Here is a 56,442-nt window from a genome sequence, read left to right as displayed (position 1 = left end):
CAGGCCGACGTCGCCGAACGGTGCGGCGACCATCCGGTTGCCCCGGACCGGTTCAGCCCAGGCGAGGGCGTTGGAGGCGAAGCCGCCGGGGCGCAGGATCGTCCAGCCGAGGCCGGAGTGACGGACGAGGTCCTCGGTGGCGCGCAGTGGCGCATGCGACGGCGAATCCGGCCGGGTGCCGGCCCCTTGCGAGGACTGCAGCACGATGCGCTTCACGCCACCGGCCACGGCGACCCGCAGGATTTCGCGCATGTCGAGATGAGCTCCGGCGCCTTCCACGAGCAGGAACAGCGCGTCGGCGCCGGCGAGCGCCGGGCGAAGGCTCTCCGGCTGCTCAAGGTCCGCGCGGTGGTGGCGAACCCCGTCCGGTACGGCGAGCGGGCGTCGTCCCCGGGACACCGCCGTCACGGCTTCACCCGACGCCGCGAGAATTGACGAGAGCGCACGGCCGACGTTCCCGGTGGCTCCTACCACGACAAACATGTCTGCATCTCCAGTCCGACCGTGTCGTTCGCACGGCTGAAAGGAGACGCTAGTAGTGTCGGCATAGTCGGTACCTAGAGGATAGCAATGCGTTTGTGACGGAGGGCACGTGAAGCAGTCGGCAGATCCCGAGCTGGCATGTCCGGTCGCGCCGGTCGTCGACATCGTGTTCAGTCGATGGACCACACCCATCCTGTGGGCTCTGCACGAATATGGCCGGCAGCGCTTTGTAGAGCTTCAGCGCCGGCTGACCAGCATCACGCCGAAGGTGCTCACGCAGCGGCTTCGGCAACTCGAACGCGACGGGCTCGTGGCGCGCACCTACCACGCCGAGATGCCTCCTCGAGTCGAGTACGAGATCACCGAGTTGGGCGCCAGCCTCGGCCCGCTCTTCGCGCACCTGACCACCTGGGCCGATGCCCACCTCGCAGAGGTGGAGCGAGCGCGGCGCTCCTATGACGTCGGGCGATGAGCCCACATCGAGCCCAGACATTTAGAGGCTCGGATCACATTGATGATCCGGGCCTCTCTCCCTTCCTGAGTCACCAACTGACTGACCATCGGTCCGCAGGTCCGAAGATCGCATCCGTGATCCGTGCCCCGCCGAGGGGTACCGGCCGAAGCGGTGCCGGTAGACCTTCTCGGTCACCGTGGTCCCGGCGCGGCCGCACAAGTCAGCGATGGCCTCCAGCGGAACGCCGTTGTCGCAGAGCAGCGACACGAAGCTGTGCCGCAGGTCGCGTGGCGTCCAGCCAGCCGGGTCGAGGCCCGCCGGGGTGACGACTCGGCGGAAGGCCCGGCGGGCTCTGGTCCCCGCCAGCGCTACCTTCATCAACGGCCAACTGGTCGAGAGTTCAACCGGCGTGGACGCATAGCCCACCCGACGAGCCCAGGGAGCGACAAGCATGACCATCATCGACAAGATCGCGTGGATCCGCCTTGAGGATGGCGCCATCCTCAGCTCCCGATCACGCGGCAAGGACGTCTACTACATCCCGGGCGGCAAGCGAGAACCAGGCGAAGGCGACATCGACACCCTCGTCCGCGAGATCCAGGAAGAACTCAGCGTGACCATCGCCCCCGACACCGCCGAGCACGTCGGGACCTTCCACGCCCAAGCCCATGGTCACCCGGACGGGACGATGGTCCGCATGACCTGCTACACCGCCGACTACCAAGGCGTCCTGCAGCCCAACAACGAGATCGAGGAGATGGTCTGGCTCACCCACGCCGACCGCCACCGTGTCTCCCCAGTCGACCAGATCATCTTCGATCACCTACACGAGACCGCGCGCATGCGCTGAGACGAGGTCAGTACCCGTCCACAGCCAACTGACGATTCCTCCCACGTCGAAGCGAACCGCTACGCAGGATGGAGAAGGGGCTCCTTGAACGGGCACATCTCGTCACGACAACGTACGTGCTCTGCGCTTCCGTTGACGCGGTTACCGAGTCGGACATTGCCGGCCCCGGCGTTTCGGCGGCGGGTTGAAGGAGGCGCGAACGGGCGGCGCGCGTGGCGGCAGGTCAGTCGGCAGGTTCGTTCATGGTGAGGCCGGCAACCTGGAGCACGTCTCGGCCCACCCAGCCTCCTGCTAGTGGGAAGACTGATCCTTCGCGCAGCGCGCTCTCGAGCGAGCCGGCCCATAGATGCTCGATGAGAAGGATGATGGCGTTGGTGCCCTCCGGGACGCTGACCTTGAGATCAGGGATGGCCGTGCCCTGCACGAGGAAACCGGTGGAATCTGTCGTGTAGGTGCTGAGCACCCGGCTGGCCCCGGCCGACCGCAGCAATCCCCGGATGAGTTCCCCATCCCAGTCTTCGATCTCCTCGATCGGATGTTCGGTCATGGTGCGATTCATGGCCTTGCTGATGGCATAGACATCAAGCAGCCTGACGGCGTCACTCGACCGGAGCAGGTTGATCTGATGAACTATCTCTTTCGGCAGTTCCGCCTGCTTATAACCGAGGGCGAGGATTTGCACGGCACCGATCACGACTTACCCCCCCAGCCAGGAACGGACGCCGTCGTCCGCCATCGCCCGCGCGTACCCGTGCCGCTGCCTCACAAACGGCGCGGCGGCTCCCAGACCGTTGTCCGGCCCGGCCGGCTGCCGTACGCTCGGTGCCGGCTCGCCCTCACGATCCGTGAGGAGCAACCATGCCCTTGAACCGCCTGCTGACCCTCGGGGTCGGCGCCTGTACGGCGGTCGCGCTCAGCGTGCCGGTCGGCGCGGTCCCGGCCTCGGCGTCCCACCACCGCACCGGCGGCAGCCTGGTGCTCGTCGGCGGCGCGCTCGCCGACGACAACCGGGAGATCTACGACGACATCGTGCGGCTGGCCGGCGGCCCCGGCCGGGCCCGGATCGGCATCGTCACGGCCGGCGCCCCGGTGCCGGCCGAGGACCCCGACGCGGGCACGCCGGACTGCAACAACAGCGTCTGCAACGGCGACTACTACGCCGACCTGTTCCGGTCCTACGGGGTAACCGACGCGCAGTGGATCCCGATCGACCTGGACCACCCGGCCGCCGCCGACGACCCGGCGGTGGTGCGGCAGATCGAGTCGATGACCGGCTTCTTCTTCGGCGGCGGCGACCAGTACCGTTACGTCACCACCATGACCCGGGGGAAGGCGCAGCGGGACAGCGCGGCGCTGGCCGCCGTGCGGCGCAAGCTGCGCGATGGCGCGGTGGTCGCCGGCACCAGCGCCGGCGCGCAGATCATGGCCGGCCGCGACATGATCACCGGCGGCGCCACCGACCCGGGCCTGCGTGACGGCGCGAAGCCGGGCTACTTCGACGACCCGGACGTGCTCGGCTACCTGCCCCGGGGCGGGTTCGGGTTCTTCACCGCCGGGCTCGTCGACACCCACTTCTCCCGTCGCGGGCGGGAGGCGCGCTCGATCCGGCTCGCCTCGGACACCCGGCACACCCGGGTCTTCGGGCTGGACGAGAACACCGCGCTGGAGGTCACCGGCGTGGGTGGCCGCCGCACCTCGCTGCGGGTGCTCGGCCAGCGTGGGGTCAGCGTGCTCGACCTGCGCCGGGCCCGGGTGACCGACCAGGGTGGCGTGTGGGGGATCGAGGGCGTGCGGTGGAGCCGGCTCACCGCCGGCGACGTCTACCTCGCGCCCCGGTGGACGGTGGTGCCGGCCGCCGGCAAGCCGCGCCTGCGGCCGGCGGCGGGGCCGTGCACGGCGACCCCGTCGGAGGACGTCTTCTACGACTACGCCATGGTCGGGCTCGTGGAGGACGGGCTGGTGGCCCGCACCGGCTGTGTGGCCGTGGGCGGCGCGTCCTACGAGAAGGATCCGCAGTGGGCGGCCCGGCTCACCCGGGGCGCCGGGTTCGCGGCGTGGCGCGGTACGACGGCGACCACGTTCACCGGCGTGGTGATCGGCATCCGAGCCGCCTGACGTGGCGCGGCGGCGCCGGGCCGGGGTCCGGCGCCGCCGTCACGAGGTTGTAACAGAAGTTACGTATTGAGCAGTGACCGTAATGGATGTAACTTCTGTTTCATCAATTCGTGGCCCCTCGGAGGTGCCCATGTCCCCTTCCCGCAACCCTCGCCGGCTCGCCCTGACGGCGGCCGCCGCCGCGCTGCTCACCGTCGCCCCGATCGGCGTCACCGCCGCCCAGGCCCAGGTCACCCGGGTACGCCAGGGCAGCGCCGCCGACGCCACCCGGGCGAGCTGGTCCGGCCCGGCGTACACCATGAACGGCTCCGGCGGCATCGTCACCGCCAGCATGACGAAGGCGGTCGACGCCATCCGCGGCGGCACCGGCGCGATCGACGTGGTGGTGATCGCCGGCTCCGGCTCCGGCACCCCGGAGTGCGACGTGATCACCCCGTTGGCCGGCGTCAACTCGTGCACCACGCTCACCCTCACCGCCGCCGCCGACGGCAACAACAGTCAGGTCAACACCGACATCCGCAACGCCGAGTTCGTCTACTTCGCCGGGGGTGACCAGTGCCGCTACGTGGCCTGGAAGGGCACCGCGCTGGAGGCGTCGGTCGAGTCGGTGGTGGCCAAGGGCGGCGGGGTCGGCGGCGGCAGCGCCGGGCACCACGTGAACAGCGACGTGGTCTACGACGCCTGCACCGCCAGCGCCACCTCGTCGGGGGCGCTGGCCAACCCCTACGACCGGTCGTTGACGTTCACCACGGGCATGTTCCGCTGGCCGAACTACGCCGGCACGATCAACGACTCGCACTTCGTCACCCGCGACCGGATGGGACGGACCATGGCGTTCGTGGCCCGCGCGGTCAAGGACGGGCTGGTCACCGGCGGTAAGGCGTGGGGCGTCGGGGTCGAGGAGGGCGCCTCGCTCTTCGTCGACCGCGCCGGTCGGGCGACGCTCAGCGGCCCGAGCGCCTACGTCGTGCTCGGCGACCACCAGCCCGAGGTGGCCGTCTCCGGGCAGCCGCTGACCTACACCAACTTCAAGATCTGGAAGCTGACCAACGGGCAGAGCTACGACTTCGCCAACCGGCCCACCTGCGGGTACTACCTGCGCAGCGTGCGCGCCGGCGTGCCGGACGCCGGCCTCTACAGCGGCACGCCGGTCACCGACTGCTCGTCCACCCCGCCCCCGCCGGGCGGTTCCACCTTCGCCGAGGTGGAACCGAACGACTCCCGTACGGCCGCGAACGACATCTCCGGGCTGACCTTCCCGGCCACCGTGACCGGGGACATGAAGAGCGCCTCGGACCGGGACTACTTCTCCCTCATCCTCGTCAGTGGACAGACGCTGACCGTCGACTGCGCCGTGCCGTCGGCGTACGACGCCGACCTCTACCTGCTCAGCGCGAGCGGGAGCACGCTGACCCGCTCGGTGAACGACGGCGCCGGGGCGGACGAGTCGGTCACCCTGACCCGGACCGCGTCCGGCTCGGCCACCTACCACCTCGACCTGGAGGCGTACTCCGGCTCCGGCACGGCCGACTACGCCTGCGTGGTTACGAAGTCCTGACCGGCACCCCCGAAGGGTCCGCGGGCGGCGGCGCCCCGCCCGCGGACCCGCCGCCGTCGCCGGGAGCGGCGTGGCGGGCCGCTACGCTCTGCTCGTGTCGAACCCCGATGACGAGACCCAGGCCGTGGGGGTCGCGGCGCTGATCCGCCAGCGGCTCGGCGAGTGCAGCCCGGCCGAGCGCCGGGTGGCCCGTGCCCTGCTCGCCTCCTATCCGTCCGCCGGCCTGGGCACGGTCGCGGCACTGGCCGAGCGCGCCGAGGTGAGCGCGCCCACGGTGCTGCGCCTCCTGTCCCGGCTCGGCTTCGGCGGTTACCCGGAGTTCCAGCGGGCTCTGCGCGACGAGCTGGCCGAGCGGGAGACCTCGCCGCTGACCGCCTACCGGGCGACCGAGCGCAGCGGGGCGCCGCCGCGCGGGGCGCTGTCCCGGGCCGCCGCGGCGTTGCCGGAGGCGGTGGCCGGCACGTTGGCCGACCTTCCGCAGGGTGAGCTGGACGCGGCCGTGCGCCTCTTCGCCGACCAGCAGTACCGGGTCACCGCGGCCGGTGGCCGGTTCTCGGCGCTGTTCGCCAACTACCTGGTGCTGCACCTGATGCAGGTGCGCGGGAACAGCCGGCTGCTGCCCGCCGGCCCGGTGGAACGGGCCGACATGCTGGTGGACGTCGGCAAGCGGGACCTGGTCGTGCTCTTCGACTTCCGGCGGTACGAGGAGCCGACCCTGGCCCTGGCCCGGGAGGTGACCGGCCGGGGCGCCCGGGTGGTGCTGTTCACCGACCGGTGGCTCTCGCCGGTGGCCGGTCTGGCCGAGGTGGTGCTGCCCAGCCGGGTCGACTCGCCGTCGCCGTACGACAGCTTCGTGCCGACGCTGGCGCTGGTGGAGACGCTGGTCGCGGCACTGATCGACCGGCTCGGCCCGGTGGCCGGCGCCCGCCTCAAGGCGATGGAGGGAGCGCAGCAGGCGTTCGGCGCCCGCTGAAACGTGCGTTACGGAAATCTGTAACCCCACCGAGATCGTAACGTGGGTTACAGTCCGGGGGCTGGCTGTTCCGGCCCCCGGAAGGACTCCCCATGCGCATCCGTTCCCTCGCCCTGCTCGGCGCGACCACGGCGCTGCTCGCCGCCACCGCCGCCTGCGGCTCCCCCTCGGCCGGTGGCTCCACCGGCGAGATCAAGCCCGTCTCGGTCACCATCGACGGCGTCGGCGCCGTCGAGACCGACAAGGCCCTCGCCGCCAAGGTCCCCGCCGACGTGCGCGGCCGAGGCGCCGTCACGGTCGCCACCAACGCCCCCTACCAGCCGTTCATCGACTTCAAGGTCGAGGGCCGCACCGACGAGTTCGTCGGCCTCGACCACGACCTGTTCCAGGCCGCCTCGGCCCGGCTCGGCCTGAAGGCCACCTTCACCCAGCAGCCGTTCGACGGTCTGGTGCCCGGCCTGCAGGCCGCGAAGTACGACGCGATCGCCGGCGGCATCACCGACAAGAAGGAACGCCAGCAGGTCGCCACATTCGTCGACTACTCCGCCTCCGGCACCGGCTTCCTGGTCGCCGCCGGCAACCCGCTCGGTGTCAGGACGGTGGCCGACCTCTGCGGCCGCACGGTCGCCGTGCAGAAGGCCAGCAACCAGGCGAAGAACCTGGCGGCCTACGCGAAGGACAGCTGCGCCGGCCGGCCGTTGCAGGTCAAGGAGTACCCGGAGAACCCGCAGGCGGTGCAGGCGCTGATCGCCGGCAACGTGCAGGTCGTCGCCGCCACCCGGGTGAACCTGGTGGACACCGCCGGCTCGCTCGCCGGCAAGGCCGAGCTGGTCGCCGACCCGTCCTCGCCCAACGGCTGGCTGGCCAGCCCGAACGGCTTCGGTTTCCTCAAGGCCCAGAAGGAGCTGGCCGAGGCGTACCGGGCCGCCGTGCAGTCGCTCATCGACGACGGCACCTACGGCAAGATCCTGGCCCGCTGGAAGCAGACCCCGATCGCCGTCGAGAAGGCCACCATCGACCAGGCCATCGACTGACCCGGCGGACCACCGCCCCCCGATCCGCGGTCGCCGGGCGCCCTCCCATTCCGTGAGGGCGGGCCCGGAGGCGCCCGGCGACCGCCGCACCCCCTGCCGGAGGCACTCCCGCGATGACCACCCCCGACACCCCGGCGCTACGGGTCGTCCCCGTCCGCCACTACGGCCGCTGGCTGACCGCGCTGGTGGTGGCCGGCCTGGCCGCCCTGTTCCTGCGGGCGCTGCTGACCAGCCCCAACCTCGAACCCGGCACGGTCGCCCACTACCTGTTCCAGGACTACGTGCTCGACGGCGTGCTCACCACGCTCTGGCTCACCCTGCTCGCCATGGTCCTCGGCACCGCCGGCGGCATCCTGCTCGCCGTGCTGCGGCTGTCGGACAACCCGGTGCTGCGCGGCGTCTCATGGACGTTCATCTGGGTCTTCCGCGGCACCCCGCTGCTGGTGCAGATCTTCTTCTTCGGCTTCCTCGGCGCGCTCTTCCCCCGGATCACCCTGACCGTGCCGTTCACCGGCACCGTCCTGTTCGACCGGCCCACCAGCGTGGTGGACACCGGCACCGTCGCCGCCGTGCTCGCGCTGTCGCTCAACGAGATGGCGTACGCCGCCGAGGTGATCCGCGGCGGCATCCTGGCCGTCGACGGCGGTCAGACCGAGGCCGCCGCCGCCCTCGGCATGGGCCCCACGCTCACCCTGCGCCGGGTGGTGCTGCCCCAGGCCATGCGCGTGATCATCCCGCCGATGGGCAACGAGACCATCACGATGCTCAAGTCCACCGCGCTGGTGTCGATCATCGCCGGGCGGGACCTGATGACCGCCGTGCAGAGCGTCTACCAGAACAACTACAAGGTGATCCCGCTGCTCGTGGTGGCGGCGATCTGGTACCTCGCCCTGGTCAGCCTCCTCTCCGCCGGCCAGTGGCTGGTGGAGCGCCGGTTCGGCCGCGGCTTCGCCCGGGGAGGCGTGCGATGACGGCGATGGTCCGTGCCGAGGGTGTCACCAAACGGTTCGGCCCGGTCGAGGTGCTCAGGGGCATCGACCTGACCGTGGCCCCCGGCGAGGTGGCCTGCCTGCTCGGCCCGTCCGGCTCCGGCAAGTCCACGTTCCTGCGCTGCGTCAACCACCTGGAACGCATCGACGGCGGCCAGCTCTCGGTCGACGGCGAGCTGGTCGGCTACCGCCGCCACGGCGACCGGCTGTACGAACTGAAGGCCCGCGAGGTGGCCGTGCGCCGCCGCGACATCGGCATGGTCTTCCAGCGGTTCAACCTCTTCCCGCACCTCACCGCGCTCGGCAACGTGACCGAGGCGCCGGTACGGGTGCTGCGGACCCCTCGCGGGCGCGCCCGCGAGGAGGCGATGCGGCTGCTCGACCGCGTCGGCCTGGCCGACCGCGCGCACCACTACCCGGGCCAGCTCTCCGGCGGGCAGCAGCAACGGGTGGCGATCGCCCGGGCGCTGGCCATGCGCCCGAAGCTGATGCTCTTCGACGAGCCCACCTCCGCGCTCGACCCGGAGCTGGTCGGCGAGGTGCTGGACGTGATGAAGGGCCTCGCCGCCGACGGCATGACCATGGTCGTGGTGACCCACGAGATGGGCTTCGCCCGCGAGGTCGCCGACCAGGTCGCGTTCCTCGACGACGGCGTGGTGGTCGAGGTCGGCCCTCCGGACGAGGTGCTCGGCCGCCCCCGTCACGAGCGCACCCGCGCCTTCCTCGACAAGGTGCTCTGATGGATCCGCTGCTCGGCGCGGCCGGCGACCGGCTGTCCGCGTACCACGACCGGCTCGCCCGCCTGGTCGCCGTCGACTCCGGCTCCGGTCAGGTCGACGGGCTGCGGGAGGTCGGCGACCTGGTGCAGGGCTGGTGCCTCGGCGCCGGGCTGGCCGTCGAGCGGGTGCCGGTCGCCGACCCCGCCGGCCGGCCGCTCGGGGACGTGCTGATCGCCCGCCGCCGTGGCGCCGGCACCCGCCGGATCCTGCTCGCCGGCCACCTGGACACCGTCTTCCCGCCCGGCACGGCCGCCGCCCGCCCGTTCCGGGTGCAGGACGGCCGGGCGTACGGGCCGGGGGTCAGCGACGACAAGGGCGGCGTGCTCGCCGGGCTGGCCGCCGTCGAGGTGCTCACCGCGCTGGACCGGCACCGGTACGGCGAGCTGGTGCTGGTCTGCACGCCGGACGAGGAGATCGGCTCGGTGGGCAGCCGGTCGCTGCTGCGTACCCTCGGGGCCGAGGCCGACGTGGCGCTCTGCCTGGAGTGCGCCCGCGACAACGGCGACCTGGTGTCGGCCCGCAAGGGCGTCGCCGACCTCGCGGTGACGCTGCGCGGACGAGCCGCGCACGCCGGCATCGAGCCGGAGCGCGGCGCCAACGCGCTGCTCGCCGCCGCCCGGCTGACCGTCGCGTTGGACCAGCTCAACGGCCGGTGGCCCGGGGTGACCGTGAACGTGGGCGCGCTGGAGGCGGGCGGCCGGCCCAACGTGGTCGCCGACCGGGCGCGGATGCTTGTCGACCTGCGCGCCTGGCGCACCGGCGAGTACGAGGCGGCGCTGGCCGAGATCCGCCGGCTGGTCGCCGAGCCGGTCGTGTCCGGGGTGCACGCCGAGTTGACAGTGCACGCGCCCACCCCGCCGTGGGAGCCGGGGCCGGCCGGGCGCCGGCTGGCCGAGCTGGCGGCGAAGGTCGGCGCGGGGCTCGGCGTACCCGTCTCGCACACCGCGACCGGCGGCTGCGCGGACGCGAACCTGCTGGCCGAGGCCGGTGCGGCCGTGCTCGACGGGCTCGGCCCGATCGGCGGCGCCGACCACAGCCCGGGGGAGTGGCTCGACCTCGACTCGGTGGTGCCCCGGGTGGCGCTGCTGGCCGGCCTGATCGACGCGGTCGGAGCGATCGACGCTCCTACGTGTAGCGCGATTCCGGAATGAAGCGATCCAGCCAGGCCGACGGGGAGGATGACAGGCTCGTGTCATCCTCCCTGTGTGACCGGCTCGGCCAGGCGACGGCTACGCGAGACCTCCTCGTGGATCCTGACCGTGCCGTCGGCATCGGTGACCGAGAAGAGTGTTCCTTCGTGCTGGACCGCTGCGGCCGCCCAGGTCATCGCGACCTGTAGGGCGTCGCGCCCGCCGCCGCCGGCGGACAGGAAGCCGGCCAGCAGCGCGTCGCCGGCGCCGACGGCGCTGACGACCTTCGCCACGGTCGCCTCCGCGTGCAAGGCGCCCTGGTCGTCGACCAGGACGGCTCCGTCGGGGCCGAGGCTGGCCAGCACGGCGCGTGCCCCCTGCGTGCGCAGCAGCTCGGCGGCGTCGACGACGTCTCCGATCGTGTGCAGGTCGCGCCCGCTGACCTCGGCCAGTTCGTGGGCGTTGGGCTTGACGAGGTCGGGACCGGCGGCAAGGGCCGCGCGCAGGGCGGGACCGGAGCTGTCGACGGCGGTGCGGACGCCGTCGCGGTGTGCGGCGACGGTGAGCCGGGCGTAGAGGTCCGTGGGCACGCCGGCCGGGAGGCTGCCGCATGCGGCCAGCCATGTCGCGCCGTGCGTGTCCTTGAGCGCGGCGGCGACCAGCGTCTCGACCTCGGCGACGTTGAGCGCGGGGCCGCGCTCGTTGACCTTCGTGACGGTGCCGTCCGGCTCGACGAGGCTGATGTTGCTGCGGACCTCGCCGGTGATCGGGACGGTGTGGTGTGCGACGCCGGCGGCGCGCAGCATCTCGCCGAGTTGCGTGCCGGTCGAGCCGCCCACCGGCAGGACGGCGATGACGTCATGGCCGTGTGCCCGCAGGGCCAGCGCCACGTTGACGCCCTTGCCGCTGGGCTCGCTGCGGCTGCGGCCGCTGCGGATGACGGAGCCGCGCGGGAGCGCGTCGATGAAGACGGTCCGGTCGACGCTGGGATTCGGTGTGAGAGTGATGATCATGTCAGCTCCACCTCCAAGCCAGCGGCCTGGAGCGCTTTCAGGTCGGCATCGGGCAGGCCGGTGTCGGTGATGAGCAGGTCGATGTCGGACAGGTCGGCGTGTTTGCAGAGACTCACCCCGCCGACCTTGCTGTGGTCGGCGAGCAGGATGCGCCGGCGGGCGCTTCCGAGCATGAGCCGCTTGACGGCGGCTTCGGCCGGGTCGGGGGTGGTCAGCCCTCGTTCCACGGAGATGGCGTTGGCGCCCAGGAACGCGACGTCGACGTTGATCTCGGCCAGTGCGCGGGCGGCCCAGTCGTCCACCTCGGCCAGAGTCAGCGGGCGGACCCGTCCGCCGAGCGTGACGACAGTGAGCAGTGGCCGGTCGATCAGGGCCAGGGCGATGGGAAGGGTGTTGGTGTAGACGGTCAGTTCCCGGTCCGACGGGAACATCTCGGCGAGCCGTGCGGTGGTCGACCCGGCGTCGATCAGGACCGCGCCGGCTGCGGGCAGGTGCGCCAGCGCCGCGGCGGCGATGCGCGTCTTCTCCTCGGAGTAGTAGGTGCGGGTGACGACGGCCGGTTCGTACGACAGTTGGCCGACCGGGACGGCGCCGCCGTGCACGCGGCGCAGCAACCCTTGCCGTTCCAGGCCGACCAGGTCCTTGCGGACTGTCTCCTTGGTGACGTTCAGCCGGGCCGCGACCTCGGCCGCGTCGATCCGTCCCGCCAAGCGCAGCTCCGTCATGATCGCCTGCTTGCGTTCGGCCGAGTACGGTGCGCGGCGGGCCGGGCTCGAGTTGCCGGGCGGGTTAGGCATCGCGAACGGTCCCGGCGCGCCGCAACGCCCCGTCAGCGGGGCCGTACGTCGTACTCATGGCATCTGCTCCTCTGTCATCGCCGCTGGTCGCCACCGCTCTGCGGCGCGCCGCCTCTCCGTGATGGCGCCCGGGCGCGAACCGCGCGTGGACGGCGGGGTACTCAGTCGAGCGCCGGAAACTCGGCGGGGTCGGCGTAGACACCGGCGGCCAGCCCCGCGAGAAGCGCGGCACCGCGGGCGCCGGCCTCGTCGACCGCGGGGCTGCGCAGCGGGCCGAGAACACGTCGCTTCACCTCCAGCAGCGCCTGACTGCGCGCCCAACCGCCGGTCACCACCAGTGTGTGGTGGTCGCCGGCCACCGCCGACATCGCCGAGTGCACATGAGCGGCCTGTGCGGTGACCGCCTCGAGCGCGGCACGCCACAGGTGAGCCGGAGACATGCCGCTGCCGACACCCGACACGGTCAACACGTCCTCGTCGACTCCGCTGATCGTCACCGGCGGCTCGTCGCGCGCCAGCGCCTCGCGGTCGAGGTCGGGCAGGTCCTGGGACGTCCGCCCGAGCAGCGCCAGGATCCGTTGCAGGGCCAGCCCGCCCTGGGTGCCGCCCAGCAGGCACCACCGATCGGCCAGCACGTGCCAGCCCGTGGTGATACCGGCGCTGGCCAGCTTCTCGACGGCCGCGCCGTCGAGCCCGATGGGGACGGTCCGGATCAGCGCCTCCGCCGTGCCGCACGAGTCCAGCTCGTCTCCGGGCCCCGACGCGCCGACGCCGACGGTGGCCGCCTGGTGGTCGTGGCCGGCCACGGTCAGGACCGCGCCGGTCAGGCGGGGGAGTCCGGCCTCGGCGGTGATGCGACCCAGTGGGGTGCCGGCCGTGACGAGCTCGGGCATCAACGCCCGCGTCGCTCCCGACCAGTCGAGCGCGTCGGGCCACCAGGTGCGCGTGCTCAACTCGAGCCAGCCGGTGCGTGAGGCCAGCGACTGCTCCGCCGACTCCTCGCCGCCGAGTCCGCGTACCACCCACTCGGCGATATTGAGCCGGCGGGTCGCGTCGCGGAGCTGCGGATGGTGGTTGAGCAGCCACCTGTGCTTGGTCAGCGACCACTGTCCGCGCAGCGGCAGGCCGGTGTGCCGGGCGAACGGTCCGGCGCCCACTGTCGCCACGAGGTCGTCGACCTCGGCGCGGTCGCGGGTGTCGTGCCACGCGATGACCGGGCCCAGCGGCGCGCCCCGTCCGTCCAGCAGCACGCCGGACTCGCCCATGCTGGTGACCCCGACCGCCACCACCGTGCCGTCCGGCGCTTCGGCCAGGGCGTTCGCCAGAGCCTCGCGGGCGGAGTCGAGTACGGCGGTGGGGTCCATCTCGGCGCCGTGCACAGTGGTGGTCCACGGCGTCACGGAACGGCCCTGAGCGACTGGCCGGCCGGCCGCGGTGAACACCACCGCCTTGCTGCTGGTGGTGCCGACGTCCAAGCCGACGAGCATCGGGATCAAGACGTCTCCTCGGCTGGTGAACGATTGCGCCGTTGCGTTTCGCTGGATAGCGTTGCGTTTCGTTGGAATTCTGTCAAGAGCGCGGCGAACCGAGTCCTGGACCCCGGGTTGTTTCCGTCCGCGCCTTGCCGTCCCGTGCCGGTCACGTCCGGCCATCTTCCCGGAGGCAGCAGATGCCGCTCGTCACCACCCAGGCCATCATCGATGAAGCCCGCGCCCGGCGGATCGGAGTGGGCGCGTTCAACGTCATCACCCTCGAACATGCCGAGGGCATCGTGGCCGGCGCGGAGCAGGCCGGCACGCCGGTGATCCTGCAGATCAGCGAGAACGCGGTGAAGTTCCACCACGGTCGGCTCGCGCCGATCGCCGCGGCCGCGGCGGCGGTCGCCGCACAGGCCGCGGTGCCGGTGTCCCTGCACCTCGACCACGTCGAGAACACGGCACTGCTGCACCAGGCGGCCGACGCGGGGTTCAGCTCCGTCATGTTCGACGCATCCCACCTCGACTACGACGCCAACGTCGGCGCGACGCGAGCCGCTGCCGACTGGGCGCACGAGCGTGGTCTGCACCTGGAGGCGGAGCTGGGCAAGGTGGGCGGCAAGGACGGGGCGCACGCACCCGGTGTCCGCACCGATCCGGGCGAGGCCGCCGCGTTCGTCGCCGCTACCGGCGTGGACTCCCTCGCTGTCGCGGTCGGCAGTTCGCACGCGATGACCACCCGCACCGCCCGGCTCGACCATGAGCTGGTCGCCCGGCTCCGCGACGCCGTCCCGGTGCCGCTGGTGCTGCACGGTTCGTCGGGTGTCGCGGATCAGGAGCTGCGCGGTGCGGTGGCCGCCGGCATCGTGAAGGTGAACATCGGGACGATCCTGAACGTGGTCTTCACCGGGGCGGTGCGGGAGACGCTGACGGAGCCGAAGCTGGTGGACCCCCGCAAGTACCTCGCGCCGGCGCGCACCCAGATCTCCGCAGTCGTGCAGCAGATGTCGTCCCTGCTCAACGAGGTCAACAGCACGTTGGCGCAGAGTCGCCCCTGACCGTCGGGCCGGTCGGGAGCAGGGCCTGCCACGGGGCTCCGGATCCGTGTCACGTCGCCCCTTGACATGTTTCGCGGGCGTGTCTAGGTTCTAACCACCTTGTGACATCGATTACCCCACGCTTCACGATGACGAGGTCGGAAAGCCCCGGACCAGGCGAACCAGCCGGTCCGGACGGTCGGCCGCTGATCCGCGGTCCGGCCGGCCCGCCCGAGCCGTCACGATGTCCGGGACCGCTGCAGGGTGCCGAGCCGCGCGCCCCGCGGGTCGGTGCCGGGCGGGCACCGTCGTAAGACGTGCGCCCCATGGTGACCAGAGCGGGAAGGTCATTGAACCTCCCGCTCGGGTGACCCCTTATTGACCCTGACGCGCTGTCGCTTCGCGCACTTCGTGGCGGACGAAGCCACTACGGGGCCCGAGGTTGGAAGAGGGTTGACATGCGGGTTAACGCTCCCTAGCTTGTTCGCAGCCGTGACATCGATTACCTATCCGTTGTCCGAACACGGCCACACGCGCGTCATCCGTAACAGCAGAAAACCGGACCGGCGCCGGTCGAAAAGCCCTCCACGGCTTATCCCGGTGACGGACCCACAAGGCTTTCGCCGCCGCACCTCCCGGCTCGGCCGGGGCGCTCGCGGGGCGCACATCAACGGCCGGCAGGCCATTCCCTGCAGAACGCGGTACCTCGGATTGAAGGGACGTACGCATATGCGAGTTCTCGGCGCGAAGGCGACGCGACGCGCGTCTTTGGCCCTCGTCGTGGCCTCTGCCTTGCTCGTGGGGGCCTGCGCCTCCGGGACGAAGGCAGGCGGCTCCGACAAGGAGATCACGATCGGCTGGTCGGTGGCCTACTTCGACCACCCCGTCTATCAGTTGATGATGGAAGGGGTCAAGGAGGAGGCCGCCAAGCAGGGCGTGAAGGTCATCCTTGCGGACGGCAAGAACGACCCGGCCATCCAGACGCAGCAGATCAACAACTTCCTGGCGCAGAAGGTCGACGGGATCATCCTGACGCCCGCGGTCTCCGACCCGATGATTCCGGCGGTGAAGAAGGTCAACGCGGCGAAGGTGCCGTTCGCGATCGTCGACCGGCGGATGGAGACCAAGGGCTCCGGTATCAAGTGGGACTTCCTGGTCAGCTGGGACATGGTCAAGTCCGGCACCGTCGGCGGCGAGCAGGTCGTCAAGGCGCTGAACGGCAAGGGCAAGATCGCCGTCGTCGAGGGCACCGCGGGGGCCGGCTCCACGGTCGACCGGGGTGGCGCGTTCTACAAGGTGATCGCCCAGCACCCCGGCATCGAGGTGGTCTACAAGGCGGACGGCAACTTCACCCGTAGCGGTGGCCAGCAGGTGACCGAAGCGATCCTCCAGCGCTTCCCCGAGGGCCAGCTCGACGCCATCTACTTCATGGCCGACGAGATGCTGTTCGGCGGAATCCAGGCGATCAAGAACACCGGCCGCCGGGACGGGCTCAAGATCATCAGCTGTGACGGTGACAAGAACGCCCTGGACCTGCTGCGCAAGGGTGACATCGACTACGACGGCATCTTCTTCCCCAAGGACGAAGGCGTCATCGGCACCCGGCTGATGGCCCAGCAGCTCAAGGGCGAGAAGCCCGACTTCGCGAACCAGGAGTTCGAGGGTCGCAAGGCCGCTCTCGTCGAGTACGAGGGCATGCCATGGGTGAAGCCGGACTTCTTCGGCGTCGACTCCAGCAACATGAACGACCCGATGTTCGTCGGCTGGTAATCGACCGGCTTTTCGCAGCGGGATCTGCCCTTTCCGCTCACCGCCGAACCGCGGTGAGCGGAAAGGGCCCCTTATCGGCCGATCGCTAACGGGAGTACGAGAAAGGGGGCGTGCCATGGTCGCTTCATCGGCTCCACAGCCCCTCCTGCGTATGGAGGGCATAACCAAGTCGTTCGGCAACGTCCAGGTGCTCCACGGCGTCGACCTCTCAGTCGGACGCGGCGAGGTGCTGGGGCTGCTGGGCGAGAACGGCGCCGGCAAGTCGACGCTGCTGAACATCCTCAACGGGGTGATCGAGCGCGACGCCGGATCGATCCACCTCGACGGCGAGCCGGCCGAGTTCGCCGGGCCGAAGCAGGCGCAGGACGCGGGCCTGGCGTTCATCCACCAGGAACTGAGTGTCCTGCCGTACCTCACCGTCGCCGAGAACGTCTTCCTCGGGCGGTTGCCCCGGCGTAAGGGCGCACCCTGGCTGGTCGACTGGGCGGCCTGCTACAAGCAGGCGGGGGAGATCCTCGAGCGGCTCGCGGTGAAGATCGATCCGCGTACGGTCGTCGGCCGCCTCGGTACGGCCGAGCAGGAACTGGTCGAGATCGCCAAGGCGCTCTCGATGAACGCCCGGATCATCACCATGGACGAGCCGACCGCATCGCTCACCGAGGCGGAGATCGAGCGGCTGTTCACCCTGATGCGGGCCCTGACGGCCGACGGCGTCTCCGTCCTCTACGTCTCGCACCGGCTGCACGAGGTCGCCGAGATCTGCGATCGGGCCACCATCCTGCGCGACGGCAAGATCGTGAGCACCGTCGACGCCAGGACGACCTCCTCCCACTCGCTCGCCACGATGATGGTGGGGCGGGAGCTCTCCGAGCTCTTCCCGAAGACCGAGCACGAGCGCGGGCGCGAGACGCTCCGCGTATCGGGCCTGTCGACCGTGAAGCTCGACGACGTCAGCCTGACCGCCCACCAGGGCGAGATCCTCGGCATCGCGGGCCTCGTCGGCTCCGGCCGGACCGAGTTGGCCCGGGCGATCTTCGGCGCCGATCCGATCACCGCCGGCGAGATCTTCGTCGACGGCGAGAAGGTCACGGTCGACTCGCCGAGCGCCGCCATCCGGCACGGCATCGGTCTGGTGCCCGAGGACCGCAAGCTCCAGGGTGCGGTCCTGTCGATGAGCAACGCGCACAACATCAGCCTTGCCCGCATGTCGAAGGTGAGCCGGTTCGGCCAGCTCAACCGGGGCGGTGAGAAGCAGGAGGCCAAGCGGCTGATTCAGGACCTGCAGGTCTACCCACCCCGTGCCGAGCAGGAGACCGGTCGCCTGAGCGGCGGTAACCAGCAGAAGGTGGTGCTGGCGAAGTGGCTGTTCGCGGGCTCCAGGATCCTCATCGTGGACGAGCCCACCCGCGGCGTCGACGTCGGTGCCCGGGCCGCCATTCACGGGCTGCTCAACGAGCTCGCCGGGGAGGGCGCGACGATCGTCATGATCTCGTCCGACCTTCCCGAGGTGATGGGCATGAGCGACCGCATCCTCGTCATGCACGAGGGGCGGATCGCCGGCGAGCTCGCGCGGAAGGACTTCAGCGAGGAGGCGATCGTGATGTACGCCTCGGGGCTCGAGCCGACAAGAGAAGGGTCGGAGGCGTGACTCCCACCGCGCAGATGGACCGCCAGGTTGTCGAAGCGCCGAAGCGCGGCCTGGCTCGACTGAACATCCAGGTGGAGAACATCGCCAGCGGCGTCGTGCTGGTGGGTCTGGTGATCGTCCTCAGCCTGGTCTCACCGGCGTTCCTGTCGTTCTCCAACTTCCTCGACATCGCCCGGGTGGTGGCCATCACCGGCATCATCGCCGCGGGCATGACCCTCGTGATCATCACCGGCGGCATCGACCTGTCGGTCGGCTCCACAGTCGGCCTGGTCGGGGCGGTCACCGCGTCGCTGGTGGCCAACTCCGCCAGCAACTCGGACTTCGTCACCGACTTCAAGCTGCCGGTGCCGCTCGCCGTCCTCGTCGGACTCGCCGTCGGCAGCCTGATCGGCTTCGTCAACGGTCTGATCATCACCAAGACGAAGATCGAGCCGTTCATGGCGACCCTCGGCTCGATGATCTTCGTCAAGGGTCTGCTGTACCTGTTCACCGGCGGGTACCCGGTCAACTTCCAGCCCATGCCGGACGACTTCGCGTTCATCGGGCAGGGCGCACTGTTCGGGATCCCGACGCCGGTCTGGCTGTTCGCGGTCGTCGTCGTCGCGCTGTGGTGGACCTCCCGGCGGACGACGGTCGGCCGCGCGATCTACGCGATCGGCGGCAACCCGGAAGCGGCCCGGCTCAGCGGCCTGAGGGTCGAGCGGACGAAGATCATGGTGTACACCCTGCTGGGTCTCCTCGCCGGCCTTGCCGGGGTCATCCTGACGTCGCGGCTCGCCAGCGCCACCACCGTCAACGGCACGGGGTTCGAGCTGATCGCGATCTCCGGGGTCGTGATCGGCGGGACCAGCCTGGTGGGTGGTCGGGGCTCGGTCGTCGGCAGCCTCATCGGTGTCTTCACCGTCGGCGTCATCCAGAACGCGCTCAACCTGTTCGGGGCCTCGACGCAGGTCCAGTACGTCGTCACCGGGCTGGTGCTGCTGCTGGCGATCAGCCTCGACGGGATCGCCCGGCGCCGGAGGCGGACATGAGGGGATCGAGGCCGCATCGGTTGCCCCGCGCAGAGAACAGGAACAGGTAGATGTCGTCGTTGCTAGCACGGATTCCAGGGCGTCAACGCGGATCGGGCGCGGCCGGCACCCGCCTGCCGCTGCAGGGACAGCAGTTGGCGCTCGTAGTCCTGATCGCCCTGCTGGCGGTGGTGTTCACCAGCCAGTCGCCGGAGTTCCTGTCCACCGGCAGCGTCGAGAACCTGCTGCGCGGCGCGTCGATGTTCGGCATCGTCGGGCTGGGCTTGACGATCGTCATCATCAGCACCGGGTCCATCGGCGGGATCGACCTGTCGGTCGGGTCGATGATGGCGCTCGGCGGCGCGATCGGCGCCGGGCTGCTCGGCACCGCGTTCACGGCCGCCAACCCGGTCCAGCTTCCGGCCGCCCTCTCGGTGTTGATCGCACTGGTGGTGACGGGGCTGCTCGGCGCGCTCAGCGGGCTGCTGATCTCGCTGCTGAAGCTCGCGCCGTTCGCGGTCACGCTGGGCATGATGAGCGTGGCGCGTGGCCTCACCTACGTGATGATCGCGTGGGCGATCGGCAGTTCGAACACGGCGGGGATCACGTTCTCCGACCCGCTGTTCGACTGGTTCGGCCTCACCAACTACGGCCCGGTCCCGGCCATCACGGTTCTCTTCCTCGTCCTCGCCGCGCTGATCGCGTTCGTGCTCAAGGCGACCGCCTTCGGCCGCAGCCTGTTCGTTCTCGGCGGGAACGCCGAGAACGCGCGGCTGGCGGGAATCAACGTGCGCCGCACGATCGTGATCGTGTTCGCGATCAGCGGGTTGCTGGCGGGCCTCGGCGGCCTGATCCTGACCGGGCGCCTGTCGTCGGCCTCGCCGCTGGCGGCGACCGGCTACGAGCTCGAGGTCATCATGGTCGCCGTCATCGGTGGCACCAGTCTGGCCGGCGGCCGGGGTTCGATCCTCGGCACCGTCCTGGCCGCGATCCTGGTCAGTGAGATCAACACCGGCCTGGACATGATGAACGTTCCGTCGTTCAACCAGTACCTGATCAAGGGCACGATCCTGGTGCTCGCTGTGGTCCTGGACAAGGTGTACCAGGCCCGCAGCTCGCGGAAGTTCGCGGTACAGAGCGCCTGAGACGGCCGGCGGGCCGGGGCGGATGCCCCGACCCGCCTCGGTTGAGAGGTCAGCGGCATGGAGTACGCAAGGAAACCCGACCCGGTTGACGTCGTCATCGTCGGGATGGGCGCGTCCGGGGGCACCGCCGCGAAGGTGCTGTGCGAGGCCGGACTGAACGTGGTCGGCCTGGAGCGGGGGCCGTGGCTGCGGTCGCGCGAGCACTTCTCCGGCGACGAGATCAAGTTCCTCAACCGCACCTACCTGTGGTCGGATCCGAGGGTCAACCCGCGCACCGTGCGGACGGACGACAACGAGACGGCCGTGCCGACGCCGTTCTCGATGGTGCCGCAGATGGTCGGCGGCGGCACGGTGCACTGGGCCGGCTGGCTGCCGCGCCCCCGCCCGTCGGACTTCATGATGCGCAGCCTGCACGGTGACATCGAGGGGGCCAGCCTCGCTGACTGGCCGATCACCTACGACGACCTCGAGCCGTACCTGTCCAAGGTGGAGTGGGCCTTCGGCTGCGCGGGCCTGGACGGCGCGGACGCGTACGAGCCGTACCGCAGTACGCCGTACCCCACGCCGCCGCTGCCCCCGACCCGGGCCGCCAAGCGTTTCTACGAGGCGTGCAGGAAGCTGGGCATCAACGCGATGCCGATCCCGCAGGCGCTGGTCAGCCAGCCGTACCGAGGGCGTACGCCGTCCAACTGGACCAGCTTCTGGAACGGGTACGGCGACCCGAGCGGGATGCGCTCGTCGACGCTGGACACGTTCGTGCCGGAGGCGCTCGCGACCGGCAACCTCGACCTGCGGCCGGAGTGCTACGTGCGCGAGGTGACGGTCGGGCCCGACGGTCGCGCCCGTGGTGTCGTCTACATCGACGCCCTCGGCCGGGAAGTCGAGCAGGACGCCGAACTCGTCCTGCTCTGCCTCGGCGCGGTCGAGTCGGCACGCCTGATGCTCATGTCGAAGTCACGGCAGTTCCCCGACGGCCTCGCCAACAGCAGCGGGCAGGTCGGGCGCAACGCCACCTTCCACGAGTACCTGTTCGCGGTCGGCCTCTTCAACGACGGGCAGCCGCTGTACGGGTTCCCCGGCAACTACATCAGCGGCGGCTCGTTCCAGTTCTACGAGACCGACTACGACCGTGGGCACATCGGCGGCGCGCTGATCGGCGCGTCGCACGTCGGCCAGCCGGTCAACTGGAACTTCCCTGGCCGGCCGGCGTGGGGCAGCGCCGCCAAGGACGCCGACCGCGACTTCTACAACCATGCGATGAAGATCGGCCACACCCTGCATGACCTCCCGGTCGCGTCGAACCGGGTCGACCTCGACCCCGACGTCAAGGACGCGTGGGGCCTGCCGGCGGCCCGGATCACCCACAAGGCGCACCCCAACGACATCGCCCTGGCGAAATGGCAGGTCGACAAGAACGTCGAGATCCTCGAGGCCGCCGGCGCCTGGAAGACGATCCCGGTGTACCTCGAGCGGGGCCGGGCCAGCGGAAACACCTGTCACCAGCACGGGACCGTGCGGATGGGAACGGATCCCGCCGACACCGTTCTCAACGAGTGGTGCCAGTCGCACGACGTCGACAATCTCTACGTTCTCGACGGCGCGGGCTTCCCGACCGCGACCGGCGTGAACCCGACCCTGACCATCATGGCCAACGCGTGGCGGTGCGCCGACTACATCGCCCAGACGCACGCCAAGGGGCGGCAGGAGCGATTGCCGCAGGCTCGGCGTGGGCCGCAGCAGGTAGCGGCGAGCTGAGGAGGAGGCGATGACATCGATGGCGGACTGGCCTGTCGTCCTCGCGCCCGTCGATCCCGACGCGGCGGACCGTCTCTTCTTCACCGACCACGAGTGGGAGACCATCGAGGCCGCGACCGCACGGATCATCCCGACGGATCACGATCCGGGCGCGCGTGAAGCGCACGCCGTCCGGTTCATCGACCGGTTTCTGTCCGGCATAGATCATGTGTACGCCGCCGCGGACGGCAGTGGATTCCTGCGGATGAGCGGGAAGCCGGCCGACGCCTGGCGGGCCCGGATCGCCGACATGCAGGAGACCTACCGCCGGGGCGTGCGCGAGCTCGACGCCATCGCCAGGCAGAGTTTCGGGCCGGACTTCGTGTCCCTCTCCGACGACCAGCAGGACGTCGTCCTGGAGCGGATCTCCGGCGCTCCGAAGCCGGCTCCGGTGGTGCGCGACGCCGGCGGCGCGAGTCCCACGATCCAGGTGTACGCGTTCGACGACGGGTTGTCGTTCTTCGACGCCCTGGTGGCGCACACCCGGCAGGGCTTCTACGGTGATCCGGTCTACGGCGGCAACCGCGGCCGGGTCGGCTGGGCGGTGATCGGGTTCCCGGGTCCCGAGTCGCTCAAGGACACCATGGACGGCACGTACAGCGTGCGCGACTACTACCTGCGGGACTACGACTGGGCGGAGCTCATTCCGCAGCTTCGGCAGACGGGCGGTGCGGGAACGTGACAACCCCGGACCGTGTTGTCGTTCGGCGTTCCGCACGCCCACACGGCGGCCTAGGATTCAGGGCGGGAGCCTCGTGAGGAGCGGCCATGTCCGTCCGCACCGGCCGGCTCGGGTGAGCGCCCTGACCTCGATGATCCCGCCTCGAGAAGACGAGAGGACGGCGAGCCGGTTGATCAGACCTGTTCCCGGCGATGGGGAGGCCCCGGCGGCATCGCCGCGGCGACGAGAATGCGACGGACCGTCATGACGAAGAAGGTCGTGCGGCTCAGCGACGTCGCCCTGGCCGCCGGCACCAGCGCGAAGACGGCCTCGCGGGTGATCAACGGAGATCCGCGGGTGTCCGTGGAGACGCGACAGCGCGTCGAGGAGGCGGTGGTGCGGCTGGGCTACCGCGTCGACCTGCTCGCCAGGTCGCTGCGCCGCGGTGTGGACGACACGATCGGCGTCATCGTCGAGTCGATCGCTGACCCGTTCTTCGCCGCCGTCATCAGCGAGATCGAGCTCGCGGCGCTACGCCGCGGTCTGAACGTGATCGTCGCGAGCAACCGGCGGCTGCCGAACCGTGAGGCGACGATCGTCGACACCCTCCAGCAGCGGCGCGTGGCAGGACTGATCATCACGCCGCACACGGCGGACCTGTCGTACCTCGCGGCCACCAGTACGCCCGTGGTCTTCGTCGATCGCCATCCCAAGAACTTCGCGGCGGATGTCGTCGTCTTCGACGACCGCGGCGGCGCGCGTACCGCGGTACGTCACCTGATCGGCCACGGCCACGAGCGGATCGCGTTCGTCAGTGACGATCTGGAGATCGAGACCTCCCGCAACCGGTACGCCGGTTACGTGGACGCCCTCACCGAGTCCGGACTTCCCGTCGTCGGGGAGATCGTCGCCACGGACTGCGCCGAGGCACGCGCCGCCAGGGCGCGCACCAGCCAGTTCCTCGACCTCGACGAGCCGCCGACCGCGATCTTCAGCGCCCGTTCCGAGACGTCCCTGGGCGTGGTCAAGGTCCTGCACGACAGGGCCCGCACCGACATCGCGGTGGTGTCCTTCGGGGACTTCGCGCTGGCCGATGTCCTCTCGCCGGCGATCACCGTCCTGGAGCACTCGCCCGAGCTGCTCGGCAGACTGGCCGTGGAGCGGCTCTTCGCCCGGCTGGACGGGACGTGCAGCGATCCGGTCAAGACCGTCATTCCGCTGCGTCTGGTGACCCGAGGGTCGGGTGAGATCGTCGCGCCCAGCAAGCCGGCACTGGTGGACGTCGTTCCACCGGTCGATGATCCCTTCGCCCTCCGGGTGACACCCCGTGCGGGCAATTCGAGGCGCTGACCGCAGACCACATGAACGGCGGCCTCGTCGAGACGTGTCCGCCCGGCATCGAGCAGGAAGGAACATTCGCCGACCACCCCGGCGCCCGCACTCGTCGACGACCACGGGTGGGAAACGGTGTCGAGAACCCGAACCGGCGCGACCGAGGGACTTTTCCGGCTGATCGTGAGGCTCCGTGAGCAGGGGCTTTGCGGCGGATGTCGCATGCCCTTTTTCCGTACTGATCTATATAAGTGGGTCTTTTTCGACGCTTGACAGTCATAAAGGGAACTGCTTACGGTTGTCGTGGTCGTGACATCGATTACCTAGTTCTCGGATGAACCTGACGACGACGTCCAGGGGCGTCACCGACAGCTCGTCTCAGGCCCCGACCAGTGCTCCGCATTCCGATCGCGGTGCCGGTCACCTGCACAAGCGATCAGCCGGGCGGCGACCCGTCCAGCGCATGAGTCAAGAGGAGTTTGACTGTGGTTGACCCGTATGCAGTGGTGGCGATCTCTCCGCGCATCGTCACGATGAAGAAGCGTGAGGACGCCGTCGAGAGCGCCAAGCGCATCTGCAACTTCATGGAGATGGCGGTCCGGACCGCGGCGACCGAGGGTGCGCCGGTCAAGCTGGTCGTGCTGCCCGAGATGGCCATCCAGGGCATGCCGGAGAACTTCAAGGCCGGCAACCGGGAGGCCCACGAGGCCTTCGCCACGACCGTCCCCGGCCCCGAGACCGACGTCCTGGCGGCGAAGGCCCGCGAGCTGAACACCTACATCGCCGCTGAACTGCTGTTCGTGACCGACGAGGACTTCCCGGGTCACCTGTTCAACGTGGCGTTCATCATCAGCCCTGAGGGCGAGGTCATCTACAAGCGGGCCAAGTCCACCAGCGACGCGTACGAGGGTGGCGCGCTGGGCACCACCAACCCGCACGACATCTACGACGAGTGGGTGGCCAAGAAGGGCAACGGCAACGCCCTGGACGCCATCTTCCCGGTCGCCAAGACCGAGATCGGCAACATCGGCTACATCATCTGCCACGAGGGCGCCTACCCGGAGACCTCCCGCGGTCTGGCGATGAACGGCGCGGAGATCATCATCCGTGCCACGCTGATCGACCCGCAGGTCAGCCAGGGCATGTGGGAGCTGCAGAACCGCGCCCACGCCATGTTCAACCAGACCTACGTGATCTCGCCGAACCTGGGCCCGCAGATGAACGACGACGGGCACATGTTCGACCTGTTCGGCGGCCGGTCGATGATCGTGGACAGCAAGGGCCATGTCGTCGCCCGCCAGGAGGGCCTGATCCCCGGCGACTCGTTCGTCAGCTACGTCATCGACATCGAGGCGCTGCGCCGCGCCCGCGCGGCGAACGGTGTCATGAACTGGTTCAAGGATCTGCGCACCGAGCAGTACGCGGCGATCTACGAGAAGCCGATCTACGAGAAGAACCAGTACGTCGAGAAGCTGCCGCAGGAGGGCTGGCTCGCCCGCGAGGACGACCGCCGCGCCGGCAACATCGAGAAGCTCATCGAGCGGGGCCTCCTCACGCCCCCCTCGCTCTGACCCCCACCCGGCCCTTGAGCGGCGCGCCCGCTCAAGGGCCGGGCAGCACCCGATGATCGTCCCTCCGGGCAACGCCGGATGACCACCCGCACAGGAAGAAACAGGTAATGAAGGCAGCGCTGCTCGAACAAGCCGGACCGATCGAGAACAAGCCGCTCCAGCTGCGCGAGGTGGCCGAGCCCGCGCCGTCGGCCACCCAGATCCTCATCAAGGTCGGTGCCTGCGGTGTCTGCCGATCCAACCTGCACATGGTCGAAGGCGACTGGCTGCCCAACACGCCCGCCTCGTTCCCGATCATCCCCGGCCACGAGGTCGTGGGCACGATCTCGGCGGTCGGCTCGGCGGTCACGCACCTCGCCGTCGGGGACCGGGTCGGTGTGCAGCCGATCTGGAAGACCTGCGGGGTGTGCCAGTACTGCTTGTCCGGCCGCGAGCAGCTGTGCCGGCAGCGGCAGATCACCGGGGAGACCCTCGACGGCGGCTACGCCGAGTACATGCTGGCGGAGTCGGCATACGCCTACCCGCTCCCGGACAACCTCTCCTTCGAGGAGGCCGCGCCACTCTTCTGCCCCGGCATCACCGCCTACGGCTCGGTGTCGAAGGCGCACCTGACGCCCGGGCAGAAGGTCGCTGTCCTCGGCGTCGGGGGTGTGGGCCACATGGTCATCCAGATGGCCGCCCTCACCGGTGCCGACGTGTACGCGGTGACCCGCAGCGCGGTGCACCAGGCGGTCGCCGAGGAGCTCGGCGCTCTCAAGTCCTTCAGCCCCAAGGGTTCCGGCGGCAGCAACCTCTCCGACAACGCGGTGGACGCCGCCATCGTCTTCGCGCCGTCCGACGCGTCCGTGGCAGAGGCGATGCGGATCGTCAAGCCCGGCGGGCGGATCGTCCTCGGCGTCGCCCAGAACGTCGGCCTGCTGGACATCGGCGACGAGCGGACCGTTGTCGGCTCCGTGCTGGGCAACCGACAGCAGATGCGCGAGGTCCTCAACCTCGCCGCCGCCGGCAAGCTGCGCTCCGTCCACGCCGACTTCCCGCTCGCCGAGGCGAACGAGGTGCTGGGGATGCTGAAGGCCGGGAAGATCCGGGCACGGGCCGTCCTCGTCCCCTGACAGTTCGACAGTGAAGGAGAGCCCAGCCATGTCCGCCGCCGGGGGTCCGGTCCGCTACGGCATCGTCGGCCACGGCTGGCGCGCCGACTTCTACCTGCGCCTGGCCCGCCAGGTTCCCGAGCGCTTCCAGTGCGTCGGCGCGGTGACCCGCCGCCCCGACGTCGGCGCCCGGCTGGAGCAGCAGTGGGGCATCCCGACGTACCGCAGTGTCGAGGAGCTGGTCGCCTCCGCGGCGCCCGAGGTCGTCGTCACGTCGGTGCCGAGGGAGGCCAACCCCGAGGTGGTCTCCTCGCTGGTCGCGCTCGACACCGCGGTGCTGTCGGAGACCCCGCCGGCCCCCGACGCCGACGGACTGCGCCGGCTCTGGGCCGCCGTCGGCGCCAGTGACCTGGTCCAGGTCGCCGAGCAGCACCCGTACCTGCCGGTGGTTGTCGCGCTGCGGACGCTGATCGCGGACGGCGTGCTGGGCGAGGTCACCTCCGCACAGGTGTCCTGGTCGCACGATTACCACGCCACCGCGTTGTTGCGGATCCTGCTCGGTGTGGCGGCGGAGCCGGCGCGGGTGAGCGCGGTGCGCACCACCGGCCCGCTGCTGGAGGGCCCCGACCGGGGTGGCTGGCCGGCCACGCCGGAGGTGCGCCCGGCAGCTCACACACTCGCGGTGCTGGAGATGGCGGGCCGCAGCGGCGTGTACGACTTCAGCGAGGGACAGTGGTTCAACCCCTGGCGCCGCCGGCACGTGATCGTGCGGGGCAGCCACGGCGAGGTGGTCGGCAACGAGGTCACCTGGAGCACGGAGAACGGCACGCCGGTGAGCGCCCCGATCGTGCGCCGGCACACCGGGCTGGACGGCAACCTCGAGGGGGCGGACCTCGACACGTTGAGCTGGTCGGGTCGGGTGCTCTACCGCAACCCGTACCCCGGCGCCCGGCTCTCCGACGAGGAGATCGCGATCGGCACCTGCCTGGAGCGGACCGGCCAGTGGCGCCGGGGCGTGGAGCCGGCGCCCTACCCGCTCGCCGACGCGTGCCAGGACCACCTGCTGGCGCTGGCGATCCACGCCGCCGCCGACACCGGGGGACCGGTCACCACCGGCGCGGAGCCGTGGGCCCGGGCGGTCCGACCGTAGTTCGAGATGCCGTCGTCCGGCGGGCTCCGCGTCCGCCGGCAGTCGTGGAAAGCGAGCCGGAGAATGACGGTCCTTGCGGGAAAGGTCGCCTTCGTCACGGGAGCCAGCAGCGGTATCGGCGCGGCGGTTGCGCACGCGCTGGCCGCTCGGAAGGTCAAGCTGGGCCTCGCCTCGCGCAGCGCGCCCGACCCGGGGCTCGCCGACTGCGTGAACATATCGTGTGACGTGCGGGATCCGGCGCAGGTGGAGGCGGCGGTCGCCGAGACCGTGGCGCGCTTCGGCGGCCTGGACATCGTGGTCGCGAACGCCGGCGTCGGATCGTGGGGCGACTTCGAACAGACGCCCCTGGCCGAACTCGACGAGATGGTCGACGTCAACATCCGGGGCCTGTTCCACACCGTCCGTGCCGCACTGCCGCACCTGCGCGCCCGCGGCGCCGCCGACATCATCACCGTGGCGTCCGAGGCCGGCCGGCGTGGGCTGCCCGACGAGGCCGCCTACGTGGCGACCAAGTTCGCCGCGGTCGGGTTCACCCGGTCGCTGGACCACGAGTTGCGCGAGAGCGGCATCCGCTGCTGCAACGTCTGCCCGGGCGGCGTGGCGACCGAGTTCGGGATGGGGCGCGGCCTGCGTACCCCGGACATGCCGGAACTGGACGACATGATGCGGCCCGAGGACGTGGCGGAGACGATCATCTTCGCGCTCACCCGGCCCCGTCACTACCGCATGCTCGAGGTCGCCTTCCGATCCATGACGGAGCAGTCGTGGGGCTGACGACGGCGCAGCGAGGCGCCGATCCGCCGGCTCGCGGGTGTCGGCGTGCACGGCATGAGCCCGCGCACCGTGAACTGGGGGAGTCGCTCATGACAGGCGAGATCAAGCGTACGGTCACGACCCTGGCCGACGGCCGGGAACTCATCTACTTCGACGAGACCGACGACGCCTGCCGGACCGGATCCGACGACCGCGTGCTGCCGCCGCCTCCGGCGGCGTCGGAGCTCAGGCACGATCCGCTGCTCGACGAGTGGGTGGCGATCGCGGCGCACCGGCAGACGCGCACCCACCTGCCACCGGCCGCGGAGTGTCCGCTCTGCCCGTCCCGCTCGGGACACCTCGGTGAGATCCCGGCCCCCGACTACGATGTCGCGGTCTTCGAGAACCGGTTCCCGTCGTTCAGCCACCGCGGCGCACGGGTGCCGCCGACGATGCTGCCGGAGTTCGTCCCGTCCCGGCCCGGCACCGGCCGCTGCGAAGTCGTCTGCTTCACCTCCTCACACGACACGTCGTTCGCCGGGCTCACGTCGCAGCGGGTACGCACCGTGATGGAGGCGTGGGCCGACCGGACGGCCGAACTGTCCGGCCTGCCGGGTGTGGAGCAGGTCTTCTGCTTCGAGAACCGGGGCGAGGAGATCGGGGTGACGCTCCACCACCCGCACGGTCAGATCTATGGCTACCCGTTCGTCACTCCCCGCACCCGCCGGATGCTGGCGTCGGCGCGCTCGTATGCGGAGAGCAACGACGGCGCGGACCTGTTCGCGGCCGTCCTCGCCGCAGAGCAGTCCGGCGAGCGTGTCGTCGCCGCCAACGCGCACTGGACGGCGTTCGTGCCCGCGTTCGCGCGCTGGCCGTTCGAGGTGCACCTCTACCCCCACCGGAAGGTCGCCGACCTCGCCGCGCTCTCCGACGCCGAACGCGCCGCCTTCGGACCCGTCTACCTCGACGTGCTGCGCCGCTTGGACGGCCTGTTCGGTGTGCCGATGCCGTACGTCTCCGGCTGGCAGCAGGCGCCCGTGCGGATCGACCGCCACCTTGCCTACCTGCACCTGCAGCTGTTCACCCCGCGGCGGGCGCCGGGCAGGTTGAAGTACCTCGCCGGCTCGGAGGCGGCGATGGGCGTGTTCATCAACGACGTACGCCCCGAGGACGCCGCACGGATGCTGCGCGAGGTCTCCGTGTGAGCGCCGCCGGCCGGGACGGGCCCGCCGTCAGATGGCACGGTGAGGGCTTGACAGAAACCCCAACGAGTTGCAACAGTTCCCAACGAATCGCAAGTGATGCTGGCCCGATCACCGGGCGGGCAGCTTTTCGATGGTCTTCGGCTCAGGGAAGGCCGCGAAGCCGCACGGGAGTGGGTTGGTGTGCGTTCCAAAAGTGATCACGCAGATGTCCTGATCGTCGGAGCGGGGACTTCGGCGGGAGTCGCGGCCCGGCATCTGGCGAATGCTGGATTCAAGGTCGTCTGCCTTGAGCAGGGCGACTGGGTGGATCCCGGAAACCTGCCGGGGAACAAGCCCGAGTACGAGCTGGCCGGCTCGAAGGACTGGCATCCGGACCCGAACGTTCGCGGTCGCCGCGAGGACTACCCGGTGGACCACAGCGAGTCGGACCTGCCCCTGTGGATGTACAACGGCGTGGGTGGCACGAGCGTGCTCTACGGCGGCATCTGGGCCCGTGCCCTGCCGTCGGACTTCCGTGTGCGCACTCTCGATGGCGTGGCCGATGACTGGCCCCTGACGTACGACGAGCTCCTGCCGTACTACCAGGCCGTCGAGCGGGAGATGCGGGTGTCGGGTCTCGCCGGCAACCCCGCCTACCCGCCAGGGTTCGAGCCGCCGCTGCCGGCCGCACCGATCCACCAGACCGGCCGGACGATGGCCGAGGGGATGAACCGGCTCGGATGGCACTGGTGGCCCGGCACCAACTCCATCCCCACGCTCAACCGCCCGCACAGCAAGGAAGGCCAGTGCGTCCGCTACGGCGTCTGCCGGATGGGCTGCCCGGAGGGCGCCAAGTCCTCGACGGACGTGACGCACCTGCGGGACGCAGTGGAGCTCGGGGCACAGGTCGTCACCCGCGCCCGGGTCGCCCGGGTGACGCTGGACGAGCGCGGTCGGGCCAACGGAGCGGTCTACCTACGGGACGGTCGCGAGCACTTCCAACCCGCTTCCCTGGTCATCATGGCGGCCGGCGGTATCGGAACCCCCCGGCTGCTGCTGATGTCCGCGTCCCACCGCTTTCCGGACGGCCTGGCGAACTCCTCCGGGCTGGTCGGTAAGCGGCTGATGCTGCACCCGTACGCGGCATCCGTCGGCGTCTACGAGGACGACCTGGAGAACTGGCTGGGACCGGCCGGCGAGCACATCGGCTCGATGCAGTTCTACGAGTCGGACCCTTCGCGCGGCTTCGTCCGCGGCGCGAAGTGGGCGCTGCTGCCCATCGCCGGGCCCCTCGAAGCGGCCGAGAAGTGGACCGATCCACGGAGCCTCAGCGGCGAGGAACTCTGGGGCGAAGGCTCGGCCGACAGGATGAAGTCATTCGTCCGCATGCTGCAGTGGCACGTCGTCCCGGAGGACCTGCCGGAGGAGTCGAACCTCGTCTCCTTGCACCCCTCGCTCACCGACTCGGACGGACTGCCGGCGGCGAAGGTGCACTACCGGGTCTCCGACAACACCCGCAAGATCGTCGACTTCAACCTGGCCAGGACTCTGGAGGCGCACGAGGCCGCCGGCGCGACGAAGGCCTGGGTCGCCGGCCGCAACCTCATGACCGGGCACAACACCGGTACCGCCAAGATGGGCGATGACCCCGCCACCTCGGTCGTCGACCGCTTCGGTCGTACGCACGACGTGCCGAACCTCTACATCATCGATGCCAGCGTGTTCACGACCTCGACCGGCGTCAACCCCACCGCAACGATCTGCGCCCTGGCGAAACGTACCGCCGGCCACATCGCATCCAACGCCCGGGAACAGGAGGTGGCGTCGTGACTGGCCTCGACCTTTCCACAGAACTCGGCGACGCGTCGCGGGCTCGCCTCGCCGCGCTCGCCGACCTCCTGATCCCCGGCGGATCGGGCCTCCCGTCCGCCGGCGACGCGGACGTGGCCGGCCAGTGGATCAACCGGGCGCTGGCTGCGAACGCGGACCTGACCAGCGCGGTCAAGCACGCACTGGCGACCCACGGAACGCCCGACGAGGCACTCGCAGAGCTGCGGCTCCACCATCGGGACGTCTTCGACGCGTTCGCATTCGCCGTGTCCGGCGCCTACTTCATGAACCCGGACGTCCGCGCTGCCCTGGGCTACCCGGGTATCGCGCCGCGCCGGCTGCCACCGGCGGAGGGGGAAGCTGACTACTACCTCGAGGACGACATTCTTGCTCCGGTGATCGACCGAGCTGCCATCTATCGCCCGACGCCGGCCTGATCCACCGGTAGTCAGGACCAGCAAGGCCTCAATCAATCGGTGTCCATGGTGTTACGTCGCGCCTGGCGCGGCGAATCAGGTAGAGGGAGGTCGTCGAAGCGCGATGAATATCGTCGTACTCGTCAAGCAGGTGCCCGATTCGGGTGCGGACCGCAGCCTGCGTTCTGACGACAACACTGTCGACCGCGGTTCGGCGAACAACGTCATCAATGAGATGGATGAGTATGCCATCGAGGAGGCGTTGAAGATCAAGGAGGCGCACGGCGGTGAGGTGACTGTCCTGACGATGGGTCCGGACCGGGCGACCGAGTCGATCCGTAAGGCGCTGTCCATGGGTCCGGACAAGGCCGTCCACGTGGTCGACGACGCGCTGCACGGTTCCTGCGCGGTGGCGACGTCGAAGGTGCTCGCCGCCGCTCTCGGTCAGCTGGGCGCCGATCTGGTGATCTGTGGTGCGGAGTCGACCGACGGCCGGGTGCAGGTGATGCCGCACATGATCGCCGAGCGGCTGGGTGTGGCGGCGTTGACGGGTGCGCGCAAGCTGACCGTCGACGGGTCGAGCCTGACGGTGGAGCGGCAGACCGAGGAGGGTTACGAGGTGGTCACCGCCTCGACCCCGGCTGTGGTCTCGGTGTGGGACACGATCAACGAGCCGCGTTACCCGTCGTTCAAGGGGATCATGGCGGCGAAGAAGAAGCCGGTGCAGACGCTGTCCCTGGGCGACCTGGGCGTGGCCCCGGCCGAGGTGGGTTTCGACGGCGCGACCAGCGCCGTGGTGGAGCACTCCAAGCGTCCGCCGCGTTCCGGCGGGGAGAAGATCACCGATGAGGGCGACGGCGGCGTGAAGCTGGTCGAGTTCCTCGCCACCGAGAAGTTCGTGTGAGGGGTCTGGGACATGTCTGAGGTTCTCGTCGTCGTCGAAGCCACTCGGGAGTTCGGCGTCAAGAAGGTCACGTGTGAGATGCTCACCCTCGCCCGCGAGCTGGGCACCCCGAGCGCTGTCGTGCTCGGTGGCGCCGGCGCCGCGCAGGCGCTGAGCGTCAAGCTGGGTGAGTACGGCGCGGCCAAGATCTACGCGGCTGAGGGTGAGGAGATCGACGGCTACCTGGTCGCCCCCAAGGCCACCGTGGTCGCGGAGCTGGTCCGGCGGGTTCAGCCGGCCGCTGTGCTGCTGGCCTCGTCGCAGGAGGACAAGGAGATCGCGGCCCGTCTGGCGGTGAAGCTGGACAACGGCATCCTGACCGACGTGGTCGGCCTGGCCGCCGACGGCACCGCCACCCAGGTCGCGTTCGCCGGCTCCACCATCGTCACGTCGAAGGTGACCAAGGGTCTGCCGCTGGTCACCGTCCGGCCGAACTCGCTGACCCCGGCCCCGGCCGCGGCGACTCCGGCGGTGGAGCAGCTCACCGTGCAGGTCGGCGACGCGGACAAGCTGGCCAAGGTCGTGGAGCGGGTCGCCGAGCAGAAGGGCTCCCGCCCGGAGCTGACCGAGGCGTCGGTGGTCGTGTCCGGTGGTCGTGGTGTCGGCAACGCCGACAACTTCAAGCTGGTCGAGGAGATGGCCGACCTGCTCGGCGGCGCGGTCGGCGCGTCCCGCGCGGCCGTGGACTCCGGCTACTACCCGCACCAGTTCCAGGTCGGTCAGACCGGTAAGACGGTCTCCCCGCAGCTCTACGTCGCGCTGGGTATCTCCGGCGCGATCCAGCACCGGGCCGGCATGCAGACCTCGAAGACCATCGTCGCGGTGAACAAGGACGCCGAAGCGCCGATCTTCGAACTCGCCGACTACGGCGTGGTCGGCGACCTGTTCAAGGTCGTCCCCCAAGCCGCCGAGGAAATCCGCAAGCGCAAGTGAGCGTCACGTGAAAGCACCTGCAGGCGATCCACAGGGGTGACTGCCCTTCGGCCTTCAGCGGTGGCTGACGCGCTCGTTCACGCGCGGCGGGTCCAGGAAGCGTTGTGCCAGTTCGGCGAGGACGTCGGCGGTGTCTCCGGCGGGCGCGGTGGGCAGCACGATGTGGCTGACGACCAATCGTGCGATGGATTCGGCGCCGGCAGTGACGTCATCGGGGGGCACCCAGGGCAGGTACGTGTCCGCCCACTCTCTCAGCACCGTGACGGCGGCGGCCAGGGCCAGGTCGGCGCGGGTGGTCAGGTAGGGGAGCAGGGTGTCGGTGCCTCGGACGCTGCTGAGGACGGCCTTGATCAGCGGGTCGGCGGCGGCACGCGACAACACGAACGTGACCGCGGCATGGACGGCGGCCCTCACGTCGCCGCCGTGGACGGACAACGCGTTCCGCACACCGTCCATGAACCGGTCGATCTCGCGGTGGGCGATGGCCTCGCCCAGACCCGCCTTGTTGGTGAACTCGTTGTAGAGGGTCTGTCTGCTCACGCCGACGCGGGCGGCTACGTCGGCCATCCGCACCGCGTCCCAGCCCCGGTCGATCGCCAGGTCGCGGCCGGCCTCGATGACTGCGTCACGCAGGTGCTGGCGTGCGATGTGGCGATAACGCGGGGAGCCGGCCATGGTTCGCCGAGTCTATCGACTGGACACACATGCATCGTGCGCCCACAAAGTTGACGCGAACCTACATATTGTCAACCGTGGACGCCTGTGTGACAGTCGAGACAACGCTCGATGCTCCGGAGGTGGTTCATGCAGACCCCGATCCATGCCCCGGCGGCCGCCGCCAAATGGCATGACGGCAAGAAGCACCTGTGGCCACTGGCTCTTCTCGTGCCGGTGCTGCCGTTGCTGGCGTACGCGTTGTGGGAGGCCGGCGCGGGAGCTGCTGCCTGGTGGCTCACCCCGGCGGTGGTCTTCGGTCTCATCCCGATCATCGACGTGCTGCTCGGTGACGACGGAGAGAACGCGCCCGACGACATCGCCCGGCGCTTGCAGGACGTCCGTTACTACCGCTGGATCACCTACCTGTTCCTGCCGGTGCAGTACGCCGCCCTGCTGCTCGGAGCGTGGGTGTGGACACGCGGCGGCCTCGGTGTCGTCGGCGCCACCGGCCTGGTCGCCACCATCGGCGTCGTCAACGGATTGGCCATCAACACCGCGCACGAGCTGGGCCACAAGCGCGAATCGGTCGAGCGGTGGATGTCGAAGATCGCGCTCGCACCCACCGGATACGGCCATTTCTACGTCGAGCACAACCGCGGACACCACGTCCGCGTCGCCACGCCGGAGGATCCGGCCAGCGCCCGGCTGGGGGAGAGCTTCTACGCGTTCTGGCCACGTACGGTCTGGGGCAGCCTCATCTCGGCGTGGCAGCTGGAGATCGGCCGCTTCCGGCTGCGGCACAAGAGCCCGTGGACGCTGCACAACAACCTGCTCAACGCCGGCCTCATGACCGTCGTGCTCTTCGCCCTGCTGATCGCGGTGTTCGGGTGGCAGCTCGTACCCTTCCTGCTCCTGCAGGCGATCGTCGGGTTCTCGCTGCTGGAGGCGGTCAACTACCTCGAGCATTACGGACTGTGCCGCCAGCGCACGGCCACCGGCCGCTACGAGAAGGTCGACCCACGGCACAGCTGGAACAGCGACCGCGTCGTCACCAATGTGTTCCTCTTCCAGCTACAACGCCACAGCGACCACCACGCCAACCCACTGCGCCGCTACCAGACGCTGCGCAGCTTCGACGTCTCGCCGCAACTGCCCGGAGGCTACGCCTCGATGGTGCTGCTCGCTCTCGTTCCGCCGCTGTGGTACCGGGTGATGAACCCGCGGGTCTTGGCGCACTACGGCGGCGAACTGAACCTCACCAACCGCAATCCTCGCGCCGAGGCCCGACTGCGCCGCCGCTACGGCCGGCCCACAGCGGGCACCACAGCGGCTCACGCCGCCTGACTGAGCCTGGCGTAACCTGACGCATCCTCGAGATCTTCGGGAGCTGGAGGCCCTGGAGCTGGTCGCCTGGGGCTCGACGAACCGCGAGGCGGCGCGGCAGTTGTTCATCAGCGAGGCGACGGTGAAGACGCACCTGCGGCGGCCGTCGCGGCCGCGTTCTCCCGTGGCTACCTGACGCCGGGACGCGGCGTGACGCTGCGCATCGTGCCTGTGCTGGTCGGCGCCGGCCCGGCGGATCGCAGCCGAGTCCTCGTCCGGCGAGCGCCTCGCCCGGTCCCGACGGGCGACGAAGACGACGAGCGCGAGTACCACCACCACGGCCACCGCGAGCGACACCACAAGCGTTCTCATGCCGTCGACGCTACGGCGTGCCTGCCAGCGTCGGCGGGTTGAGGTTCAGGGGGCTGCTCCGTCCGCCGCCGGATGGCAAGCTCACGTGTCGTGGTCGACGACTTCGTGAAGAGCGGTGGGGACGCGGTGCGGAATCCGGATCTCGTGGAGGTCCGCCGGTGAGGGCGGTCATCGTCGCGGCCGCTGTCGCGTTCGTCATCTCCCTGTTCGGCACGCCGGTGGCGATTCGCGTCTTCAGCGCGCTGAAGGCCGGTCAGCCGATCCGGTCCATCGGGCTCGCCAGCAACGAGGGCAAGAGGGGGACGCCCACGATGGGCGGCGTCGTCTTCATCGTGGCGACGGTCCTCGCGTACGTGGCCGGGCATCTCGCCCTCACCACCCTGCCCGAACGGCAGATCGCGCAGGAGGGGCCCACCATGACGGCCCTGGTGCTGCTCGGGCTGTTCGTCTTCTGCGGCGCGGTCGGCTTCTTCGACGACTTCCTCAAGGTGCGCCGGCGCAACTCCGACGGGCTGTCCGCCAAAGGCAAGCTGCTCGGCCAGGCGCTCGTCGGCGGCGGGTTCGGCGTGGCCGCGCTCTACGTGCCCAGCACCAACGGCCAGACCGTGGCCAGCGAGCACATCTCGCTCATCCGCGACATCAGCTGGCTGGACGTCGGCAAGGTCGGCGCGGTCATGGTCTTCATCTTCGTGATCACGGCGATGTCGAACGGCGTGAACCTCACCGACGGCCTCGACGGCCTGGCCACCGGTGCGTCGATCCTGGTGCTCGGCGCGTACTCGCTGATCGGCTTCTGGCAGTACCGGCACTGGTGCGCCGACGACGGGTACGCCCGCGTGAACGAGTACTGCTACCAGGTCCGCGATCCCCTGGAGATCGCCATGATCGCGGCAGCGGCGGCCGGTGCCTGCGTGGGTTTCCTGTGGTGGAACACGTCCCCGGCGCGGATCTTCATGGGTGACGTGGGCGCGCTCGGGCTGGGCGGCCTGATCGGCGGGCTCGCGGTGGTGACCCGTACGACGCTGCTCTCGATCCTGATCGGCGGGCTCTTCGTCATCATCACCACGACCTGGGTGATCCAGATCGTCTCGTACCGGACCACCGGACGACGCGTCTTCCGGATGGTGCCGTTGCACCACCACTTCGAGCTGGCCGGATGGAGCGAGTCCACCATCGTGGTCCGGTTCTGGATCGTGGCCGGCGTCTGCGTCGCGGCCGGCCTGGGCCTGTTCTACTCGGACTTCCTCGCGGCCGTGGGATAGCGGCGGAGCGACAGGAGACGCCGGCTCCGACGGGCCGCCGCGCGGTGCCGTCGTCGCGGAGGCGGTCCAGCTCGGCGAACCGCTCCTACGGTCGCTCCAGGTCGGCGATCCGCTCCGGCCGCAGGGTGACGACGACCCGCCGCCGGTCTGCCGGGTCGTGAGGCGGTGCATCAGCCTGGCGGCGGTGTCGACGGCGCGGCCCGCCCATGCCAGCCGAATCGGAGCCGGGTGTTCGACCGGGTACGCGCGACTGGGCGCCACCCGCGTGGAGCTGGCGGCCTACCCGCTGACCACTCCGGAGGCCGACCAGCTCGCCTTGATCAGTTCGGTCTTGCACCCCGAACCAGCAGTGGTGCCGCCGGTTGACCTCCTGGACTACTGCAGCACGCTGAAGAAGGCCCGCAGGTCGGCAGCGAGCAGGTCGGGTTCTTCCTGGGCGAGGAAGTGGCCGCCGACGGTGGGCTCGCGCCAGTGGGTGAGGTCGGCGTAGGTGCGTTCGGCGAACGACCGGGGCAGGCCGGCGTCCTCCACGCTCACCGTGATACCGGCGGGCACGGCGACCATCGGCAGGTGTGGGGCCAGGCGGTCGTCCCGGTAGGGACGGAAGGACGTGCCGATGCAGTTGGTGACCCAGTACAGCATCACGGTGGTCAGCAGCTCGTCGAAGCCGAACCGGCGGGTGATGTCGCCACCGCAGTCGCTCCAGCGCTGGTACTTCTCGACGATCCACGCGGCCAGCCCGGACGGCGAGTCGCTCAGCGCGGCCGCGAGGGTGTCGGGCCGTGTCTCCTGGATGATTCCGTAGCCCCAGTCGTCCTGGGCCTTCGCGTCGAGCATGGCGATGAACGCCTCCTCGGCCGGGCTGAGATCGCCCCTGCGGTCCGCCGGCGGGAACTTGATGTGCTGCGAGAAGACCCCGATGACCCGATCTGCGTGGCGGGCGCCGAGCCACGTCGTCACGCCGGACCCGATGTCGCCGCCGTAGGCGCCGAAGCGGTCGTAGCCCAGACGGGTCATCAGCTCAGCCCACACGTCCGCGACAGCCGCCTCGGTCGTCGGGCCCTCGGCGAGTGGTCCGGAGAAGACGAAGCCGGGCAGGCTCGGTATGACGAGGTCGAAGTCTGCGAGCCGGGACACCAGGGGCAGCATCTCCGTGTACGTGCTGGGCCAGCCATGGGTCAGGATCAGCGCCGTGGCGTCGGGCGATGCCGAGCGAACATGAACGAAGTGGACCGGCGTGCCCCGGACCGTGGTGACGAACTGGGGGTACCGATTGAGGGCACGCTCGACCGCACGCCAGTCGAATTCGTCGAGCCAGTACCGCACCAGACCTGCCAGGTACCCAGGGTCGGTGCCGGCGGCCCACGGGTCTCCCGGGGCGGCCGGCGCGAACCTCGTCCGGGAGAGCCGAGCCCGCAGGTCGTCCAGGACGGCTTCGGGCACATCGATCTGGAAGGGCGTCACCGGATCATGGTCCCATCGCCGGGAGTCACTCGGCAGCCACGATCCGGCAGACTCGATCACCGATCCGCCGAGGAGCGTGATTCAGGCCGGAACCGCTGCGAGGCGGCACTATCGTGTCCACGTGCCTTCAGACGTACACCCGGCCCTGGATGTGTTGATGCCCGCGGCGTTCCTGGGCCACGGCAACCCGATGAACGCCCTCGAGGTCAACCGGTACACCTCCGCGTGGAGAGCCTTCGGCGCCGCGGTGCCGCGTCCCCGCGCGATCCTGGTGGTCAGTGCCCATTGGTACATCAACGCCACGGCCGTCACCGCGATGCCCCGGCCGAGGACCATCCACGACTTCTACGGGTTTCCGCAGGAGCTGTTCGAGGTGCAGTACCCGGCGCCGGGGCTGCCCGAACTGGCTGAGGAGGTCAGTGACGTCGTCCATCCAACCTGGGTCGGGGCGGACGTCGACAGCTGGGGCATCGACCATGGCACCTGGTCGGTGCTGATGCATGCCTTTCCGGACGCGACGATTCCCGTCGTCCAGCTCAGCATCAACGCCGACAAGCCGATGGACTACCACCTTCAACTCGGCGCCCGGCTCGCTCCACTGCGTCGCCGCGGAGTGCTGATCGTGGCGAGCGGCAATGTCGTGCACAACCTGCGCGGCATGGACTGGGCGCTGGCCGACGACGGCTTCGACTGGGCGCGACGCTTCGACGAGGACGCCAAGGCCCGGATGTTGACCGACCCGGGCGAGTACGCGACCCTCGACGCTCACGGGGACTTCCGCCGTGCGGTACCGACACCGGATCACTTCATCCCCGCGTTGTATCTCGCCGGTCTGGCCGCCGCCGTGGACACCCCCGACACCGAGGTCCTCGTCGACGGCTACGCCTACGGCTCGTTGTCCATGACGGCCTACACCCTGGGCATGTCCTGTCCACCGGCTGCCGGCCGGGGCGGATCCCCCCAGCCACCGCCCGGCCTGCCGCCGGACGGCTCCAACATCTGAGGGATGGTCGCCCAGTGTCGGTGCCCGACGGAGTGCGCCTCACCGCCCGGGCCGAACGGCTCGCCGACGCCGACGCTGAGGCTCGGTAGAGGTAGTCAGACCCGCCTCGGCTCAAGTGCCTCTCCCGCCGAGACTGTCGAGACGCTGCTCGATCGATCGTCGCGCACCGCCTCGTCAGCGACACAGCAGGCATGCCTACCACCTGCCCGGCCCGTACCCGGTTAGTGCTGAGCTGGTTTCCACCACGCGAGGTTGGCGGTCACGTGGGCCACCGGCTCGATGATCTCCCATGCCTCGGCGATCAGCCCATCGTCGATCCGCCAGATGTCGACGACCGCGATCTCCGGTCCTGCGTCGGGAAGCCAGCGCCGCGAGTACATCACGACGTGATCGCCGTCGGCCAGCACCTGATGGATCTCGACCTGCATGCCGGCAAGCGGTACCAGCGCGGCGCGGACGGCGGCGAGCCATTCCACCTTGGTCGATGTGGTTGAACCCGGCCTGTGGTGGACGAAGTTGTCACTCAGGAAGGGGGCGAGCGCATCGACGTCGCCCGTCTCGATCAGTCCTGCCAGCGCCCGTTGGACGATGCTCTGGTTCTCCGTGGTCATGGATGCAGTGTTTGCGTGACCGCTTCGATTGTCGATGAAATCGGATGTCATGGCGTCCGGCTCGACGATGAGTACGCTCCATGACCGTGCACACGGTCGGGGAACTCCTGCGGCAGTGGCGGCAGCGCCGGGGACTCAGCCAACTGGATCTCGCGATCGCTGCGGATGTCTCGGCTCGTCACGTCAGTCTGGTCGAGACCGGTAAGTCCAAGCCGAGCTCCGACATGATCCTTCGACTCGCGGATCAGCTCCACGTGCCGCTGCGGGATCGCAACCGGCTGCTGCTCGCCGGTGGCTTCGCACCTCGGTACGCCGAGAGTCCGCTCGACCACAACGCACTGTCAGCCGTCCACGACGCTGTCCGGAGGGTGCTCCGCGCCCACGAGCCCTACCCGGCGTTGGTCTTCGATCGCCGGTGGAACATCGTGACGACCAACCGCGCTGTCGACCCGTTCTTCGCGCAGGTGGCTCCTGACCTGCTGCGGCCGCCGGTCAACCTGGTACGGCTGGGACTGGACCCGCGCGGGCTCGCGCGCATGGTCGTCAACCTGGCCGACGTGCGCGCGGTGTTCCGCGCCCGGATCTCACGCCAGCTCGCCACTGCCCCCGACCCCGAGCTGACCGCGCTCTACGAAGAACTGTTGGCGCCCGAACCGCAGGACACGTCGAGTCAACGGATCGAACCGGACGTCGTGATACCGATGATCCTTCGCGTCGGCGGACGAGAGTTGCGGCTGTTCTCGACCATCACCACATTCGGCACCCCGATGGACATCACGATCGACGAAATCGCGATCGAGTCCTACTACCCGGCCGACGCGGAGAGTGCCGCCTACTTCACGACGTAGCGTTCCGTCAGCCGCTGTCGAGTCGCGGGCGCTCACCCCGCGTACCGGTCGGATCGCTCCGAGGTGCGCTGTCCCTGGCGGCGGGGCAATCCGCGGGGAATGATCGGGGTACACCGCGGGCTGCCCGCAGCAGTCCACGGCGCCGCAGAAGGGCGGTCGACGCCGATGACTCCGACGCAGCTACGGGCCTACGTCGCTGTCGTCCGGCTGGGATCGGTCAAGCAGGCCGCCGCACAACTGGAGGTCTCCGAGCCGGCGGTCTCGCTGTTGATCGGGCAGCTGCGCAAGGAGTTCGGAGATCAGCTGTTCACGCGGACGGCGGCGGGGCTGGCCTTCACCCCCGGCGGGCTGCGGCTCGCCAGCCGCGCGGCCGAGATGCTGGGGCTGCAGGACCGTACGGTCCTGGAGGTCAGTTCGGCGGCACACGGCCGCCGGATGCTGCGGGTCGCCGCGTCCAGCGAATTCGCCGAGTTCGCCGCGCCGAGACTGATCGAGCTGTTCGCCAGACGCGCCGCCGACCTCGACATCGAGCTGAGCGTCTGCGACCCCGGCTCCTTCGAGTCGCTGCTGCTGACTCGGGCCGCGGACATCGCGATGGGGCCGCTGCCGCCGGTGGCCGAACCGGCGATCTCCTGCCGGCCCATGATGAACTACCGGCTCGTGACGGTCGTCGGCCCGGATCATCCGCTGGCCGGTGTGCCGGCGTCACCGGGGCAGTTGCGCGACCAGACCTGGCTGCTCGGGCCTTCGGCCACCAACGCCCTGGGCGCTGTCCCGGCGATGCTGCGCCGGCTCGGTGTGCCCGAGGAGCGGCAGCAGATCTTCCAGAGCCACGCGGCAGCGCTGGGTGAGGCCCAGCGCGGCCGGGGGATCGCGCCGGCGCTGTCGTTCACCGTCGCGCCGGACGTCCGTGGCGGCCAGCTCGTGGCGTTGTCCGGGCCGCACGCGACGGCCGAGGCGACATGGCATTCGCTGGTGCTCGTCACCCCCGGCACTCCGTCCGCGGCGGCCGAGCTGTGCCGCTTCGCGTCGACGCCCCGGGCGATTCAGGCGATGATGCGCGGCGTGGGCGTCGCGGTCAACCGTTTCCGGCCCTCGGTGCACGTGACGCTCTGGAGCTGATCGGCGGCGTCCAGCAGGTCCCGGAACGTCGCGGCCGGCAGGAGCCGGTCACAGTAGGGCAGGGCCGCGGCCATGCCCGCCACCAGGGGAGCGAAGCCGGGGGCGCCGGCCCTGGGGTTCAGCCAGACCACCCGGTGGGCACGGCGGCTCAGCCGCGCCATCACGGCGGAGAGCTCGGCCGGCGGGTCGCTGTCCCAGCCGTCCGAGCCGATCAGCACCACCGCACCGCGAACCGCCTCGCCGTGCGGGGAGGCGAGCAGCGCCCGCAGGTTCGTCGCGATGCGCGTACCCCCGAACCGGTCGGTCACGGCGGCGCTGGCGTGCGCGATCGCCGCGGACGCCGACGTGTGCCGCAGCGCGACGGTGAGCCGGGTGAGCGTCGTGGCGAAGGCGAACACCTCCGCGTCGGCGGCCACCGCGAAGGCCCGCAGCAGGTGCAGGTACGCGTGGGCCTGGGCGCGCATCGACTCGCTGACGTCGCACAGCAGCACGACCCGGCGCGGCCGGCGTACCGGTCGCTCGCGGACGACCTCGACGGGCTCCCACGCGGTGCGACGGGCGCGGGCGATCGTCGGACGCAGTGCGACCCGGCGCCCGGCCGGGCCCACGGCGTGCCGCCTGGTGCGCCGGGACGGCCAGCGGGCGACGGCCTCGCGCAGGGCCTCGCCGAGCAGTTCGAGCTGGGCGCCGTCGAGGTCCTCGAACGGCCGGTCGGCGAGCCCGGCGAGGGCGCTGGGCCGTCGCTCGGGCAGCCGCACCCCGGCGTCGGAGGGCTCCGCCACGGCGACGGGCGCCGGCAACGTCGCCCACGGCAGCCCGCCACCGTCGCCGGTGTCGTCGGTGTCGGCGGGCACCGGCAGGTGCACGTCGTCACGGGCGCCCGGCGGGGCCGCGACGCGGGTGAGCGGCAGCGGCGGCGCGTCGGCGAAGACAGCGGCGAAGACGCGGTCGAAGGCGGCGAGGTCGGCGTGCCGCCGCACGAAGCTGATCCGGGCGGCCCAGTAGAGTGCGGTCGTCTCCCCGGGTGTCCATACGCCGAGCGCCCGGACGAAGTCGCCGGCCTCGGTGAGCCCGGCGGGTACGCCGGCCCGCCGCAACCGGCCGGCGAACGCCGTCGCGAACGCCGCGCGGTCGACGCCGCGCAGCAGACCGTCGCTCACCTGCGTGCGACCCACCAGGCGATCACCGCGCCGACGACGACGATCCCGACGAGCACCGGCACGAGGCGCTTGACGACGGCACCACCGGCGACGTCGAGCAGGTCCAGCGTCTCCGGTTCGGCGGCGGTGCCGGCATCCGGTCGACCCGTGGAGGGCGACGCGGCCACCGGGGTGCCGGCCACTGCGGACCCGGGCAATGTGGCGGACGAGGGCGAGGCGGTGTTCGGCGCTGCCGCCTCGGCCGCGAGGGTGCGAGCCGCGGAGGCGCCGGGGCCGGTCGCGGCGGCGACTGCGGGTGCGGGCCCGGATGCGTCAGGCGCGGTGGCCTCGTGCGGGTCACCGGCCGTGCTGTCGCCGGTCTCCTCGGCCGCCAGCCTCGCCTCGAGGTTGGCGACGAACTGGGCGAGCAGCTTGCCCGACACCTCCTTGATCATGCCGCTGCCGAACTGGGCCAACCGCCCCGAGATCTTCAGATCGGTGTCCACGCTGACGACGGTGCGCCGACCGTCCGGCCGCAGTTGGGCGGTGACCAGGGCGGACGCGTTCGCAGCCGACCGCCGGTCGCGGCCCTTCGCGTCGATCACCCCCCGATAGCGACTGTCGTCCTTCTCGACGAAACGTGCGGTGCCGGCGAACTCGGAGACGACCGGACCGACCTTGACCTTCACCGTGCCCTGGTGGACGTCGCCGTCGACGCCGGTCAGCCGGGCACCCGGCAGGCACGGTGCGATGCCCTCCAGGTCGGTGAGGATCGCCCACGCCCGCGCGATCGGGACGTCGACTGTGAACTCGTTGGTGATCTTCATGCCGGCCTCTCCTGGTGTGCGCCGAGCGCGGCGGCGACGGCGGCGCGGTCGTCGGGGGTCTTGGCGATGGTGCCGATGGTCCGGACGACGTCGTCGGCGGAGAGATCGGCGGCGCCGAGCACGGACAACGCGGCGACCCAGTCGATGGCCTCGGCCATGCCGGGTGCCTTGTCCAGGCCGAGGGCGCGTACGTCGCTGACGAAGGCGGTCGCCGTGCGGATCAGCCCTTCGGTGGCGCCCGGCACCGCCCGCCGGACGATCTCGGTGGCGCGGTCCGTCTGCGGGAAGTCGATCCAGTGGTACAGGCAGCGGCGGCGCAGTGCGTCGTGCAGGTCGCGGCTGCGGTTGGAGGTGAGCACCACGACCGGCGGCGTGGCCGCGGTGAACGTACCCAGCTCGGGGATGGTGATCCCGGACTCGCCGAGGAACTCGAACAGCAGCGCCTCGAACTCGTCGTCGGCCCGGTCGATCTCGTCGATCAGCAGTACCGGCGGCACCGGTCCCGGGTGGCGTACCGCCCGCAGGATCGGCCGTTCCTGCAGGAACTCCGCGGCGAACAGGTCGGCGTCGGTGAGCGAGGCGTGCCGGGCCTCGGCCAGCCGGATGGCGAGCAACTGCCGCTGGTAGTTCCATTCGTACAGCGCCTCACCGGGGGTCAGGCCCTCGTAGCACTGCAGCCGGATCAGTGTCGTGTCGAGCGCCCGCGCCAGCGCCTTCGCCGCCGCGGTCTTGCCGACGCCGGGCTCGCCCTCGAGCAGCAGCGGCTTGCCCAGCTCCAGCGCGAGGAAGACGGCCATCGCCATGCCGTCGTCGGCCAGGTAGTCGACCGCGTCGAGCCGGCGCCGCACGGCCTGCGGATCCTTCACCGCGCCTCGCCCGAGAGCAGCCGCCGGTAGTCCGCGCGGGTGTCCACGTCGATCGGCGCCGGCCCGTCCACCGGTACCTCCGTGACCGCGTGCCGGCCGGAGTGCAGCAGCTTCCACACCGCCTTGTCGCCGCGCAGGACACGCAGCTCCGGCAGGACGTCACGGGCGAACCAGAACGGGTGCCCCAGGCCGTCGGCGTACCGGCACACCGCGAGCGGGGTGGTCGCCGCCGTGACCCGGCGTACGTCGGCGGCCCGTACGCCGGGCTGGTCGCCGAGCAGGAGCACGAGCCCGTCGGCGCGCGGGTCCACCACCTGCGTCGCGGCGCGGACCGACGATCCGCAGCCCGTGCTGAACTCGGCGTTCTCGACGACCTGGACCCCGGTCAGGTCCACCCGCTCGCGGACCAGGTCGGCGGCGCCGCCGAGGGTCACCAGCACCTGGTCGAAGGCGCACGAGCGGGCCAGGTCGAGGGTGGCGTCGAGCAGCGTCCGCCCGCGGTACGGCAGCAGTTGTTTGGCCTCGCCGAGGCGCACCGAGGCCCCGGCGGCCAGAACCAGGCCGGTCACGAACACGGCTACGCCGCCACGTGCCGGTCGAGGCAGCCGGGGCAGCAGAACCAGTGGTCGGTGCCGTCGATCCGCACGTGCGGTGTGTCCGGCCCGACCAGGACGGTCATCCCGCACACCGGATCGACTGCCTGCTGGGGGAGCGCCGCGGGTGGTGCGGGGGAGGAGGCGAGGCCGTCCACCCGGAGTGCCCGCACCACCTCGGCCATGATCGACAGCGCGATCTCCTGCGGTGAGCGCGCCCCGATCTCCAGTCCGGCCGGGGTCCGGACCCGGGCGCGCTCCGCGTCGGACAGCGCCAGTTCGTCGAGCACCGCCGCGCCGCGGGTCCGGCTGGCGACCAGCGCGATGTGCCCCACTCCGGCATCCAGCGCGGCGCGGACGGCGTCCTGCTCGCCCTTGCCGAGGCCGGCCACCACGACCGCCGTCGCACCGGAGTAGTCACCGGACGTGGCCACCTCGAAGTCGAGGAAGGCAGCCAGGGTGGCCACCGCCGCGCTGATCGGCGTGTCGCCCACCAGACCCAGCACGGGTACGGGCAGCACCGGGCGCAGGAAGATCTCGAGCGCCCCGCCCGAGTGGCACGGGTTGACCACGACCCGTGCCCCCGGCGTGTCGGGGAAGGCGGGCGCGCCGTCCGGCAGGACCCGCAGCAGCAGCGCCTTGCCGTCCCGGAGGGCGTCCAGGGCGGCCGCCCGCACCGAGTTCTCGGCGCACATCCCGCCGACGAAACCCTCGATGGTGCCGTCCGCCAGGATCACGGCGTCGTCGCCGGGCCGGGCCGACGTCGGGTCCTGCGCCCGGACCACTGTGGCGTGCACGAACGGCGCGCGCGAGACGGTCAGATCATGCGTACGGCGGGCGATCGTCGTCATGGCCACCTCCCCTAGATCGGCGGGCGGGCGTTGCCGCGCATCGCGTCCCAGACGCGCGACGGCGTCAACGGCATGTCGGCATGCCGTACGCCGAAGGGTTCGAGGGCGTCGACGATCGCGTTGACGATCGCGGGCGGGGAGCCGACGGTGGCCGACTCGCCCACGCCCTTCGCGCCGATCGGGTGGTGCGGGGACGGGGTGACGGTGAAGCCGGTCTCCCAGTCGGGCACCTCGAGCGCGGTGGGCAGCAGGTAGTCCATGAGCGACGCGCCGAGGCAGTTGCCGTCCTCGTCGAACGCGATCATCTCCATGAGGGCCATGCCGACTCCGTCGGCCAGCCCGCCGTGCACCTGACCCTCGATGATCATCGGGTTGATCCGGGTGCCGCAGTCGTCGACGGCGATGAACCGACGCACCTTGACCTGCGCGGTGCCCGGGTCGATGTCCACCACGCAGATGTACGCCCCGTGCGGATACGTCAGGTTCGACGGGTTGTAGCAGATCTGCGCCTCCAACCCGCCCTCGACGCCCTCGGGCAGGTCGCCGGCGCCGTGCGCCCGCATCGCGATGTCCTGGATGGTCACGCTCTTGCCCGGGTCGCCCTTGACCCGGAAGGAACCCTTGTCCCACTCCAGGTCGGCGACCGAGACCTCCAGCATGCCGGAGGCGATGATCCGGGCCTTGTCGCGGACCTTGCGGGCGACCAGGGCCGCCGCGGCACCGGAGACGGGGGTGGATCGGCTGCCGTATGTGCCGAGACCGAACGGCGTGTTGTCGGTGTCGCCGTGCACCACGTCGATGTCGTCCGGCGGGATGCCGATCTCCTCGGCGACGATCTGCGCGAACGTCGTCTCGTGTCCCTGGCCCTGGGACTGCACGCTGAGCCGGACCACGGCCTTGCCGGTCGGGTGCACGCGCAGCTCACAGCCGTCGGCCATGCCCAGGCCGAGGATGTCCATGTTCTTGCGCGGGCCGGCGCCGACGGCCTCGGTGAAGAACGCGATGCCGATGCCCATCAACTCGCCCCGGGCCCGCTTCTCCTGCTGCTCGCGCCGCAGGTCGGCGTAGCCGGCCATCTCCATCGCGAGCCGCATGGTCGGCTCGTAGTCGCCGGAGTCGTACACCCAGCCGGTCTTCGTCGTGTACGGGAACTGCTCCGGGCGGATGAAGTTCTTCAGCCGCAGCTCGGCCGGGTCCATGCCCAGCTCGTCGGCGAGGCAGTCGACGATCCGCTCGACGAGGTAGACGGCCTCGGTGATGCGGAACGAACAGGCGTACGCCACACCGCCCGGTGCCTTGTTCGTGAAGACCGCCGTCATCTTGCAGTACGCGGCCTCGATGTCGTAGCTGCCGGTGAAGACCCCGAAGAAGCCGGCCGGGTACTTCACCGGCGCGGCGGTGCCGTTGAAGGCGCCGTGGTCGGCGAGGACGTTGGTGCGGATGGCCAGGATCCGGCCGTCACGGGTCGCCGCGATCTCACCACGCATGATGTAGTCGCGGGCGAAGCCGGTGCTGATCAGGTTCTCGAAGCGGTCCTCCATCCACTTCACCGGCTTCCCGGTGACGATCGACGCGACGATCGCGCAGACGTATCCCGGATAGATCGGCACCTTGTTGCCGAAGCCGCCGCCGATGTCCGGCGAGATCACCTGGATCTTGTGCTCGGGGATTCCCGCCACCAGGGCGTAGAGGGTGCGATGCGCGTGCGGCGCCTGCGTGGTGGACCAGAGGCGCAGCTTGCCGTCGACGGCGTCGAAGTCGGCGAGCGCCCCACAGGTCTCCATCGGCGCCGGGTGCACCCGCGGATAGACCAGGTCCTGGCTCACCACGACGTCCGCCCGGGCGAACACGGCCGCGGTGGCCGCCTCGTCACCGGTCTCCCAGTCGAAGCAGTGGTTGTCGGTCTTGCCGTCGAGATCGTCGCGGATCACCGGGGCGCCCGGTTCGAGCGCGCGGCGGGCGTCGACGACCGGATCGAGGACGTCGTACTCGACGTCGATCAGCTCCAGCGCGTCCCGCGCCGCGTACTTGTCCTCGGCGACGACGAACGCCACCTCCTGGCCCTGGAAGCGCACCTTGTCGGTGGCGAGCACGGCCTGTACGTCGTTGGAGAGCGTCGGCATCCAGGCCAGGCCCTGCTCGGCAAGCATCGCCCCGGTCACGACCGCCTTGACGCCGGGTGAGGCCTCGGCGGCGCTCGTGTCGATGCTCAGGATCCGCGCGTGGGCCACCGGCGAGCGGAGGATGGCCAGGTGCAGCATGCCGGGCAGCCGGACGTCGTCGACGAACCGGCCCCGGCCGCGGACGAACCGCGGATCCTCCTTCCGCAGCATGCGGCCGTATCCCACCGGCTTCTGGTCGTTGTCGTGGAAGGTGTCCACGCGCTCGTGCACAGTCGTCATACGACGCTCCCGGCGGGCCGGCCGGCGTTGTCGATCTCGCCGGCTTCGCGTGATTCGGTGGTCTCGGTGACCGCGGCGGCGGCGTTCGCCTCGTGTACGGCGGCCCAGCGCACCGAACGCACGATGGTGGCGTAGCCCGTACAGCGGCAGATCTGACCGGAGATCGCTTCGCGGATCTCCGCCTCGGTCGGGTCCGGGTTGCGGTCGAGCAGTGCGCGGGCAGTCATCATCATGCCGGGGGTGCAGAAGCCGCACTGCAGGCCGTGGCACTGGATGAAGCCCTGCTGGACCGGGTCGAGCTCCGCGCCCCTCGCCAGACCCTCGACGGTACGCACCCGGTGTCCGCCGGCCATCGCGGCCAGCACGGTGCACGACTTCACCGGTTCGCCGTCGAGCCACACGACGCAGGTGCCGCAGTTGCTGGTGTCGCAGCCCGCGTGCGTGCCGGTCAGGTCCAGCACATCGCGCAGGAAGTGCACCAGCAGCAGGCGACCCTCGATCTCCCGGGTGACCTCGACGTCGTTGACGGTCATGGTGACCTGCATGCTCAGCTCCTCGCCCGTTGCACGGCCCGGCGCAGGGTCCGTCTGGTCAGCTCGTCGGCCAGGTGCCGCTTGTAGTCCGCGCTGCCCCGCTGGTCGGTGACCGGATCGCAGCTGCGCGCGGCGATCGCACCGGCCTGCTCGAAGAGGCTCTCGCTGGGCTCCTGCCCGCGCAGCGCCGCGGAGATCTCCGGGATACCGGTGGTGTTCGGACCCACAGCGGCCAGCCCGACCCGGGCGTCGGAGATCACGTCGCCGTCGAGCCAGACCGCCGCACCGGCCGAGACCACCGCCCAGTCGCCGGCCCGGCGCTCCACCTTCTCGTAGGCGCTGCCGCAGCCGGGCCGCACCGGCAGCCGGATCTCGACCAGGATCTCCCCGTCGCCGACGGCCGTCTCGTACGGCCCGACGTGGAACTCCTCCATGGACACCACCCGTTCGGCGCCGCCCGGCCCACGGATCACGCAGCTCGCGTCCAGGGCGGTGCAGACCGCGGACAGGTCCTCCGACGGGTCCGCCTGGCACAGCGAGCCGCCCAGCGTGCCCCGGTTGCGCACCACCGGATCGGCGATCACCCGTTCGGCGTCGGCGAAGATCGGGAAGGCCGCCGTCAGGGTGGTGGACTCGAGCAGTTCCCGGTGCCGGGTCAGCGCACCGATGCGTAGCTCGTCCGGACCCGCCTCGATGTAGCCGAGCTCGTCGTGGAGATCGTTGATGTCGATGAGATAGTCGAAACTGGCCAGCCGCAGCTTCATCATCGGCAGCAGGCTGTGCCCGCCGGCGATCAGCCGGGACGTGCCGCCCAGCCGTTCCATCAGGCTGATGGCGTGGTCCACACTGGTTGCTCGTTCGTACTCGAACGGGGCCGGCACCTGCATATCGCACCTCCGGAAGTCGTCAATGTGGTGCCGGTGCCCGCGGAAGTCAACGCCGACCTAAGCAAGTCCTTAGGTCGGCGTTGACGGTGCCGCTGCTGCTCACGGATCGTGCGGCAATGCGAGACATCGTCGACGGGTTGACCGCGTGGCGTGCCGCCGGCGTCCGGTTCGCCGTCGCGACAGTCGTGCGGACCTGGAGGTCGGCGCCCAGACCGCCGGGCGCGGCCATGGCGGTCTGCGCCGACGGCGAGGTCGTCGGCAGCATCTCGGGAGGGTGCGTCGAGGGCGCGGTGTACGAGCTCTGCCAGGAGGCCATACGCACCGGCCAGGCACGCACCGAGACCTACGGTGTCGGCGACGACGACGCCTTCGCGGTGGGCCTGACCTGCGGTGGCACCATCGAGGTCCTGGTGCAGCCGGACGTCGTGCTGACCGAGCCCGACGCGGTGCTCGCCGCGATCCGCGCGGGCGAGCCGGTGGCGACGGCGTCGGCCGGGACAGCCCAGCTGGTGGTCTGGCCCGACCGGGTGGCCGGCACTCTCGGCGACGCCGACCTGGACCGTGCGGTGGCGCAGCAGGCCGAGGGCATGCTCGCCCTCGGCACCACCGGAGCCGTCCGACTCGGTACGCGCGGGCAGCAGCGGCACGACGAGGTGTCCGTCTTCGTCCAGTCGTACCTGCCGCCACCACGGATGATCGTGTTCGGCGCGATCGACTTCGCGGTCGCGGTGGCCCGGATCGGCCGTTTCCTCGGCTATCACGTCACTGTGTGCGACGCCCGTCCGGTGTTCGCCACCCGCAAGCGCTTCCCCGACGCCGACGCCCTCGTCGTCCAGTGGCCGCACACGTACCTGGAGTCGACGACAGTCGACGAGCGGACGGTGCTCTGCGTCCTCACCCACGACCCGAAGTTCGACGTCCCGCTGCTCCAGGTCGCCCTGCGCACCCCGGCCCGCTACATCGGCGCGATGGGCAGCCGCCGCACCCACGCCGATCGGTTGCGCCGCCTGCGCGAGGCGGGCGTGGACGAGGCCGCCCTCGCCCGGCTCTCCTCGCCGATCGGGCTCGACCTGGGGGCGCGGACGCCGGAGGAGACCGCCGTGGCGATCGCCGCCGAGTTCGTCGCCCTGGCCGCGGGAGGCTCCGGCCGGCGGCTGACGGACCTCGACACCCCGATCCACCACCGCTGACCGGCCGGCAGCGTACTCGTCACCCCCGGCTCAGGCCGAGCGCCTCGTCCACCCGGTCCAGCACCGTCACGTCGTCGTGGCCGACGCCGCGCAGCAGGTCGATGGCGGTCGCCCGGATCTGCCCGACGATCATGGTGACCGGCAGCGGCGGATCGGTCCGGAGCAGGCCGGCGGCGATCCGTACCGCCTCCAGGGCCGCCGTGTCGGCCTGCTGCGCGTGCCGGTCGGCGTCGGCGCCGGTGAGGTCGTGGGCCATGGCCTCACCGGCCGACCGTACGGCGGAGGTCAGCGCGCCGATCGCGGCGGCCAGCTCCGGCGGGGTGGCGGTGTGCCGGCGGGTCAGGGTCACGCCGGCCCGGGCCAGCACGCGGATGTTGCGGGCGGCGTAGTCGAGCTGCCGCAGCGTGGCCTCCACCTCGACGAGCTTGCCCAGGTGCCGGCGGCGCAGTCCCAGCCGCAGCGTCTCCCCGGTGGCGAGCACGGCGGCCTGCATTTCGGCGACGCAGTCGTCCACCTGCCGCGCCCGGTCCAGCGCGGCGCGGGCGGCGTCCTCGTCGCAGCCGCGCAGGGCCGCGTTGACCTGGTCGAGCAGGTCGGCCAGATCGGTGTAGCTGCGGCGGGCCTGGGCCACCAGTGGCGCCAGCGGGTCACGGGCGGCCATCAGTTGACTGGCGCCCAGTGCCACCACGCCGCCGATGAGCGCGTCGACGAAGCGGAACGGCATCAGCGTCCCGTTCGGCGCGGAGACCACCACCAGGTACATGGCCGAGACGCTGGCCTGCACGACCAGGGCCCGGCGGGCCCCGATCACCACGAGCGTCGTGGTGGTCAGCAGCAGCACCAGCAGAACCGTCTCGGTGCCCGGGCCCAGCGCGTACACCAGCAGCTCCGCGACGAGGACGGCGGCTGCCACGGCGAGCAGGATCTCGACGGTCTGCCGCAGCCGCCGACCACGGGACTCGCCGAGCACGACGAGCGCGGCCGTCGGTGCGAAGAACGGGTCCGGGTGACGGATCACCACCGCCGCCACGATCCAGGCGACCACAGCGGCGGCGGTCAGCTCGACCACCGTCATCCCGTCGCCGCGCAGCCGCGCGACGGCGTCGCGTAACCAGGTCCGCACCGGTGGTGCCCCTCTCGCCGGGCGGACCCGGACCGGCCGCCGCTTGATCTTCGCGAGGAGGGCCACTACCCCGGCCGTGACCTGCTCAATCGTTCGGGTGGCCGGCGACGGACCCGGGGCACGCCCGGCGGTTGGTCGCGGTCGGCCTGGCCGCCCTGCCGGGTTCGGGCCGTCAGCGCTTGGCGACGGTGAGCAGCACCGCGGAGTCTTCGAGCGCCTCCAGCGTGTGCCGGCGGTCCGGCACGATCAGCAGGTCGCCGGCTGAGCCGTCCCAGGATGTCTCGCCGGCGCCGAGCCGCACCCGGCCGCGCAGGACGTGCACGGTGGCCTCGCCGGGGTTCTCGTGTTCGCCGAGCATCTGCCCGGCGGTCAGCGCGATCAGCGTCTGTCGGAGCCTGTGCTCGTGACCGCCGTAGACGGTGGAGCTGCTGCGGCCGCTGGAGGAGGTGTGCGCGCGCTCCAGCTGCTCGCGGGCCAGCGCGGTCAGGGATGACTTCTGCATCAGGTGTCCCGTCCTCTCGTCGTACCGCTTCTCCCGAGCCGCCCAACCGGCTCAGGTCGACTCTGGCATACCGACGAGGGCTTCCGGCTAGACGGTCGGAACCACCATCGGGGCGCCGGTGACCGGGTTCGGCATCACCACGCTGGGCAGACCGAAGACCTCCCGCATCAGGTCGGCGTCCACCACGTCGGCCGGCGGCCCCTGCGCGACGATCCGGCCGGCCTTCATCGCCACGATGTGATCGGCGAACCGGCACGCCTGGTTGATGTCGTGCAGCACCGCGACGACAGTGCGTCCCTCGTCGCGCAGCTTGGCGAACAGCGCCAGCAGCTCGTACTGGTGCGTGATGTCCAGGAACGTGGTGGGCTCGTCCAGCAGCAGGTACGGCGTCTCCTGCGCCAGCACCATGGCGATCCAGACCCGTTGCCGCTGCCCGCCGGAGAGTTCCTCCACGGGCCGCTCGGCCAGGTCGGTGACGCCGGCAACCGCCATCGCCGACCGGACGGCCTCCTCGTCGGCGGCCGAGCCCGCGCCGAGCAGGGACTGGTGCGGGTAGCGGCCCCGGGCGACGAGCCGCCGCACGATGATGTTCTCCGGCGCGACGAGGCCCTGCGGCAGGAAGCCGACCTGGCGGGCGAACGGCTTCGGCCGGTGCTCGGCGACGTCCCGGCCGTCGAGGCGTACCGTGCCCGACGCCGGTGTGAGCAACCGGACGAACGCCTTCAGCAGCGTCGACTTCCCGCAGGCGTTGGGGCCGACGATCGCCGTGAACGCGCCGTCCGGCACGGCCAGGCTCACCCGCGTCGACACCACCCGATCGCCGTAGCCGAGCGTGACGTCCTCCGAGGTCAGGCGGCTGGTCACCGTCGTTTCACCTCCATGCCGAGCAGCCAGATGAGATAGCAGCCGCCGATCGCCGTGGTGACCACGCCGACCGGCAGCGCGACCGGCGCGAGCAGCAGTTGCGCGACGAGGTCCGCGGCGAGCAGCAGCACCGCGCCGGTCAGCGCCGCCGGCACCAGTGGGACGCCTGCGGCCCGCGCGAGCCGCCGGCCGATCTGGGGCGCGGCGAGCGCGATGAACACGACCGGCCCGGCCACCGCTGTCACCGTCGCGGTGCAGCCCACGCCGGCCAGGACCAGCAGCAGGCGGAGCCGGCCCAGGGGTACGCCGGTGGTGCGCGCGATCTCGTCGCCCAGCGCCGCCTGGTGCATGGCGTGCGAGATCACGGCGAGCAGGAGGACGAACAGGCCGATGACGGCGAACGGGAGCCGCAACTCGGCCCAGTCGACGCCGTTGAGTGAACCGGCGTTCCAGCCGGTCGCGGCGAGCGCCACGTCGATCTCGGCCCGCAGCACGATCCAGGAGTTGAGCGCGGTCAGCATCGCGTTGACGGCGATGCCGATGACGACCAGCCGGACGCCGCTGAGCCCGGAGTCCAGCGACAGCAGGTAGATGAGCGCGGCGGCGAGCAGCCCGCCCGCCACCGACCCGGCCGCGAGTTGCCCGGCGGTGCCGTTCAGCACGGTGATCGCGACAAGCGCGCCGGTGTACGCGCCCGCGTCGAGGCCGATCACGTCGGGGCTGCCCAGCGCGTTGCGGGTCAGGTTCTGGAAGACCGCTCCGGCCAGGCCCAGCGCGGCGCCGAAGACCAGCGCGGCGGCCACCCGGGGGAGCCGCCACTCCCGGATCACGAAGGCCGAGTCGCCGCCCTGGAACAGGGCGTCGAACACCTCCGCCGGTGTCGCCCACTCCGGTCCGTGGCTCAGCGTCAGCAGCGCGAGGGCCGCCGCGGCCGTGAGCAGCCCGGCCGAGGCGACGGCCGAGCGCCGTTCGACCTCGACCGCGAGGCGTCCCGCCCGCAGCCTCACCGTGCTCACAGCGCCGCCGCCCCGTAGCGGCGGACCGCCCAGATCAGCACCGGAGCGCCCAGGAACGCGGTGACGATCGACACCGGGACCTCGCCAGTGGGCAGCAGGACCCGCGAGCCGACGTCCGCGACGAGCAGCAGGATCGGCCCGAGCAGCATCGCGTACGCCATGATCCACGGGATCGAGTCGACTGCGAGCCGCCGCGCCAGGTGCGGAACCATCAGCCCGACGAACGCGATCGGGCCGGCGACCGCGGTGGCGACGCCGGTGAGCAGCGTGACGAGCACCAGGACGGTGACCCGGGTCCGGGTCACGTGCGCGCCGAGCGAGTGGGCGACGTCCTCGCCGAGGGCGAGCGCGTTCAACGGCCGGGTCGCGACCATCGCGGCGGCCAGGGCGGCGACTGTCACCAGCACCGGCAGCACCAGCGGCGTCTGCTCGGCGCCGGCCAGCGCCCCGACCGACCAGAACCGGTACCTGTCGAAGACGTCCGGGAAGCCCAGCCGCAGCCCGAGCGAGACGCCCATCAGCACCCAGCTCAGCGCGACTCCGGCGAGGACCAGCCGCAGCGGTGAGGTCCGCCCGACGGCGTAGACGGCGACGGCGGCGAGCGCGGAGCCAGCCACCGCGAGTACGAGCTGCCCGGCCTGCGACCCGGCGACGCCCGCCAGCACGCCCAGGTTGATGGCGAAGCCGGCCCCGGCTGTCACGCCGAGGATGCCGGGCTCGGCCAGCGGGTTGCGGGTGAGCGTCTGGATCAGCACCCCGGCGGCGCCGAGGGCGGCGCCGACGCAGACGCCGAGGATCGTGCGGGGCAGCCGGATGTCGCGTACGACGAGATGGTCCGTCGTGGCCGCGAAGTCGGTCAGCGCCCGCCACACCTCGGCCGGCGCGACCGGCCGCGCGCCCACGGCCATGCTCGCACCCGCCGCGACGACGAGCAGCGCGGCGGACACGAGCAGGAACGCCGCCCGGCGGGACAGGTCAGTCTTCAAGCCCGGCGACTCCGCGCTTCCAGTACCCGGTGATCAGTGAGTCGAGGCGGCCGGCGCTCCAGGCGCGCAACGGCCTGATGTCG

Annotated in this window: 54 protein-coding genes and 2 pseudogenes (2 of these 56 only partly in view); 33 read left to right on the top strand and 23 right to left on the bottom strand. The window is 70.8% G+C overall.

The genetic code is table 11. The features are described from left to right. Window positions 1-483: the 5' portion of an NAD(P)H-binding protein gene (locus ABIH81_RS29545; RefSeq protein WP_349878141.1), read on the bottom strand. It extends 357 nt beyond the left edge of the window; only the first 483 of its 840 coding nucleotides appear in the window; it begins with the start codon at window positions 481-483; its stop codon lies beyond the left edge, outside the window. A gap of 109 nt (window positions 484-592) precedes the next feature. On the opposite strand from ABIH81_RS29545, the gene ABIH81_RS29540 reads away from it, so the two are divergent. After that, a complete protein-coding gene (locus tag ABIH81_RS29540; protein WP_349878140.1) occupies window positions 593-955 on the top strand; it encodes a helix-turn-helix domain-containing protein in 363 nt (120 codons plus the stop codon). Between the two features lie 70 nt (window positions 956-1,025). Here the strand turns inward: ABIH81_RS29540 and ABIH81_RS29535 are convergent. Further along, a pseudogene (locus tag ABIH81_RS29535) lies at window positions 1,026-1,285 on the bottom strand (tyrosine-type recombinase/integrase); the annotation flags it as partial. A gap of 103 nt (window positions 1,286-1,388) precedes the next feature. Between ABIH81_RS29535 and ABIH81_RS29530 the strand changes: the two are divergent. Next, window positions 1,389-1,787 carry an NUDIX domain-containing protein gene (locus ABIH81_RS29530; protein WP_349878139.1) on the top strand — a complete coding sequence of 133 codons (399 nt, stop codon included), beginning with the start codon at window positions 1,389-1,391 and terminating at the stop codon, window positions 1,785-1,787. A 223-nt stretch (window positions 1,788-2,010) separates the two neighbouring features. Here ABIH81_RS29530 and ABIH81_RS29525 read toward each other — a convergent pair whose 3' ends face one another. Next, window positions 2,011-2,481: a hypothetical protein gene (locus ABIH81_RS29525; protein WP_349878138.1), complete on the bottom strand. Its 471-nt coding sequence runs from the start codon at window positions 2,479-2,481 to the stop codon at window positions 2,011-2,013. A 164-nt stretch (window positions 2,482-2,645) separates the two neighbouring features. Between ABIH81_RS29525 and ABIH81_RS29520 the strand changes: the two genes are divergently transcribed. The 7 genes from ABIH81_RS29520 (at window position 2,646) to ABIH81_RS29490 (ending at window position 10,386) form a co-directional block, all read left to right on the top strand. Next, window positions 2,646-3,902 (top strand): cyanophycinase, encoded by a 1,257-nt coding sequence (locus ABIH81_RS29520; protein ID WP_349878137.1) that lies wholly within the window; start codon window positions 2,646-2,648, stop codon window positions 3,900-3,902. Window positions 3,903-4,032: 130 nt separating this feature from the next. Beyond that, window positions 4,033-5,460 (top strand): hypothetical protein, encoded by a 1,428-nt coding sequence (locus ABIH81_RS29515; RefSeq protein WP_349878136.1) that lies wholly within the window; start codon window positions 4,033-4,035, stop codon window positions 5,458-5,460. A gap of 94 nt (window positions 5,461-5,554) precedes the next feature. After that, window positions 5,555-6,433, top strand: coding sequence for a MurR/RpiR family transcriptional regulator (locus tag ABIH81_RS29510; RefSeq protein WP_349878135.1), 879 nt, complete (start codon window positions 5,555-5,557; stop codon window positions 6,431-6,433). Between the two features lie 92 nt (window positions 6,434-6,525). Then, complete coding sequence (locus ABIH81_RS29505) at window positions 6,526-7,467, top strand: transporter substrate-binding domain-containing protein (RefSeq protein ID WP_349878134.1); 942 nt, start codon at window positions 6,526-6,528, stop codon at window positions 7,465-7,467. A 113-nt stretch (window positions 7,468-7,580) separates the two neighbouring features. Further along, window positions 7,581-8,438, top strand: coding sequence for an amino acid ABC transporter permease (locus ABIH81_RS29500; protein WP_349878133.1), 858 nt, complete (start codon window positions 7,581-7,583; stop codon window positions 8,436-8,438). Beyond that, window positions 8,435-9,196, top strand: a complete 762-nt coding sequence (locus tag ABIH81_RS29495) for an amino acid ABC transporter ATP-binding protein (RefSeq protein ID WP_349878132.1) — start codon at window positions 8,435-8,437, stop codon at window positions 9,194-9,196. Before ABIH81_RS29500 ends, ABIH81_RS29495 begins: the two co-directional genes overlap by 4 nt. After that, complete coding sequence (locus ABIH81_RS29490; RefSeq protein WP_349878131.1) at window positions 9,196-10,386, top strand: M20/M25/M40 family metallo-hydrolase; 1,191 nt, start codon at window positions 9,196-9,198, stop codon at window positions 10,384-10,386. Before ABIH81_RS29495 ends, ABIH81_RS29490 begins: the two co-directional genes overlap by 1 nt. A gap of 41 nt (window positions 10,387-10,427) precedes the next feature. Here ABIH81_RS29490 and pfkB read toward each other — a convergent pair whose 3' ends face one another. The 3 genes from pfkB to ABIH81_RS29475 all read right to left on the bottom strand — a co-directional run bounded on the left by pfkB (window position 10,428) and on the right by ABIH81_RS29475 (window position 13,662). After that, a complete protein-coding gene (pfkB, locus tag ABIH81_RS29485) occupies window positions 10,428-11,378 on the bottom strand; it encodes a 1-phosphofructokinase (protein ID WP_349878130.1) in 951 nt (316 codons plus the stop codon). After that, on the bottom strand, window positions 11,375-12,103 hold the full coding sequence (locus tag ABIH81_RS29480) for a DeoR/GlpR family DNA-binding transcription regulator (protein ID WP_349878129.1): 729 nt from the start codon (window positions 12,101-12,103) through the stop codon (window positions 11,375-11,377). Before ABIH81_RS29480 ends, pfkB begins: the two co-directional genes overlap by 4 nt. 233 nt (window positions 12,104-12,336) lie before the next feature. Then, the gene (locus ABIH81_RS29475) at window positions 12,337-13,662 is read right to left on the bottom strand and encodes an FGGY family carbohydrate kinase (RefSeq protein WP_349881240.1); all 1,326 of its coding nucleotides are present in this window, start codon (window positions 13,660-13,662) and stop codon (window positions 12,337-12,339) included. 182 nt (window positions 13,663-13,844) lie between these two features. On the opposite strand from ABIH81_RS29475, the gene ABIH81_RS29470 reads away from it, so the two are divergent. From ABIH81_RS29470 to ABIH81_RS29390, 17 genes are all read left to right on the top strand, one after another. After that, complete coding sequence (locus ABIH81_RS29470) at window positions 13,845-14,708, top strand: class II fructose-bisphosphate aldolase (protein ID WP_349878128.1); 864 nt, start codon at window positions 13,845-13,847, stop codon at window positions 14,706-14,708. A 459-nt stretch (window positions 14,709-15,167) separates the two neighbouring features. Beyond that, window positions 15,168-16,457, top strand: a complete 1,290-nt coding sequence (locus tag ABIH81_RS29465) for a substrate-binding domain-containing protein (protein WP_349878127.1) — start codon at window positions 15,168-15,170, stop codon at window positions 16,455-16,457. A gap of 151 nt (window positions 16,458-16,608) precedes the next feature. Further along, a complete protein-coding gene (locus ABIH81_RS29460; protein ID WP_349878126.1) occupies window positions 16,609-18,105 on the top strand; it encodes a sugar ABC transporter ATP-binding protein in 1,497 nt (498 codons plus the stop codon). Then, window positions 18,102-19,136, top strand: coding sequence for an ABC transporter permease (locus ABIH81_RS29455; RefSeq protein WP_349878125.1), 1,035 nt, complete (start codon window positions 18,102-18,104; stop codon window positions 19,134-19,136). Before ABIH81_RS29460 ends, ABIH81_RS29455 begins: the two co-directional genes overlap by 4 nt. Before the next feature lie 134 nt (window positions 19,137-19,270). Beyond that, window positions 19,271-20,260, top strand: a complete 990-nt coding sequence (locus tag ABIH81_RS29450; RefSeq protein WP_349878124.1) for an ABC transporter permease — start codon at window positions 19,271-19,273, stop codon at window positions 20,258-20,260. 57 nt (window positions 20,261-20,317) lie between these two features. Next, window positions 20,318-22,015: a GMC family oxidoreductase gene (locus ABIH81_RS29445; RefSeq protein WP_349878123.1), complete on the top strand. Its 1,698-nt coding sequence runs from the start codon at window positions 20,318-20,320 to the stop codon at window positions 22,013-22,015. A 10-nt stretch (window positions 22,016-22,025) separates the two neighbouring features. Next, the gene (locus ABIH81_RS29440; protein ID WP_349878122.1) at window positions 22,026-22,736 is read left to right on the top strand and encodes a gluconate 2-dehydrogenase subunit 3 family protein; all 711 of its coding nucleotides are present in this window, start codon (window positions 22,026-22,028) and stop codon (window positions 22,734-22,736) included. A gap of 243 nt (window positions 22,737-22,979) precedes the next feature. Next, window positions 22,980-24,065, top strand: a complete 1,086-nt coding sequence (locus ABIH81_RS29435; protein WP_349878121.1) for a LacI family DNA-binding transcriptional regulator — start codon at window positions 22,980-22,982, stop codon at window positions 24,063-24,065. 467 nt (window positions 24,066-24,532) lie between these two features. Then, window positions 24,533-25,618 carry a nitrilase-related carbon-nitrogen hydrolase gene (locus tag ABIH81_RS29430; RefSeq protein ID WP_349878120.1) on the top strand — a complete coding sequence of 362 codons (1,086 nt, stop codon included), beginning with the start codon at window positions 24,533-24,535 and terminating at the stop codon, window positions 25,616-25,618. A gap of 107 nt (window positions 25,619-25,725) precedes the next feature. Continuing rightward, window positions 25,726-26,730 (top strand): alcohol dehydrogenase catalytic domain-containing protein, encoded by a 1,005-nt coding sequence (locus ABIH81_RS29425; RefSeq protein ID WP_349878119.1) that lies wholly within the window; start codon window positions 25,726-25,728, stop codon window positions 26,728-26,730. Between the two features lie 28 nt (window positions 26,731-26,758). After that, window positions 26,759-27,859, top strand: a complete 1,101-nt coding sequence (locus ABIH81_RS29420; protein WP_349878118.1) for a Gfo/Idh/MocA family oxidoreductase — start codon at window positions 26,759-26,761, stop codon at window positions 27,857-27,859. Window positions 27,860-27,922: 63 nt separating this feature from the next. Next, the gene (locus ABIH81_RS29415; protein WP_349878117.1) at window positions 27,923-28,633 is read left to right on the top strand and encodes an SDR family oxidoreductase; all 711 of its coding nucleotides are present in this window, start codon (window positions 27,923-27,925) and stop codon (window positions 28,631-28,633) included. Between the two features lie 89 nt (window positions 28,634-28,722). Next, window positions 28,723-29,817, top strand: a complete 1,095-nt coding sequence (gene galT / locus ABIH81_RS29410) for a galactose-1-phosphate uridylyltransferase (protein WP_349878116.1) — start codon at window positions 28,723-28,725, stop codon at window positions 29,815-29,817. 96 nt (window positions 29,818-29,913) lie between these two features. Then, window positions 29,914-31,626: a GMC family oxidoreductase gene (locus tag ABIH81_RS29405; protein ID WP_349881239.1), complete on the top strand. Its 1,713-nt coding sequence runs from the start codon at window positions 29,914-29,916 to the stop codon at window positions 31,624-31,626. Further along, the gene (locus ABIH81_RS29400; RefSeq protein ID WP_349878115.1) at window positions 31,623-32,063 is read left to right on the top strand and encodes a hypothetical protein; all 441 of its coding nucleotides are present in this window, start codon (window positions 31,623-31,625) and stop codon (window positions 32,061-32,063) included. Before ABIH81_RS29405 ends, ABIH81_RS29400 begins: the two co-directional genes overlap by 4 nt. 103 nt (window positions 32,064-32,166) lie before the next feature. Next, the gene (locus ABIH81_RS29395) at window positions 32,167-32,946 is read left to right on the top strand and encodes an electron transfer flavoprotein subunit beta/FixA family protein (RefSeq protein WP_349878114.1); all 780 of its coding nucleotides are present in this window, start codon (window positions 32,167-32,169) and stop codon (window positions 32,944-32,946) included. Between the two features lie 12 nt (window positions 32,947-32,958). After that, window positions 32,959-33,918 (top strand): electron transfer flavoprotein subunit alpha/FixB family protein, encoded by a 960-nt coding sequence (locus tag ABIH81_RS29390; RefSeq protein WP_349878113.1) that lies wholly within the window; start codon window positions 32,959-32,961, stop codon window positions 33,916-33,918. 54 nt (window positions 33,919-33,972) lie between these two features. Here the strand turns inward: ABIH81_RS29390 and ABIH81_RS29385 are convergent, their stop codons facing one another. Then, window positions 33,973-34,593, bottom strand: coding sequence for a TetR family transcriptional regulator (locus tag ABIH81_RS29385; RefSeq protein ID WP_349878112.1), 621 nt, complete (start codon window positions 34,591-34,593; stop codon window positions 33,973-33,975). 129 nt (window positions 34,594-34,722) lie between these two features. Here ABIH81_RS29385 and ABIH81_RS29380 point away from each other — a divergent pair, with 129 nt between their 5' ends. From ABIH81_RS29380 to mraY, 3 genes and pseudogenes are all read left to right on the top strand, one after another. After that, the gene (locus ABIH81_RS29380) at window positions 34,723-35,919 is read left to right on the top strand and encodes an alkane 1-monooxygenase (RefSeq protein WP_349878111.1); all 1,197 of its coding nucleotides are present in this window, start codon (window positions 34,723-34,725) and stop codon (window positions 35,917-35,919) included. A gap of 37 nt (window positions 35,920-35,956) precedes the next feature. After that, window positions 35,957-36,093 (top strand): annotated as a pseudogene (locus tag ABIH81_RS29375) (LuxR C-terminal-related transcriptional regulator); the annotation flags it as partial. Between the two features lie 335 nt (window positions 36,094-36,428). Then, the gene (gene mraY, locus ABIH81_RS29370; protein WP_349878110.1) at window positions 36,429-37,532 is read left to right on the top strand and encodes a phospho-N-acetylmuramoyl-pentapeptide-transferase; all 1,104 of its coding nucleotides are present in this window, start codon (window positions 36,429-36,431) and stop codon (window positions 37,530-37,532) included. Window positions 37,533-37,907: 375 nt separating this feature from the next. Here the strand turns inward: mraY and ABIH81_RS29365 are convergent, their stop codons facing one another. Beyond that, a complete protein-coding gene (locus ABIH81_RS29365; protein ID WP_349878109.1) occupies window positions 37,908-38,996 on the bottom strand; it encodes an epoxide hydrolase family protein in 1,089 nt (362 codons plus the stop codon). 76 nt (window positions 38,997-39,072) lie between these two features. On the opposite strand from ABIH81_RS29365, the gene ygiD reads away from it, so the two are divergent. Further along, complete coding sequence (gene ygiD, locus ABIH81_RS29360; protein ID WP_349878108.1) at window positions 39,073-39,999, top strand: 4,5-DOPA dioxygenase extradiol; 927 nt, start codon at window positions 39,073-39,075, stop codon at window positions 39,997-39,999. A 221-nt stretch (window positions 40,000-40,220) separates the two neighbouring features. Here ygiD and ABIH81_RS29355 read toward each other — a convergent pair whose 3' ends face one another. Then, window positions 40,221-40,610 (bottom strand): nuclear transport factor 2 family protein, encoded by a 390-nt coding sequence (locus ABIH81_RS29355; protein WP_349878107.1) that lies wholly within the window; start codon window positions 40,608-40,610, stop codon window positions 40,221-40,223. An 80-nt stretch (window positions 40,611-40,690) separates the two neighbouring features. Between ABIH81_RS29355 and ABIH81_RS29350 the strand changes: the two genes are divergently transcribed. Beyond that, window positions 40,691-41,458 carry a helix-turn-helix transcriptional regulator gene (locus ABIH81_RS29350; RefSeq protein WP_349878106.1) on the top strand — a complete coding sequence of 256 codons (768 nt, stop codon included), beginning with the start codon at window positions 40,691-40,693 and terminating at the stop codon, window positions 41,456-41,458. 165 nt (window positions 41,459-41,623) lie between these two features. Beyond that, complete coding sequence (locus tag ABIH81_RS29345) at window positions 41,624-42,580, top strand: LysR family transcriptional regulator (protein WP_349878105.1); 957 nt, start codon at window positions 41,624-41,626, stop codon at window positions 42,578-42,580. Here ABIH81_RS29345 and ABIH81_RS29340 read toward each other — a convergent pair. From ABIH81_RS29340 to ABIH81_RS29305, 8 genes are read right to left on the bottom strand one after another with little or no spacing between them, the layout of a single operon-like run. Further along, window positions 42,505-43,755: a VWA domain-containing protein gene (locus ABIH81_RS29340; protein ID WP_349878104.1), complete on the bottom strand. Its 1,251-nt coding sequence runs from the start codon at window positions 43,753-43,755 to the stop codon at window positions 42,505-42,507. The two genes, ABIH81_RS29345 and ABIH81_RS29340, sit on opposite strands and share 76 nt — an antisense overlap. Further along, the gene (locus ABIH81_RS29335) at window positions 43,737-44,546 is read right to left on the bottom strand and encodes an SRPBCC domain-containing protein (protein WP_349878103.1); all 810 of its coding nucleotides are present in this window, start codon (window positions 44,544-44,546) and stop codon (window positions 43,737-43,739) included. Before ABIH81_RS29335 ends, ABIH81_RS29340 begins: the two co-directional genes overlap by 19 nt. Next, a complete protein-coding gene (locus ABIH81_RS29330) occupies window positions 44,543-45,412 on the bottom strand; it encodes a MoxR family ATPase (RefSeq protein ID WP_349878102.1) in 870 nt (289 codons plus the stop codon). Before ABIH81_RS29330 ends, ABIH81_RS29335 begins: the two co-directional genes overlap by 4 nt. After that, window positions 45,409-45,981, bottom strand: a complete 573-nt coding sequence (locus ABIH81_RS29325; protein ID WP_349878101.1) for a nucleotidyltransferase family protein — start codon at window positions 45,979-45,981, stop codon at window positions 45,409-45,411. Before ABIH81_RS29325 ends, ABIH81_RS29330 begins: the two co-directional genes overlap by 4 nt. Before the next feature lie 8 nt (window positions 45,982-45,989). After that, window positions 45,990-46,856 (bottom strand): XdhC family protein, encoded by an 867-nt coding sequence (locus ABIH81_RS29320; protein WP_349878100.1) that lies wholly within the window; start codon window positions 46,854-46,856, stop codon window positions 45,990-45,992. 11 nt (window positions 46,857-46,867) lie between these two features. Further along, window positions 46,868-49,258 carry an aerobic carbon-monoxide dehydrogenase large subunit gene (locus ABIH81_RS29315; RefSeq protein WP_349878099.1) on the bottom strand — a complete coding sequence of 797 codons (2,391 nt, stop codon included), beginning with the start codon at window positions 49,256-49,258 and terminating at the stop codon, window positions 46,868-46,870. Further along, window positions 49,255-49,803: a (2Fe-2S)-binding protein gene (locus ABIH81_RS29310; protein WP_349878098.1), complete on the bottom strand. Its 549-nt coding sequence runs from the start codon at window positions 49,801-49,803 to the stop codon at window positions 49,255-49,257. Before ABIH81_RS29310 ends, ABIH81_RS29315 begins: the two co-directional genes overlap by 4 nt. A 2-nt stretch (window positions 49,804-49,805) precedes the next feature. Further along, window positions 49,806-50,636, bottom strand: a complete 831-nt coding sequence (locus tag ABIH81_RS29305; protein ID WP_349878097.1) for a xanthine dehydrogenase family protein subunit M — start codon at window positions 50,634-50,636, stop codon at window positions 49,806-49,808. A gap of 158 nt (window positions 50,637-50,794) precedes the next feature. On the opposite strand from ABIH81_RS29305, the gene ABIH81_RS29300 reads away from it, so the two are divergent. Next, window positions 50,795-51,868: an XdhC/CoxI family protein gene (locus ABIH81_RS29300; RefSeq protein ID WP_121683323.1), complete on the top strand. Its 1,074-nt coding sequence runs from the start codon at window positions 50,795-50,797 to the stop codon at window positions 51,866-51,868. 19 nt (window positions 51,869-51,887) lie between these two features. On the opposite strand, the gene ABIH81_RS29295 is transcribed toward ABIH81_RS29300, so the two are convergent. The 6 genes from ABIH81_RS29295 to ABIH81_RS29270 form a co-directional block, all read right to left on the bottom strand. Beyond that, complete coding sequence (locus tag ABIH81_RS29295; RefSeq protein ID WP_349878096.1) at window positions 51,888-52,991, bottom strand: FUSC family protein; 1,104 nt, start codon at window positions 52,989-52,991, stop codon at window positions 51,888-51,890. Window positions 52,992-53,163: 172 nt separating this feature from the next. Next, on the bottom strand, window positions 53,164-53,493 hold the full coding sequence (locus ABIH81_RS29290; protein ID WP_120570860.1) for a cupin domain-containing protein: 330 nt from the start codon (window positions 53,491-53,493) through the stop codon (window positions 53,164-53,166). An 87-nt stretch (window positions 53,494-53,580) separates the two neighbouring features. After that, the gene (locus tag ABIH81_RS29285) at window positions 53,581-54,357 is read right to left on the bottom strand and encodes an ABC transporter ATP-binding protein (RefSeq protein ID WP_349878095.1); all 777 of its coding nucleotides are present in this window, start codon (window positions 54,355-54,357) and stop codon (window positions 53,581-53,583) included. Further along, window positions 54,354-55,373, bottom strand: a complete 1,020-nt coding sequence (locus tag ABIH81_RS29280) for an iron chelate uptake ABC transporter family permease subunit (protein WP_349878094.1) — start codon at window positions 55,371-55,373, stop codon at window positions 54,354-54,356. The genes ABIH81_RS29285 and ABIH81_RS29280 overlap by 4 nt, the downstream gene beginning before the upstream one ends. Further along, window positions 55,370-56,359: an iron chelate uptake ABC transporter family permease subunit gene (locus tag ABIH81_RS29275; protein WP_349878093.1), complete on the bottom strand. Its 990-nt coding sequence runs from the start codon at window positions 56,357-56,359 to the stop codon at window positions 55,370-55,372. Before ABIH81_RS29275 ends, ABIH81_RS29280 begins: the two co-directional genes overlap by 4 nt. After that, on the bottom strand, window positions 56,349-56,442 hold the 3' end of the coding sequence (locus ABIH81_RS29270; RefSeq protein WP_349878092.1) for a siderophore-interacting protein. 722 nt of this gene lie beyond the right edge of the window; 94 of the gene's 816 nt are visible here — the last part of the coding sequence; the start codon falls outside the window, past its right edge; its stop codon occupies window positions 56,349-56,351. Before ABIH81_RS29270 ends, ABIH81_RS29275 begins: the two co-directional genes overlap by 11 nt.

Origin of the sequence: Micromonospora sp. HUAS YX12 (assembly GCF_040215685.1) — a bacterium.
Classification (GTDB): domain Bacteria; phylum Actinomycetota; class Actinomycetes; order Mycobacteriales; family Micromonosporaceae; genus Micromonospora; species Micromonospora tulbaghiae.
Note: the sequence above shows the minus strand (reverse complement) of the source record. Positions and strands in the feature narration are given on the sequence as shown.

What these genes read in the sequence shown, in the direction of transcription:
- ABIH81_RS29350 (WP_349878106.1), top strand. Translation starts at nt 40,691, where the DNA reads ATGACCGTGCACACGGTCGGGGAACTCCTGCGGCAGTGGCGGCAGCGC.
- ABIH81_RS29435 (WP_349878121.1), top strand. Translation starts at nt 22,980, where the DNA reads ATGACGAAGAAGGTCGTGCGGCTCAGCGACGTCGCCCTGGCCGCCGGC.
- ABIH81_RS29470 (WP_349878128.1), top strand. Translation starts at nt 13,845, where the DNA reads ATGCCGCTCGTCACCACCCAGGCCATCATCGATGAAGCCCGCGCCCGG.
- ABIH81_RS29500 (WP_349878133.1), top strand. Translation starts at nt 7,581, where the DNA reads ATGACCACCCCCGACACCCCGGCGCTACGGGTCGTCCCCGTCCGCCAC.
- ABIH81_RS29505 (WP_349878134.1), top strand. Translation starts at nt 6,526, where the DNA reads ATGCGCATCCGTTCCCTCGCCCTGCTCGGCGCGACCACGGCGCTGCTC.
- ABIH81_RS29310 (WP_349878098.1), bottom strand. Translation starts at nt 49,803, where the DNA reads ATGCAGGTCACCATGACCGTCAACGACGTCGAGGTCACCCGGGAGATC.
- ABIH81_RS29515 (WP_349878136.1), top strand. Translation starts at nt 4,033, where the DNA reads ATGTCCCCTTCCCGCAACCCTCGCCGGCTCGCCCTGACGGCGGCCGCC.
- galT (WP_349878116.1), top strand. Translation starts at nt 28,723, where the DNA reads ATGACAGGCGAGATCAAGCGTACGGTCACGACCCTGGCCGACGGCCGG.
- ABIH81_RS29390 (WP_349878113.1), top strand. Translation starts at nt 32,959, where the DNA reads ATGTCTGAGGTTCTCGTCGTCGTCGAAGCCACTCGGGAGTTCGGCGTC.
- ABIH81_RS29425 (WP_349878119.1), top strand. Translation starts at nt 25,726, where the DNA reads ATGAAGGCAGCGCTGCTCGAACAAGCCGGACCGATCGAGAACAAGCCG.
- ABIH81_RS29405 (WP_349881239.1), top strand. Translation starts at nt 29,914, where the DNA reads ATGCTGGCCCGATCACCGGGCGGGCAGCTTTTCGATGGTCTTCGGCTC.
- ABIH81_RS29335 (WP_349878103.1), bottom strand. Translation starts at nt 44,546, where the DNA reads ATGAAGATCACCAACGAGTTCACAGTCGACGTCCCGATCGCGCGGGCG.
- ABIH81_RS29320 (WP_349878100.1), bottom strand. Translation starts at nt 46,856, where the DNA reads ATGACGACGATCGCCCGCCGTACGCATGATCTGACCGTCTCGCGCGCG.
- ABIH81_RS29345 (WP_349878105.1), top strand. Translation starts at nt 41,624, where the DNA reads ATGACTCCGACGCAGCTACGGGCCTACGTCGCTGTCGTCCGGCTGGGA.
- ABIH81_RS29290 (WP_120570860.1), bottom strand. Translation starts at nt 53,493, where the DNA reads ATGCAGAAGTCATCCCTGACCGCGCTGGCCCGCGAGCAGCTGGAGCGC.
- ABIH81_RS29520 (WP_349878137.1), top strand. Translation starts at nt 2,646, where the DNA reads ATGCCCTTGAACCGCCTGCTGACCCTCGGGGTCGGCGCCTGTACGGCG.
- pfkB (WP_349878130.1), bottom strand. Translation starts at nt 11,378, where the DNA reads ATGATCATCACTCTCACACCGAATCCCAGCGTCGACCGGACCGTCTTC.
- ABIH81_RS29440 (WP_349878122.1), top strand. Translation starts at nt 22,026, where the DNA reads ATGACATCGATGGCGGACTGGCCTGTCGTCCTCGCGCCCGTCGATCCC.
- ABIH81_RS29495 (WP_349878132.1), top strand. Translation starts at nt 8,435, where the DNA reads ATGACGGCGATGGTCCGTGCCGAGGGTGTCACCAAACGGTTCGGCCCG.
- ABIH81_RS29380 (WP_349878111.1), top strand. Translation starts at nt 34,723, where the DNA reads ATGCAGACCCCGATCCATGCCCCGGCGGCCGCCGCCAAATGGCATGAC.
- ABIH81_RS29475 (WP_349881240.1), bottom strand. Translation starts at nt 13,662, where the DNA reads ATGCTCGTCGGCTTGGACGTCGGCACCACCAGCAGCAAGGCGGTGGTG.
- ABIH81_RS29355 (WP_349878107.1), bottom strand. Translation starts at nt 40,610, where the DNA reads ATGACCACGGAGAACCAGAGCATCGTCCAACGGGCGCTGGCAGGACTG.
- ABIH81_RS29480 (WP_349878129.1), bottom strand. Translation starts at nt 12,103, where the DNA reads ATGACGGAGCTGCGCTTGGCGGGACGGATCGACGCGGCCGAGGTCGCG.
- ABIH81_RS29420 (WP_349878118.1), top strand. Translation starts at nt 26,759, where the DNA reads ATGTCCGCCGCCGGGGGTCCGGTCCGCTACGGCATCGTCGGCCACGGC.
- ABIH81_RS29315 (WP_349878099.1), bottom strand. Translation starts at nt 49,258, where the DNA reads ATGACGACTGTGCACGAGCGCGTGGACACCTTCCACGACAACGACCAG.
- ABIH81_RS29445 (WP_349878123.1), top strand. Translation starts at nt 20,318, where the DNA reads ATGGAGTACGCAAGGAAACCCGACCCGGTTGACGTCGTCATCGTCGGG.
- ABIH81_RS29300 (WP_121683323.1), top strand. Translation starts at nt 50,795, where the DNA reads ATGCGAGACATCGTCGACGGGTTGACCGCGTGGCGTGCCGCCGGCGTC.
- ABIH81_RS29415 (WP_349878117.1), top strand. Translation starts at nt 27,923, where the DNA reads ATGACGGTCCTTGCGGGAAAGGTCGCCTTCGTCACGGGAGCCAGCAGC.
- ABIH81_RS29395 (WP_349878114.1), top strand. Translation starts at nt 32,167, where the DNA reads ATGAATATCGTCGTACTCGTCAAGCAGGTGCCCGATTCGGGTGCGGAC.
- ABIH81_RS29460 (WP_349878126.1), top strand. Translation starts at nt 16,609, where the DNA reads ATGGAGGGCATAACCAAGTCGTTCGGCAACGTCCAGGTGCTCCACGGC.
- ABIH81_RS29530 (WP_349878139.1), top strand. Translation starts at nt 1,389, where the DNA reads ATGACCATCATCGACAAGATCGCGTGGATCCGCCTTGAGGATGGCGCC.
- ABIH81_RS29490 (WP_349878131.1), top strand. Translation starts at nt 9,196, where the DNA reads ATGGATCCGCTGCTCGGCGCGGCCGGCGACCGGCTGTCCGCGTACCAC.
- ABIH81_RS29385 (WP_349878112.1), bottom strand. Translation starts at nt 34,593, where the DNA reads ATGGCCGGCTCCCCGCGTTATCGCCACATCGCACGCCAGCACCTGCGT.